The organism is Micromonospora sp. CA-263727 (assembly GCF_050942455.1).
GTDB lineage: Bacteria > Actinomycetota > Actinomycetes > Mycobacteriales > Micromonosporaceae > Micromonospora.
Genome location: NZ_CP192031.1, coordinates 5,930,028 through 5,987,130 on the forward strand (window position 1 = coordinate 5,930,028; position 57,103 = coordinate 5,987,130).

At 71.7% G+C, this 57,103-nt stretch carries 53 protein-coding genes and 1 tRNA gene (2 of these 54 only partly in view); 13 read left to right on the forward strand and 41 right to left on the reverse strand.

Features of this window, described 5'->3' with window-relative positions; all coding sequences use genetic code 11:
* From ACQPYA_RS25890 to glyA, 14 genes are all read right to left on the reverse strand, one after another.
* Position 1, reverse strand: a 1-nt sliver of a protein-coding gene (locus tag ACQPYA_RS25890) for a hypothetical protein (RefSeq protein WP_433529670.1). It extends 584 nt beyond the left edge of the window; just 1 of its 585 coding nucleotides falls inside the window; its start codon straddles the left edge of the window (only 1 of its three bases is visible, at position 1); the stop codon falls past the left edge of the window.
* Positions 2–463: 462 nt separating this feature from the next.
* Positions 464–919, reverse strand: coding sequence for a DUF2550 domain-containing protein (locus tag ACQPYA_RS25895; RefSeq protein WP_433529671.1), 456 nt, complete (start codon positions 917–919; stop codon positions 464–466).
* Between the two features lie 12 nt (positions 920–931).
* Positions 932–1,216, reverse strand: a complete 285-nt coding sequence (locus ACQPYA_RS25900; RefSeq protein WP_433529672.1) for a F0F1 ATP synthase subunit epsilon — start codon at positions 1,214–1,216, stop codon at positions 932–934.
* A gap of 89 nt (positions 1,217–1,305) precedes the next feature.
* On the reverse strand, positions 1,306–2,403 hold the full coding sequence (locus ACQPYA_RS25905; RefSeq protein WP_433533621.1) for an LCP family protein: 1,098 nt from the start codon (positions 2,401–2,403) through the stop codon (positions 1,306–1,308).
* Between the two features lie 269 nt (positions 2,404–2,672).
* Entirely contained in the window at positions 2,673–4,124 is a 1,452-nt protein-coding gene (gene atpD / locus ACQPYA_RS25910) for a F0F1 ATP synthase subunit beta (RefSeq protein ID WP_433529673.1), read from the reverse strand.
* The gene (locus ACQPYA_RS25915) at positions 4,124–5,062 is read right to left on the reverse strand and encodes a F0F1 ATP synthase subunit gamma (protein ID WP_433529674.1); all 939 of its coding nucleotides are present in this window, start codon (positions 5,060–5,062) and stop codon (positions 4,124–4,126) included. Before ACQPYA_RS25915 ends, atpD begins: the two co-directional genes overlap by 1 nt.
* 9 nt (positions 5,063–5,071) lie before the next feature.
* Positions 5,072–6,718, reverse strand: a complete 1,647-nt coding sequence (gene atpA, locus ACQPYA_RS25920; RefSeq protein ID WP_433529675.1) for a F0F1 ATP synthase subunit alpha — start codon at positions 6,716–6,718, stop codon at positions 5,072–5,074.
* 92 nt (positions 6,719–6,810) lie between these two features.
* A complete protein-coding gene (locus tag ACQPYA_RS25925; RefSeq protein WP_433529676.1) occupies positions 6,811–7,632 on the reverse strand; it encodes a F0F1 ATP synthase subunit delta in 822 nt (273 codons plus the stop codon).
* Positions 7,632–8,162, reverse strand: coding sequence for a F0F1 ATP synthase subunit B (locus tag ACQPYA_RS25930; protein WP_433529677.1), 531 nt, complete (start codon positions 8,160–8,162; stop codon positions 7,632–7,634). The genes ACQPYA_RS25925 and ACQPYA_RS25930 overlap by 1 nt, the downstream gene beginning before the upstream one ends.
* Before the next feature lie 29 nt (positions 8,163–8,191).
* Complete coding sequence (gene atpE / locus ACQPYA_RS25935; RefSeq protein WP_433529678.1) at positions 8,192–8,416, reverse strand: ATP synthase F0 subunit C; 225 nt, start codon at positions 8,414–8,416, stop codon at positions 8,192–8,194.
* Between the two features lie 96 nt (positions 8,417–8,512).
* On the reverse strand, positions 8,513–9,334 hold the full coding sequence (atpB, locus tag ACQPYA_RS25940) for a F0F1 ATP synthase subunit A (protein ID WP_433529679.1): 822 nt from the start codon (positions 9,332–9,334) through the stop codon (positions 8,513–8,515).
* Positions 9,335–9,556: a hypothetical protein gene (locus ACQPYA_RS25945; protein WP_433529680.1), complete on the reverse strand. Its 222-nt coding sequence runs from the start codon at positions 9,554–9,556 to the stop codon at positions 9,335–9,337.
* Between the two features lie 167 nt (positions 9,557–9,723).
* Entirely contained in the window at positions 9,724–10,197 is a 474-nt protein-coding gene (locus ACQPYA_RS25950; protein ID WP_433529681.1) for a hypothetical protein, read from the reverse strand.
* Positions 10,194–11,480, reverse strand: coding sequence for a serine hydroxymethyltransferase (glyA, locus tag ACQPYA_RS25955; RefSeq protein WP_433529682.1), 1,287 nt, complete (start codon positions 11,478–11,480; stop codon positions 10,194–10,196). Before glyA ends, ACQPYA_RS25950 begins: the two co-directional genes overlap by 4 nt.
* Before the next feature lie 35 nt (positions 11,481–11,515).
* On the opposite strand from glyA, the gene ACQPYA_RS25960 reads away from it, so the two are divergent.
* Entirely contained in the window at positions 11,516–13,003 is a 1,488-nt protein-coding gene (locus ACQPYA_RS25960) for an SDR family oxidoreductase (protein ID WP_433529683.1), read from the forward strand.
* Here the strand turns inward: ACQPYA_RS25960 and ACQPYA_RS25965 are convergent.
* From ACQPYA_RS25965 to prmC, 4 genes are all read right to left on the reverse strand, one after another.
* Positions 13,000–15,111 (reverse strand): transglycosylase domain-containing protein, encoded by a 2,112-nt coding sequence (locus ACQPYA_RS25965; protein ID WP_433529684.1) that lies wholly within the window; start codon positions 15,109–15,111, stop codon positions 13,000–13,002. The two genes, ACQPYA_RS25960 and ACQPYA_RS25965, sit on opposite strands and share 4 nt — an antisense overlap.
* Positions 15,112–15,238: 127 nt before the next feature.
* A complete protein-coding gene (locus ACQPYA_RS25970; RefSeq protein WP_433529685.1) occupies positions 15,239–15,850 on the reverse strand; it encodes a phosphotyrosine protein phosphatase in 612 nt (203 codons plus the stop codon).
* Entirely contained in the window at positions 15,851–16,495 is a 645-nt protein-coding gene (locus ACQPYA_RS25975; RefSeq protein ID WP_433533622.1) for an L-threonylcarbamoyladenylate synthase, read from the reverse strand.
* Positions 16,495–17,469 carry a peptide chain release factor N(5)-glutamine methyltransferase gene (gene prmC, locus ACQPYA_RS25980; protein ID WP_433529686.1) on the reverse strand — a complete coding sequence of 325 codons (975 nt, stop codon included), beginning with the start codon at positions 17,467–17,469 and terminating at the stop codon, positions 16,495–16,497. Before prmC ends, ACQPYA_RS25975 begins: the two co-directional genes overlap by 1 nt.
* Positions 17,470–17,543: 74 nt before the next feature.
* On the opposite strand from prmC, the gene ACQPYA_RS25985 reads away from it, so the two are divergent.
* Complete coding sequence (locus ACQPYA_RS25985; protein ID WP_433529687.1) at positions 17,544–19,094, forward strand: GGDEF domain-containing protein; 1,551 nt, start codon at positions 17,544–17,546, stop codon at positions 19,092–19,094.
* A 4-nt stretch (positions 19,095–19,098) separates the two neighbouring features.
* On the opposite strand, the gene prfA is transcribed toward ACQPYA_RS25985, so the two are convergent.
* The 10 genes from prfA to argS all read right to left on the reverse strand — a co-directional run bounded on the left by prfA (position 19,099) and on the right by argS (position 34,236).
* Positions 19,099–20,187, reverse strand: a complete 1,089-nt coding sequence (gene prfA, locus ACQPYA_RS25990) for a peptide chain release factor 1 (RefSeq protein WP_433529688.1) — start codon at positions 20,185–20,187, stop codon at positions 19,099–19,101.
* A gap of 90 nt (positions 20,188–20,277) precedes the next feature.
* Entirely contained in the window at positions 20,278–20,502 is a 225-nt protein-coding gene (gene rpmE, locus ACQPYA_RS25995; protein ID WP_433529689.1) for a 50S ribosomal protein L31, read from the reverse strand.
* 278 nt (positions 20,503–20,780) lie between these two features.
* Entirely contained in the window at positions 20,781–22,613 is a 1,833-nt protein-coding gene (gene rho / locus ACQPYA_RS26000) for a transcription termination factor Rho (RefSeq protein ID WP_433529690.1), read from the reverse strand.
* A gap of 295 nt (positions 22,614–22,908) precedes the next feature.
* Positions 22,909–23,853, reverse strand: a complete 945-nt coding sequence (gene thrB / locus ACQPYA_RS26005) for a homoserine kinase (RefSeq protein ID WP_433529691.1) — start codon at positions 23,851–23,853, stop codon at positions 22,909–22,911.
* A gap of 60 nt (positions 23,854–23,913) precedes the next feature.
* A complete protein-coding gene (locus ACQPYA_RS26010; RefSeq protein ID WP_433529692.1) occupies positions 23,914–25,158 on the reverse strand; it encodes an MFS transporter in 1,245 nt (414 codons plus the stop codon).
* Between the two features lie 187 nt (positions 25,159–25,345).
* Positions 25,346–28,627 carry an efflux RND transporter permease subunit gene (locus ACQPYA_RS26015; RefSeq protein ID WP_433529693.1) on the reverse strand — a complete coding sequence of 1,094 codons (3,282 nt, stop codon included), beginning with the start codon at positions 28,625–28,627 and terminating at the stop codon, positions 25,346–25,348.
* Positions 28,628–28,770: 143 nt separating this feature from the next.
* A complete protein-coding gene (thrC, locus tag ACQPYA_RS26020) occupies positions 28,771–29,820 on the reverse strand; it encodes a threonine synthase (protein ID WP_433533623.1) in 1,050 nt (349 codons plus the stop codon).
* A gap of 26 nt (positions 29,821–29,846) precedes the next feature.
* Positions 29,847–31,172, reverse strand: a complete 1,326-nt coding sequence (locus tag ACQPYA_RS26025; protein WP_433533624.1) for a homoserine dehydrogenase — start codon at positions 31,170–31,172, stop codon at positions 29,847–29,849.
* Between the two features lie 8 nt (positions 31,173–31,180).
* Entirely contained in the window at positions 31,181–32,566 is a 1,386-nt protein-coding gene (gene lysA / locus ACQPYA_RS26030; RefSeq protein ID WP_433529694.1) for a diaminopimelate decarboxylase, read from the reverse strand.
* A gap of 5 nt (positions 32,567–32,571) precedes the next feature.
* Complete coding sequence (argS, locus tag ACQPYA_RS26035) at positions 32,572–34,236, reverse strand: arginine--tRNA ligase (protein ID WP_433529695.1); 1,665 nt, start codon at positions 34,234–34,236, stop codon at positions 32,572–32,574.
* A gap of 100 nt (positions 34,237–34,336) precedes the next feature.
* Here argS and ACQPYA_RS26040 point away from each other — a divergent pair, with 100 nt between their 5' ends.
* The 4 genes from ACQPYA_RS26040 to ACQPYA_RS26055 all read left to right on the forward strand — a co-directional run bounded on the left by ACQPYA_RS26040 (position 34,337) and on the right by ACQPYA_RS26055 (position 36,794).
* Positions 34,337–35,143 carry a DUF3105 domain-containing protein gene (locus ACQPYA_RS26040; protein ID WP_433529696.1) on the forward strand — a complete coding sequence of 269 codons (807 nt, stop codon included), beginning with the start codon at positions 34,337–34,339 and terminating at the stop codon, positions 35,141–35,143.
* A 1-nt stretch (position 35,144) separates the two neighbouring features.
* Positions 35,145–35,798 (forward strand): DUF305 domain-containing protein, encoded by a 654-nt coding sequence (locus ACQPYA_RS26045; RefSeq protein WP_433529697.1) that lies wholly within the window; start codon positions 35,145–35,147, stop codon positions 35,796–35,798.
* A 172-nt stretch (positions 35,799–35,970) separates the two neighbouring features.
* On the forward strand, positions 35,971–36,663 hold the full coding sequence (locus ACQPYA_RS26050) for a winged helix-turn-helix domain-containing protein (protein WP_433529698.1): 693 nt from the start codon (positions 35,971–35,973) through the stop codon (positions 36,661–36,663).
* Between the two features lie 59 nt (positions 36,664–36,722).
* Positions 36,723–36,794: transfer RNA gene (locus tag ACQPYA_RS26055), tRNA-Arg, on the forward strand.
* Positions 36,795–36,880: 86 nt separating this feature from the next.
* Here the strand turns inward: ACQPYA_RS26055 and ACQPYA_RS26060 are convergent.
* The 3 genes from ACQPYA_RS26060 to ACQPYA_RS26070 all read right to left on the reverse strand — a co-directional run bounded on the left by ACQPYA_RS26060 (position 36,881) and on the right by ACQPYA_RS26070 (position 40,159).
* The gene (locus ACQPYA_RS26060) at positions 36,881–37,627 is read right to left on the reverse strand and encodes a MerR family transcriptional regulator (protein WP_433529699.1); all 747 of its coding nucleotides are present in this window, start codon (positions 37,625–37,627) and stop codon (positions 36,881–36,883) included.
* A gap of 84 nt (positions 37,628–37,711) precedes the next feature.
* Positions 37,712–39,214 (reverse strand): alpha/beta hydrolase, encoded by a 1,503-nt coding sequence (locus tag ACQPYA_RS26065; protein WP_433529700.1) that lies wholly within the window; start codon positions 39,212–39,214, stop codon positions 37,712–37,714.
* 174 nt (positions 39,215–39,388) lie between these two features.
* The gene (locus tag ACQPYA_RS26070) at positions 39,389–40,159 is read right to left on the reverse strand and encodes an SDR family NAD(P)-dependent oxidoreductase (RefSeq protein ID WP_433529701.1); all 771 of its coding nucleotides are present in this window, start codon (positions 40,157–40,159) and stop codon (positions 39,389–39,391) included.
* Between the two features lie 66 nt (positions 40,160–40,225).
* Between ACQPYA_RS26070 and ACQPYA_RS26075 the strand changes: the two genes are divergently transcribed.
* Positions 40,226–40,693, forward strand: coding sequence for a MarR family winged helix-turn-helix transcriptional regulator (locus ACQPYA_RS26075; protein WP_433529702.1), 468 nt, complete (start codon positions 40,226–40,228; stop codon positions 40,691–40,693).
* On the opposite strand, the gene ACQPYA_RS26080 is transcribed toward ACQPYA_RS26075, so the two are convergent.
* The 4 genes from ACQPYA_RS26080 to ACQPYA_RS26095 form a co-directional block, all read right to left on the reverse strand.
* Positions 40,650–41,000 (reverse strand): hypothetical protein, encoded by a 351-nt coding sequence (locus ACQPYA_RS26080; protein ID WP_433529703.1) that lies wholly within the window; start codon positions 40,998–41,000, stop codon positions 40,650–40,652. The genes ACQPYA_RS26075 and ACQPYA_RS26080 overlap by 44 nt on opposite strands.
* Positions 41,001–41,273: 273 nt before the next feature.
* On the reverse strand, positions 41,274–41,624 hold the full coding sequence (locus tag ACQPYA_RS26085; RefSeq protein WP_433529704.1) for a hypothetical protein: 351 nt from the start codon (positions 41,622–41,624) through the stop codon (positions 41,274–41,276).
* Between the two features lie 72 nt (positions 41,625–41,696).
* Positions 41,697–42,338, reverse strand: a complete 642-nt coding sequence (locus tag ACQPYA_RS26090; RefSeq protein WP_433533625.1) for an MBL fold metallo-hydrolase — start codon at positions 42,336–42,338, stop codon at positions 41,697–41,699.
* 144 nt (positions 42,339–42,482) lie between these two features.
* A complete protein-coding gene (locus ACQPYA_RS26095) occupies positions 42,483–43,445 on the reverse strand; it encodes a DNA polymerase domain-containing protein (protein WP_433529705.1) in 963 nt (320 codons plus the stop codon).
* A 165-nt stretch (positions 43,446–43,610) separates the two neighbouring features.
* Here ACQPYA_RS26095 and ACQPYA_RS26100 point away from each other — a divergent pair, with 165 nt between their 5' ends.
* Together ACQPYA_RS26100 and ACQPYA_RS26105 are read left to right on the forward strand one after the other, a co-directional pair.
* Entirely contained in the window at positions 43,611–44,159 is a 549-nt protein-coding gene (locus ACQPYA_RS26100; protein ID WP_433529706.1) for a TetR/AcrR family transcriptional regulator, read from the forward strand.
* A gap of 35 nt (positions 44,160–44,194) precedes the next feature.
* Complete coding sequence (locus tag ACQPYA_RS26105) at positions 44,195–46,417, forward strand: MMPL family transporter (RefSeq protein WP_433529707.1); 2,223 nt, start codon at positions 44,195–44,197, stop codon at positions 46,415–46,417.
* A gap of 77 nt (positions 46,418–46,494) precedes the next feature.
* On the opposite strand, the gene ACQPYA_RS26110 is transcribed toward ACQPYA_RS26105, so the two are convergent.
* The 3 genes from ACQPYA_RS26110 to ACQPYA_RS26120 form a co-directional block, all read right to left on the reverse strand.
* Entirely contained in the window at positions 46,495–47,751 is a 1,257-nt protein-coding gene (locus ACQPYA_RS26110) for an erythromycin esterase family protein (protein ID WP_433529708.1), read from the reverse strand.
* Between the two features lie 144 nt (positions 47,752–47,895).
* Positions 47,896–48,693: an ErmE/ErmH/ErmO/ErmR family 23S rRNA (adenine(2058)-N(6))-methyltransferase gene (erm, locus tag ACQPYA_RS26115; protein WP_433529709.1), complete on the reverse strand. Its 798-nt coding sequence runs from the start codon at positions 48,691–48,693 to the stop codon at positions 47,896–47,898.
* 610 nt (positions 48,694–49,303) lie between these two features.
* Positions 49,304–50,206 carry a Gfo/Idh/MocA family protein gene (locus tag ACQPYA_RS26120; protein WP_433533626.1) on the reverse strand — a complete coding sequence of 301 codons (903 nt, stop codon included), beginning with the start codon at positions 50,204–50,206 and terminating at the stop codon, positions 49,304–49,306.
* Positions 50,207–50,392: 186 nt separating this feature from the next.
* On the opposite strand from ACQPYA_RS26120, the gene ACQPYA_RS26125 reads away from it, so the two are divergent.
* A complete protein-coding gene (locus ACQPYA_RS26125; RefSeq protein WP_433529710.1) occupies positions 50,393–50,791 on the forward strand; it encodes a hypothetical protein in 399 nt (132 codons plus the stop codon).
* Positions 50,784–51,209 (forward strand): hypothetical protein, encoded by a 426-nt coding sequence (locus tag ACQPYA_RS26130; protein WP_433529711.1) that lies wholly within the window; start codon positions 50,784–50,786, stop codon positions 51,207–51,209. Before ACQPYA_RS26125 ends, ACQPYA_RS26130 begins: the two co-directional genes overlap by 8 nt.
* Before the next feature lie 56 nt (positions 51,210–51,265).
* Here ACQPYA_RS26130 and fabG read toward each other — a convergent pair whose 3' ends face one another.
* The gene (gene fabG / locus ACQPYA_RS26135; protein ID WP_433529712.1) at positions 51,266–52,024 is read right to left on the reverse strand and encodes a 3-oxoacyl-ACP reductase FabG; all 759 of its coding nucleotides are present in this window, start codon (positions 52,022–52,024) and stop codon (positions 51,266–51,268) included.
* 184 nt (positions 52,025–52,208) lie between these two features.
* Between fabG and ACQPYA_RS26140 the strand changes: the two genes are divergently transcribed.
* The gene (locus ACQPYA_RS26140; RefSeq protein WP_433529713.1) at positions 52,209–52,793 is read left to right on the forward strand and encodes a DUF1349 domain-containing protein; all 585 of its coding nucleotides are present in this window, start codon (positions 52,209–52,211) and stop codon (positions 52,791–52,793) included.
* A gap of 44 nt (positions 52,794–52,837) precedes the next feature.
* Here the strand turns inward: ACQPYA_RS26140 and ACQPYA_RS26145 are convergent, their stop codons facing one another.
* Positions 52,838–54,235, reverse strand: coding sequence for a chitinase (locus tag ACQPYA_RS26145; protein ID WP_433529714.1), 1,398 nt, complete (start codon positions 54,233–54,235; stop codon positions 52,838–52,840).
* 158 nt (positions 54,236–54,393) lie between these two features.
* Positions 54,394–55,806, reverse strand: coding sequence for a carbohydrate-binding protein (locus tag ACQPYA_RS26150; protein WP_433529715.1), 1,413 nt, complete (start codon positions 55,804–55,806; stop codon positions 54,394–54,396).
* 209 nt (positions 55,807–56,015) lie between these two features.
* On the opposite strand from ACQPYA_RS26150, the gene ACQPYA_RS26155 reads away from it, so the two are divergent.
* A protein-coding gene (locus ACQPYA_RS26155; RefSeq protein WP_433529716.1) for a carboxylate-amine ligase crosses the window boundary here: on the forward strand, positions 56,016–57,103 show its 5' portion. The gene runs 67 nt beyond the window's last position; the window shows 1,088 of its 1,155 coding nt (coding positions 1–1,088); it begins with the start codon at positions 56,016–56,018; its stop codon lies off the right edge, out of view.

Here is a 57,103-nt window from a genome sequence, read left to right on the forward strand (position 1 = left end):
TGTCAAAGCTCCATTCGGGGGTTGGCGCACACACCGATGGGGGTCGGGATCGCGTGCGCAAGCACCGTCAGGCGCTCGAAGAAGGGGAAGTCCGGTCAGCACGCGGGGGCAGAGCCCTCTTCGCGGCGTCGGGACCATGTATAACGACCGGCGGCCCGCCATCATTCCGGGTCGCGCACACCCGCCTCGGCGGGCATCTTCCTCGGTCGTTCAGGGGTCTCCAACGCCCCCCGCCCGCCCACCATTCCGGCCCGGCCAAGTCGGCAGACCGGACACCAACCATCAGACCACCGGATCGGTGACGCAGGCGTGAGCGGGGACCGGGCAAGCTCCGACCAGCGCCGTCACCTGCGCGAGACGAGTTGCCGGACCGTCCCGAACAGGACGGGCCACGCGCCCGGGGCGATGATGCCCACGCACGACAACAGGGACCATTCGAGACGACCCAGGGCCTCGGGGGGAGTCAGGCGGCGGGCCAGTCCTGGGAGGCCACACGTGGCGAGGCCGCCCCCGGAGGGGCGGCCTCAAGCCAGGAGAGGAATCCGGTGACGGTGGATCGCGCCATGGCGATCTCGACCGGAGCGTGTCGACTGGTACAGCGGAGGATGATCCAGTCGGCCGGCATGGACATCCGTTCCTGCCCCTCCGGCAGACGCCGTCGCTCCACGGTCAGCCCGTCGCGGGACAACACCCGCTTGGGCCGTACGGCGAAACTGAACATCCGGTACCAGCGGAGCTCGTCGCCGAGGAACCGGCCGAAGCCGGGCGACCAGCCCCGGCCGTCGAGCATGGTGGAGGTCCGGACACTGAGCCGGATGATGCCTCCGCTACGGGTGACGAGGGCCCGCCGGATGAAGAGGAACAGGATCGCGCCGAGGATCACGGCGAAGCCGATTCCGATCCCTTCGACGATCTCCATCGGCGGGTCGGCTCAGTTGCCCTGGGCGGCCGAGGCCGGGGTCGCGCTCTCGGCCAGCACGGTGACGCCCCGCTCGCCGACCGAGAGGAAGCCACCGGCCACGTCGTAGGCGACCTGCTCGCCCCCGGGGAGCTTGATGCGCACCTGGCCCGGCTCGGCGAGTTGGCCGAGCAGCGGCGCGTGCCCCGGCAGCACACCCAGCTCACCCTCGGTCGTACGGGCCATCACCATCTCGGCCTCGCCGGACCAGACCTTCTCCTCGACGGCCACGAGCTGGACGTGGAGCTGCTGTGCCACGCTGTCTCCTTTTTGCGGCGGCGGATTGGGGAAAGTCTAGTCCCGACCTGGTCGTGTTCTTCATGCGGGTGCCGAGACCTGCACCACGATCAGGTCTTGTTCACGAGTTTGGGATGTTCGAGCAGGAACGGATCCAGCAGCTCCTTCTCCAGGGCGACGAAGAAGTCTTCCACCTCGGGTACGAACTTCTCGCCGAGGTATTTGCCGTTCTCGGTGACGCCGCCGCCCGGCAGCTTGATCATCTGGATGTTGCCGGGCCGGATGTCCTTGAGCGCGAGACCGAAGTCGACCACGCTGTGGCCCCGGCCGTTGAAGATCAGCGACTCGCCCGCCGCCCGGAGCACCTTGTCCAGCTTCACCGGGTTGGTCACCACGTCGGAGCTGAACGCCTGGCTGGCCATTGCCTTGACGAACTGCTGCTGGTGCCGCTGCCGGCCGTAGTCGCCGTCCGGGACACCGCTCGAAGGGTAGCGCTGGCGGACGTAGTCCAGCGCCTGCCAGCCGCTCAGGTGCTGCTTGCCCTTCGGGTAGACCGCCTGCGGCCCGATGTAGCCCCCACCGCCCGGCTTGCCCTTGCGGTGCTTGCCGTCCGGCTCCCGGTGCTCGGAACGGACCTCCCGCTCGATGTTCATCGTGACGCCGCCCATGGCGTCGACGATCTTTTGGAAGCCCGAGAAGTTGATGATCGCACCGGCGTCGAAGCGCTTGATCCCGGTGACTCTCTGGACGGTGACGGCGAGCAGTTCGAAGCCACGTGCCGCATCCGGCTTCCCGCCGGGCACCCGGCTGCCGAAGGACATCGCGGCGTTCAGTTTGGTGGTGGCGCCGTTGAACTCCGCCTTGGGGAACGCCGGGATGTCGACGTAGAGGTCACGCGGCAGGGAGAAGAGGTACGCCCGGTCCATCTCCTTCGGCACGTGCAGAACCATGATGGCATCGCTCAGCGGCGGGGTGTCCTCGTCGCGCGGGTCGATGCCGACCAGCAGGATGTTGAGCGGCCCCTTGATGTCGCTCTTGCGCTCGCCGCCGCCGGCCGCCTCGTCGCCGAAGAGGTCCGCCTTGCCGATCGCGCCCTCGTAGCGGGCCATCAGCGCCTCGGCGCCGACCAGCGACGTCCCGCTGAGCATCATCAGGACCACGCCGAAGACCGTGCAGAACCGCGCCCAGCCGGGCACACCCCGCCACATCGACGATTTCCCACCGCGCTTGCCGTTCCTGCCGGCCTTGCCCACCTGTGTCTCCGTTCGTCACGCCCGCTGGGAGATACGGGCGTGCGTAGCGAATGGTTGAGATCGATCACCGCTCATCGGCGCATGAGCGTGGCTAGACGGTATCTCGCGGCCGGCGCAATCGCCGACTCCGGGAAACCGGGCAGCGGCGATCGTACGTCCCGAAGATGAACAGAAGGCCGCCCCGGCGTTACCGGGACGGCCTTTTCTGTGTTCGTGTCGAAGGGTCAGCCCTTCATCAGCTCGGCGGCCTTCTTCTCCAGGTCGTCGAGCCCACCGCACATGAAGAACGCCTGCTCGGGGAAGTGGTCGTACTCGCCCTCGCTGATCTTCCGGAACGCCTCGATGGTCTCCTTGATCGGGACCGTCGAGCCCGGCACGCCGGTGAACTGCTCCGCCGCGTAGGTGTTCTGCGACAGGAAGCGCTCGATCCGTCGGGCCCGCCCCACGGTGATCTTGTCTTCCTCGGAGAGTTCCTCGATACCGAGGATGGCGATGATGTCCTGCAGGTCCTTGTAGCGCTGCAGGATCCGCTTCACCTCGGTGGCCACCTGGAAGTGGTCCTGGCCGACGAACTCGGCGGCGAGGATCCGGGACGAGGACGCCAGCGGGTCCACCGCCGGGTAGATGCCCTTGTCGGAGATCGACCGCTCCAGGTTGGTGGTCGCGTCCAGGTGGGCGAAGGTGGTGGCCGGGGCCGGGTCGGTGTAGTCGTCCGCCGGCACGTAGATCGCCTGCATCGACGTGATGGCCTGCCCCTTGACGGAGGTGATCCGCTCCTGCAGCTCACCCATCTCGTCGGCCAGGGTCGGCTGGTAACCCACCGCGCTCGGCATCCGGCCGAGCAGGGTGGAGACCTCGGAACCGGCCTGGGTGAAGCGGAAGATGTTGTCGATGAAGAGCAGCACCTCCTGCTTCTTCACGTCGCGGAAGTACTCCGCCATGGTCAGCGCGGAGAGGGCGACCCGCAGCCGGGTGCCCGGCGGCTCGTCCATCTGGCCGTAGACCAGGGCGGTCTTGTCGATGACGCCGGAGTCGGTCATCTCGTGGATCAGGTCGTTGCCCTCGCGGGTGCGCTCGCCCACGCCGGCAAAGACCGAGGTGCCACCGAAGTTGCGGGCCACCCGGGTGATCATTTCCTGGATGAGCACCGTCTTGCCCACGCCGGCACCGCCGAACAGGCCGATCTTGCCGCCCTTGACGTACGGGGCGAGCAGGTCGATGACCTTGATGCCGGTCTCCAGCATCTCGGTCTTCGGCTCCAGGTCCGCGAAGGCCGGGGCCTTGCGGTGGATGCCCCAGTGGTCGTCGGCCTCGATGGTCTCGCCCTCGGTGAGGTTGAGGCACTCGCCGATGGCGTTGAAGACGTGGCCCTTGACCGCGTCGCCGACCGGCACCTTGATCGGGCCGGCGGTGTCGCGCACCTCGGCGCCCCGGACCAGGCCGTCGGTCGGCTGCATCGAGATCGCGCGGACCAGGTTGTCACCCAGGTGCTGGGCGACCTCCAGGGTCAGCGTCTTCTCGCCGCCGGAGAGGGTCACGTCCACCTTGAGGGCGTTGAACAGGTCCGGCATGGCGTCGCGCGGGAACTCGGCGTCGACGACCGGGCCGATGACCCGGACCACGCGACCGGTGGCCGTCTTGGTCTCTGCTGGTCCTCCAGCAGTGGAAACAGTCATCACACTTCACTTCCCGACGCGGCCAGCGCGTTAGCGCCGCCGACGATCTCGCTGATCTCCTGGGTGATCCCGGCCTGGCGGGCCGAGTTCATCTCACGCGTGTACTTCTCGATCATTTCTTCGGCGTTGTCGGTGGCGCTCTTCATCGCCCGCCGCCGGGCCGCCGACTCGCTCGCCGCCGACTCCAGCAACGCCGCGTAGATCCGCGTGTTGATGTACTTCGGCAGCAGCGCGTCGAGCAGCGCCTCGGGGTCCGGCTCGAAGTCGTAGTCCGGCAGCACGCCGGGGGCGGCCTCCGACCGGGGCCGCTCCTCGACCTGCAACGGCCCGATGATCCGGGTGACCGGGGTCTGGGTCATCAGGGACTTGAACTCGGTGTAGACGATGTGCAGCTCGTCCACCCCGAGCACGCCGTCCTCGCCAGGGTCACCGTCGACATCGTCCGCGCCGGCCGTGAACGCCTTGATCAACGTCTCGCCCACGGTACGGGCGTCGGCGAACGACGGCTGCTCGGAGAAGCCCGTCCAGCTGGCCTCGATCGGCCGGTTGCGGAACCGGTAGAACGACACGCCCTTCCGCCCGATGACGTAGAGCACCGGCTCCTTGCCATCGGCGTGGAGCCGGGCGATCAGCGACTCCGCGGTCTTGATGGCGTTGGAGCTGTAACCGCCGGCCAGACCCCGGTCGGCGGTGACCAGCAGGACGCCCGCCCGCCGCACCCGCTCGCGCGCGGTGAGCATCGGGTGGTCGATCCGCGCGTTGGACGCCAGCGCCGTGAGGACGCCGGTGATGGCCCGGGCGTACGGCAGGGACGCCTCCACCCGGGCCTGGGCCTTGGCGATCCGGCTCGTCGCCACGAGCTCCATCGCCTTGGTGATCTTCTTCATCCCCTTCGCCGAGCGGATCCGTTGACGAAGAACACGTACCTGCGCCGCCATGGCCCGGCCCTACTTCTTCTGGGCCGGTGCTCCGCCGCTGTAGCGGGTGACCGTCTCGTGCTCGGCCTCGCCCTCCAGCGGCGCCGCCGGCGCCTCGTTGATCGTGCGCTCGTCCTCACGGCCGAGGAAGCCCTGCTTGAACTCCGTGATGGCCGTGTCGAGGGCGGCGACGATCTCGTCGTCCCACTTGTTGTCGGCGATCGCCAGCAACGTGGCGTTCTGCTTGCGCCGCAGGTGCTCCAGGAACTGCGTCTCGAAGCGCCGGACCTCACCGACCGGGACGTCGTCCAGCTTGCCCTCGGTGCCGGCCCAGACCAGGACGACCTGCTCCTGCACCGGGTACGGCGCGTAGTTCGGCTGCTTGAGCAGCTCCACCAGGCGGGCACCACGGTCCAGCTGGGCCCGGGAGGCCTTGTCCAGGTCCGAGGCGAAGGCGGCGAACGCCTCCAGCTCGCGGTACTGGGCGAGGTTCAGCCGCAGCGAGCCGGCGACCTTCTTCATCGGCTTCACCTGCGCGGCGCCACCGACCCGGGAGACCGAGGTGCCGACGTTGATGGCCGGCCGGACGCCCTGGTTGAACAGGTCGGTCTCCAGGAAGATCTGGCCGTCGGTGATGGAGATGACGTTGGTCGGGATGAAGGCCGAGATGTCGTTGGCCTTCGTCTCGATGATCGGCAGGCCGGTCATCGAGCCGCCGCCCAGCTCGTCGGAGAGCTTCGCGCAGCGCTCCAGCAGCCGGGAGTGCAGGTAGAAGACGTCACCCGGGTACGCCTCGCGGCCCGGCGGGCGACGCAGCAGCAGCGACACGGCGCGGTACGCCTCGGCCTGCTTGCTCAGGTCGTCGAAGACGATCAGCACGTGCTTGCCGCCGTACATCCAGTGCTGCCCGATGGACGAGCCGGTGTACGGGGCGAGGTACTTGAAGCCGGCCGGGTCGGAGGCCGGGGAGGCGACGATGGTGGTGTACTCCATCGCGCCGGCCTCCTCCAGCTGGCCCTTGATCGAGGCGATCGTGGAGGCCTTCTGGCCGATGGCGACGTAGATGCAGCGGACCTGCTTCTTCGGGTCGCCGGAGGCCCAGTTCTCCCGCTGGTTGAGGATGGTGTCCAGGGCGACCGTGGTCTTGCCGGTCTTGCGGTCACCGATGATCAGCTGCCGCTGGCCCCGACCGATCGGGGTCATCGCGTCGACCGCCTTGATGCCGGTCTGCATCGGCTCGGAGACGGACTGCCGGGCCATCACGTTCGGGGCCTGGAGCTCCAGCTCCCGATAGCCCTCGTTGGCGATCTCGCCGAGGCCGTCGATCGGCTGGCCGAGCGCGTCGACCACGCGACCGAGGAAGCCGTCGCCGATGGGCACGGAGAGCACCCGGCCGGTGCGCTTGACGCGCTGCCCCTCCTCCAGCCCGGAGTAGTCGCCGAGGACGACGACACCGATCTCCCGGACGTCGAGGTTCAGCGCCACGCCGAGCGTGCCGTCCTCGAACTCCAGCAGCTCGTTGGTCATGGTCGAGGGCAGCCCCTCGACGTGGGCGATGCCGTCGCCGGTGTCGGCGACGGTGCCGACCTCCTCACGGGAGACGTCGGGCGAGTAGGAGGAGACGTAGCGCTCCAGGGCGCCGCGGATGTCCTCCGTCGAGATGGTCAGCTCGGCCATCCTCTGCTTCCTTAAGTATCAGGGGCCCGGGATACCTAGTACCGACCGGTCCTCGGGTCGACTGTCGTTCCGGGCGCTTCGCGGGGTGCTGGTCAGCGCTTCGCTAGCGCGTTGCGGGTCTCGTTGAGGCGGCGCAGGATCGTCCCGTCGTACAGGTCCGAACCCACCCGGACGCTCGCTCCGCCGAGGATCGTCGGGTCAACCGTAAACTTCACGGCGACCGCTCGGCCGTAGATGGCCGAGAGCTGGTCACCCAGCCGGCGTTCCTCGTCCTCGGTCAGTGGCGCCGCGACGGTCACGTACGCGACCTGCCGGTCGCGCCGCTCCGCCGCCAGCTCCACCAGCCGGGTCAGCGCGGCGGAGACCGAGCGACCGCCGAAGCCGGCCAGCGCCGCCTCGACCAGTCGCACCGTCACCGGCCGGGCCTTGTCCGTCAGGAGCATCCCGACCAGGTCGGCCCGCTGGGCCACCGGCGCGATCGGGTCGGAGAGGGCGTTGGAGAGCTGCGGGTTCGCGGCGACCAACTGGCCGAAGCGGAACAGCTCGTCCTCCACCTCGCCGAGCTCGCCGGCGCGTTCCGCGCTGCCGAGCAGCGCCTGCACGCCGAGGCGCTCGGCACCGTCGAGCAGCTCCGACGGTGCCGACCACCGGCCGGCGACCAGCGCGCCGAGCAGGTCGAGCGCGTCCGTGCCGACCTTGCCGGAGAGCACCGAGGTCAGCAGGCCGGTCCGGTCCGCGCCGTCCCGGGCCGGGTCGGAGAGCGCCCGGCGCAGCCGGACCTCACGCCGCAGCAGATCCGCCACGGCGAGCAGTTCGGCGCCGGTGGTGGCGACCGCCGACGACTCGGCGCCCCGGACGTACTCCTCCAGCCGCTGGACGACAGCGCTGTAGGACTCCCGGCTGGCGGCCTGCATCAGCGGGCCCCCGCGCTCTCAAGACCGGTGAGGAACCGCTCGACGGTGCCCTTGCGGCGGGCCTCGTCGGCGAGCGACTCGCCGACGATCCGGCTGGCCAGGTCGACCGCGAGGCCGCCGACCTCCGCGCGCAGCTCGCGCACGATGGTCTGCCGCTCCACGGCCAGCGAATCCCGGCCGGCGGCGATGATCCGGTCGGACTCCTCCCGGGCCTTGGCCAGGATGTCGGTGCGGATCGACTCGGCGTCGGCCCGGGCGTCGTCCCGGATCCGGGCCGCCTCGGTACGCACCTCGGCGAGCTGGGCCCGGTACTGCTCCAGCAGCTGGTTGGCCTCGGCCTGGGCCGCCTCGGCACGTTTGAGGCCGCCCTCGATCGCGTCGACCCGCGCCTGGTACATCGCCTCCATGCGCGGCAGGACGAACTTCATCAGGACGAAGCAGAGCAGGGCGAAGGCGATCGACCCGATGACGAGCTCCTGCCAGATCGGCACGAGCGGGTGGTGCTCCACGCCTTCAGCGGCGAGATACATGTCAGACCTCCGGGTCGACTAACGGACGGTCAGCTGACGGCGAAGGCGAGCACCAGGCCGAACAGCGCGAGCGCCTCGACCAGCGCGAAGCCCAGGACCAGCCAGGTGCGGTTGTAGCCGGCGGACTCCGGCTGCCGGGCGCTGGCCTGGATGTAGGCCGCGAAAACCAGGGCGACACCGATACCGGGGCCGATGGCGGCGAGGCCGTAGCCGATGGTGTTGACGTTGCCGGCCACTTCGGCAATAACAGTCATTGCGGGTATTCCTCCTAGTAGACGCATGAATCTCACGCGTACGCGGTCTTACCGGAAGCTTGGCCGGGCCGGGCGGCCCGCCGAAGTCAACGTGGGTCAGTGCTCGGCGGCGAGCGAGCTGCCGATGTAGTTGGCGGTCAGGGTGACGAAGACGTAGGCCTGCAGGAGCGCGACCAGCACCTCGAAGAAGGCCATCAGGATCGCCATCGCGAACGCGGCGAGCGACGACACCTGGACGAAGAGATTGTCCGAGGCGAGCATCACGAAGCCGCCGACGGTGAACACCAGCAGGATCAGGTGACCGGCGAACATGTTCGCGAAGAGTCGCACCGCCAGCGTGACCGGCCGGACGATGAACGTCTGGAGGAACTCGATCGGAATCAGCAGAAAATGCATCGGCCACGGGATGCCCGGCAGGATCAGGCTCTGCTTGAGGTATTGGCCCAGGCCGTGCTTGCGGACGCCGATGTAGAGGTACATCACGTAGGAGATCAGCGCTAGCACGATCGGGAAGGCGATGTGCGAGTTCGGTGAGATCTGCAACCCGGGGACGATGCCGAAGAGGTTGGTCACCAGGATGAAGCAGAACAGCACGGTGAAGTAGGGCGCGAAGCGGATCCCGTCCTTGCCCATCTGCTCACGGGCGATGTTGTCCCGGACCAGGCCGTAGATGGACTCCGCATACCACTGGCCCTTGCTCGGCACGAGCTTCGGGTTCCGGTAGGTGGCCATGAAGAAAATGATCAGGAGCCCGACGGCCAGCCAGATCATGAGGGTGAACTTGGTGACCCACGGGCCGGCCAGATCCGGCGGGTAGAAATCGTTGACGCTCGGGGGCCAGGGAAGGCCCTCTGCGGCGACAAGCTGTCCACTCACCGTGTCATCCTCCGCACTCGACAGACCCGCGTGTGCCGGCACTCAGGCACTGAGCCTCTTCATGATCAGGTAGATCGCTCCGGCTGCGCCGAGCATCATGCCCACGGCGATCCCGACGCCGGTCGGCAGACCGAGGAATCCCTCCGCCAACCAGCCGAGGAATCCCCACACCACGATGCCGGCGAGCAGGTAGCCAAGAACGGCTCCGGCAACGCCTTCCGACGAGTGCTCGTCGGAGCTTCCGCGGTGAGGGTTGTCGGCCATGACGAGGCGAACACTATCAGTCGGGTGTTTCGCGAGTGTGCGGCACCCCCCACACTGCGAACAGCGTGCGGGCGGCGGGTGCGGGCGCGTCAAGCCGGGGGTCAGCCTACTCCTGTCCGGCGAGCAGAACAGGGGGATGAAACGCCCGGGAAACGCCAGCCGTACGGTCAGTGCTCCGGCGAGCGGTCCACGGTGGGCAGCGGAGAGCGTAAAGCCCAGGTCAGGTGGGCTCCGGTCCATACCACCACGGCCACGATGATCGACACGCCCAGGTCCGGCAATCCCGGCCAACCGGTGGCCGCCACGGCGGCCATCACCACGCCCAAAAAGACGATCTTCGTGGCGTAGGTGACCAGCCCCACGGACATGATCAGCCTCGGGTGCACGGCGTCGGCCCAGGCCACCGAGAGGCTGGAGATCAGATAGCTGAGGATCACCAGGCCGATGCCGGCGGCCACCCCGGCCGCGCCGGCCGGCCCGCGCAGCAGGGCGGCGGCGGGGATCCCGACCGCGCCCAGCACGGCGCAGGCGAGCAGCGGCAGGCGCAGGTGCGGCAGCCGGGCCCGGATCGCGCCGGGCTCACCGGCACGCGGCGCGGACATCGGGGATACGCCGGGCTCACCGGCACGCGGCGCGGTCATCGGGGGTACGCCGGGAAGTCGGCGACCAGCTCGGCCACGTCGGCGGCGACCCGGGCCAGCTCGTCGGCCCCGCCCGGGACCGCCGGATCGGTCCGCACCGCCCGACCGATCAGCTCCGCGACCTGGCGCATCTGCGGCTCTCCCAGGCCCTGCGTGGTGACGCTCGGCGTGCCCACCCGGATCCCCGAGGCGACCATCGGCTTCTGTGGGTCGTACGGGATGGCGTTCTTGTTCAGCGTGATGGTCGCCGCGTCGCAGCGGGCCTCCGCCTCGGCCCCGGTCACCCCGGTGTCGCGGAGGTCGATCAGGGCCAGGTGGGTGTCGGTGCCGCCGGAGACCGGGCGCATCCCCTCGGCCGCCAGCCCGTCGGCGAGCGCCCGCGCGTTGGCCACCACCTGCGCGGCGTACGTCCGGTACTCCGGCTGCGCCGCCTCGCGCAACGCGACGGCCTTGGCCGCCACCGCGTGCATCAGCGGGCCGCCCTGGGTGAACGGGAAGACCGCCCGGTCGATCCGCTCGGCCAGCGACTCGCGGCAGAGGATCATGCCGCCACGCGGGCCGCGCAGCACCTTGTGGGTGGTGGCGCAGACCACGTCGGCGTACGGCACCGGGGAGGGGATCGCCCGCCCGGCGACCAGCCCGATGAAGTGCGCGGCGTCCACCATCAGGTACGCGCCCACCTCGTCGGCGACCTCCCGGAACCGCGCGAAGTCGATCAGCCGCGGGTAGGCCGTCGCGCCACAGATGATCATCTTGGGCCGGTGGGTACGGGCCAGGTCGCGTACCTCGTCGTAGTCGATCAGCTCGGTGTCCCGCCGGACGGTGTACCCGACGGTCTGGAACCACCGGCCGGAGAAGTTCACCCGGCTGCCGTGGGTCAGGTGCCCACCGTGCGGCAACTCCATCGCCAGCACGGTGTCGCCCGGCTGCACCAGCGCGGCGTACGCGGCCAGGTTGGCGCTCGCGCCGGAGTGCGGCTGGAGGTTGGCGTGCTCGGCGCCGAAGAGATCCTTGGCCCGCTCGATGCCGATCTCCTCGGCCCGATCCACCTGGGCGCAGCCGCCGTAGTAGCGCCGGCCCGGATAGCCCTCGGCGTACTTGTTGGTCAGCGTCGAGCCGAGCGCGGCCAGCACCGCCGGCGAGGTGAGGTTCTCGCTGGCGATCAGTTGCAGGCCGCCACGCAGCCGGTCGAGTTCGCCGAGCACCACCTCCGCGATCTCCGGGTCGCCGGTGCTGAGCTGCTCAAAATCCGGCCCCCAGAAGGTGCCCTTCGTGGTCTCCACAGCGCCAGAGTCTAGGCGGCCTCAGACTGGAGACCGTGAGATGCCTGGTCACCGGCGCGACGGGATACATCGGTGGGCGGCTGGCGCCCCGCCTACTGGCCGAGGGGTACACGGTGCGCTGCCTGGCCCGGCGGGCCGGGCGGCTGCGTGACGTGCCGTGGGCCGCCCGGGTCGAGGTGGTCGAGGGCGACCTGAGCCGGCCGGAGACGCTGACCGGGGCGTTCGACGACGTCGACGTGGCGTACTACCTGGTGCACTCGCTCGGGCAGCCCGGCTTCGAGGCCGCCGACCGGCAGGCCGCCAAGGCGTTCGCGGCGGCGGCGCACGCCGCGGGCGTACGCCGGATCGTCTACCTCGGCGGGCCGGAGCTGGCAGCCGGCGACCAGGCCACCTCGGCCCACCTGCGCTCCCGCAGCGAGGTCGGCCGGATCCTGCTGGACAGCGGGGTGCCGACGGTGGTGCTCCGGGCGGCGGTGATCATCGGCTCGGGCTCGGCGTCGTTCGAGATGCTGCGCTACCTCACCGAGCGGCTGCCGGTGATGGTCACCCCGCGCTGGGTCGCCAACCGGATCCAGCCGATCGCGGTCGACGACGTGCTGCGCTACCTGATCGGCTGCGCGGGCCTGCCGCCGGAGGTCGACCGCGGCTTCGACATCGCCGGCCCGGACGTGCTCACCTTCGGCGAGATGATGCAGCGCTACGCCCGGGTGGCCGGGCTGTCCCGCCGGCTGCTCCTGCCGGTCCGCCCGCTGACGCCCGCGCTCTCCTCGTACTGGGTCGGGCTGGTCACCCCGGTGCCGAACGCGCTCGCCCGGCCGCTGGTGGCGAGCCTGGTGCACGAGGCGGTGGCCCACGAACACGACATCGCGGCGTACCTGCCGGACCCGCCGGGCGGGCTGATCGGCTTCGACCAGGCGGTCGAGCGGGCCCTGGCCCGGGTGCGCGACGCGGAGGTGGAGACCTGCTGGTCGACCGCGGCCGGCCCGGACGCGCCCGCCGAGCCGCTGCCCAGCGATCCCGACTGGAGCGGTGGCACCGCCTACACCGACCTGCGGGAACGTGCGGTGGCGGCGTCGCCGGAGACGTTGTGGCAGGTGATCGAGGGGGTCGGTGGCGAGCACGGCTGGTACTCGTTCCCGCTGGCCTGGTCGGTGCGCGGCTGGCTGGACCAGCTGGTCGGCGGGGTGGGGCTGCGCCGGGGCCGACGCCACCCGCACCACCTTCGGGTGGGCGAGGCGCTGGACTTCTGGCGGGTGGAGGAGATCGTGCCGGGTGAGCTGCTGCGGCTGCGGGCCGAGATGCGGCTGCCCGGCCGGGCCTGGCTGGAGATGCGGGTGCAGCACGACGACACCGGGCAGGTCCGGTACCGGCAGCGGGCGGTGTTCCTGCCCCGGGGCCTGGCCGGGCACGCGTACTGGACCGCGGTGGCGCCGTTCCACGCCCTGGTCTTCGGCGGGATGGCCCGCAACATCGCCGAGGGCGCCGAGCGGGTCGCCGCGGCGACCCCGTCAACGCGGGCCTAGTTGCTGGAGCGTTCCCCGGTGGCCCGCCACGCGGTCCGATCGCTGGGCGGCACGAAGTCGCGCGCCGGCAGGTCACGCAGGGCGAACGCGAGGGTCTCCCCGACCGCCTCCACCATCTTCTCCTGCACCTTCGCGCCGACCGGGTCCTGCGGCTCGTCGGGATTGGCCGCCATCATGGCCACCGCCAGTTGCGGGGTGAAGGCCACCACGGTCTCCGTGGCGTACCGGTCGGAGCTGCCGGTCTTGCCGGCCACCGGCCGGCGGAGCTGGTCGCGCAAGCGGGTTGCCGTACCACCGTCGCAGGCGTGGTACATGGACTGGTCGCCGACCGGGCAGCGGGCCGCGTCCGCCGCCGCGCGGGCCACGTCCACGTCGAGCACCTGCCGGCAGTCCGGCTGCCCGGCGGTCACCCGCCGTCCGGCGGCGTCGACGATCGAGATGATCGGGGTGGGCGCGCACCACGTCCCCTCGGCCGCCACCGTGGCGTACGCGCCGGCCAGGTCCAGCGGGGTGGTGGCGGCCACGCCCAGGGTGAACGGGCCCCACTGCCGAGCGCCGTGTCGGGCCAGCCGCGCGTCGTCCTCGGCCCGCAGCACGATGCCGAGCCGCTCGGCCATCTCGACCACCCGGTCCGCGCCGACCCGCTCGGTCAGCCAGACGAAGTACGTGTTGACCGAGCGGCCGAACGCCGTCCACATGTCGTGCTCGCCGCTCATCGACGAGCTGGCGTTCTCCGGGCACCAGTAGCCGCCGCAGCTCGCGTCCCCACTGACCTTGTAGTCGGTGACGATCCGCGACGGAGCGTCGAACTCGGTGCGCAGCGGCAGCCCGGATTCCAGGGCGGCCAGCATGGCGAAGAGCTTGAAGGTGGAGCCGGCCTGATACCCGACGATCGTGCCGCCCCCGGCGATCAGCTGGTTGACGGTGTTCGGATGGTTCTTCTGCCGCGGCGGGTTGGCCGCCACGCTGTAGACGCGGTTGACCGCCATGGCGAGGACCCGGCCGGTGCCCGGCTGGACCACGGCGGTCGGCGCCGCGTACCGGCTCTCGACGGGGTAGATCCGCCGGACCTGCTCGGTGGTGGCCTGCTGCACCGCCGGGTCGAGCGAGGTGACGATGCTGAAGCCGCCCCGGCGCAGGGCACGCTGCCGTTCGTCGACGCTGCCGCCGAACGCCCGCTGGTCGTTCCACCAGCGGGTGAACCAGTCGCAGAAGAAGCCCCAGTCGTTGCGGTTCTCGGGCACCGCCGTGCAGTCGTTCGGGGTCTCGCGGGGACGCAGGTTCAGCGGCTCGGCCCTGGCGGCGGTCGCCGCCTCCGGGGCGACCTGGCCCGCCTCGACCATCCGGTCCAGCACGTACGCGCGGCGGGCCGTGGCGGCGTCCGCATCCCCGTTGATCGGGTCGTCGGTGTCCGGGGAGCGGACCAGCCCGGCCAGCAGCGCCGCCTCAGCCAGCGTGAGCTCCGCCGGGGAGGTGGAGAAGTAGCGCTTGCTGGCGGCGGCGATGCCGTACGCCCCGGCCCCGAAGTAGGCGATGTTGAGGTACCGGGTCAGGATCTGGTCCTTGGTCAGCTCCCGCTCCAGCGCCAGCGCGTAGCGGATCTCCTGGATCTTGCGGGCCGGGCTCACCTCGGTGGCCGCGGCGCGCTGCGTCTCGCTCAGCCGGGGGTCGGTGCTCAGCACGTTGCGGACGTACTGCATGGTCAGCGTGGACGCGCCCTGTCGGGTGGCGCCGGCCCCCTGGTTGACGGCGAAGGCCCGCACCGCCCCCCGCAGGTCCACCCCCCGGTGTTCGTGGAACCGGACGTCCTCGGCGGCGATGATCGCCTGGCGCATCACCGGCGCCACCTCGTCCAGCGGCACGTCCACCCGGTCCTCCTGGTAGAAGGACGTGATCAGGGTGGCGCCGTCGTTGGCGTACAGGTTGGACCGCTGGGCCGTCGGTGGTGTCCGCAGTGCGCTGGGCAGCTCCGTGTACGGCCCGGAGAGCGCCGCGAAGCCGATGCCGAAGACCAGCGCGGCCGGCAGCGCCGCCGCCGCCAGCACCAGGCCGGCCAGCAGGCCGGACAGCAGGACGGTGAACACTTTCGGCAGGAACGCCCGGGTCATCAGCTCTCCCCGCAGGAGCCGGCAGGACCCTCTCAGAATGACCCTAATCGGATTTTATGCCGCGCTTTCCCTCATACCCGGAGGAAATTCGCACGGGTGGGTGCCCCGGCCGCGACCCGACCGACGGTCAGGGCAGCAGGATCGCGGCGAGCGGGTGAACCGTCTCCTCGATCTCGTCGGCCACCCGGCTGAAACACTGGTCGCCGCGCCCCCACGGGTCGTCGAGATCGTCGGTGGGCAGCGGGGTGCTGCCCTGGCGGGCCGCGTGCGCCGCCTCGACCAGCGCCACGCCGCGGGCGTGGAACGCCTCCGGGGTCGCCTCGGCGGGTGGCAGCGCGGCCTGGTCCAGGGCGGCCAGCAGCCGGCTGAACTCGCCCAGCACGAAGGTGCGGGACCCGGCGTCGGGACGCAGCGCCACCACGTACTCCTGCTGGTCGGCGGTGGCGGTGAGGACCAGGTCGGCCGCGTCGATGTGGTCGGAACGCAGCTTGCGCGCGGCGAAGCCGGCGACGCTGCCGCCCCGGGTGGTCACCTGGCGGGCGGCCGGCGGGTTCATCTCCTCACCGGCGTGCCAGCCGCCGGTGCCGGCGCTGTGGCTGTGCAGCAACTCCTCGGCGCGGCCCCGGTCCAGGTCGCGCCGGGCCAGCCGCTCCGCCACCGCGAGGCGAAGCAGCCGCTCGGCCATCGGCGAGCGGCAGATGTTTCCCATGCAGACGTGCAGGACGGTGAACGGCGGCACCTACGCCACCTGGCTCTCGCGCAGGTCCGGCACCACCTCGCGGAGCCGGTCCAGGGTGATCGCCCCCTCCCGGACGAGCACCGGCACCTCGCCGGTCAGGTCCACGATCGTGCTCGGCACCGGATCCACCGCCGGCCCGGCCTCCAGGTAGGCGCGCACCGAGTAGGCCAGCTGGTCACGCGCCTCCTCGGCGGTGAGCGCGGCCGGCTGGCCGGCCTTGTTGGCCGCGGCGACCGCCATCGGGCCGGTCTCCCGCAGCACCTCCAGCGCCACCGGGTGCAGCGGCATCCGCACCGCCACCGTGCCGCTGTCGTCGCCGAGATCCCACCGCAGGCTCGCCGAGTGCTGCACCAGGATGGTCAACGCGCCCGGCCAGAACGCCTCGACCAGATCCCGCGCCGTGGAGGGCAACGTGTAGACCAGGCCGTCGAGGGTGTGCCGGGAGCCGATCAGCACCGGCGGCGGCGTGTGTGGCACGTCCTTGGCGTCCAGCAGCGCCTTGACCGCGTACGGCGTGAACGCGTCCGCGCCGATCCCGTAGACCGTGTCGGTCGGCAGGACGACCAGTTCGCCGTTGCGAACCGCCTCGATGGCCGCAGCGATGCCGCGGTCCCGGTCGGCGAGCGACCGGCAGTCGTAGAGCATCACGAGGAGCCAGTCTGCCACGTGACGGCGCCGCCTGGTTGCGGGTGGTCCGCCCGGCGCGACGCCGTGGCGAAGCGGGGCCGCCCGACGAGGTCGTGGTGCCCGGCGACCGCCGCGTACCGGCCGTCCGCGGCGAGCAGGCCCGGGACGGCAGCGCCGTGCGTGTCGTCATGCTCGACGCCGAGGACGCCGAGGGGACGCAACAGGGCCGCCGCGCGGTCGATCACCGGCCGGAGCACGGCCAGGCCGTCGGCCCCGCCGAACACCGCCTCCGCCGGATCGTGACCGGCGACCTCCGGCGGCACGGCGACCTCCTGCGGGACGTACGGCGGGTTGCAGAGCAGCACGTCGACCCGGCCGGTCAGCTCGTCCAGCAGACCGGGATCGGTCACGTCCGCCTCGACCACCTCGATCGGCCGGTCTCCGGCGGCGGCCCGGTCCGCCGCGTTGCGGCGCAACCAGCCGAGCGCGGCCGGCGAGCGTTCCACCGCCACCACCCGGGCCGCCGGCACCTCCTGGGCCACCGACAGCGCGATCGCCCCGGAGCCGCTGCAGAGATCCACCACCAGCGGCCCGGTGCGCGGCCCGCCGGATCGGGCCGGCACGACGGCTCGGGCCTGTTCGATGCCCCAGCCGGCGAGCAGCTCGGTCTCCGGGCGCGGCACGAAGACACCCGGCCCGACGGCCAGCTCCAGATGCCGGAATCCGGCGCTGCCGGTGAGATGCTGCAACGGCTCGCGCCGGGACCGCCGGGCCACCAACGCCTCGAAACGGGCGAGCTGACCATCGGTGAACCCGTCGGCGAGGGCCAGCCGCCCACGCGGCACCACCAGCACGTACGCGGCCAACAGCTCCGCCTCGGCCCGGGCCGGGGCGACACCGGCGGCGGCGAGCATACGGGTGGCCCGGGCCAGCACGGCGGAGGGCGAGTGTCGTCTCGTCCCTTCGGACGGGTGTTGCGGCACGGTCGTCACGCAATAATCATGAATCGTCGCGGTGCACGTGCATAAGCGGGTGCAGCCGGCGGCACACCGACGGGAGGTCGCGGGTGGGCTGGCTCGGCCGGGTCGATGACCAGGTTGACGCCCTGACGAAGGCGCGGGCGTTGCAGGAGATGAGCCGCTCGACCGAGGCGTACACCATTCTGGAGCGGGTGCTGCGCAGCACCCGGGATCCGCACACCCGGGCCGACGCGCTGGTGCAGCGGCTCTCCGCGCTGATCAACCTCGGCCGGACGGCCGAGTACACCCGGGCCATCGAGGAGGCCTCCGCGGCCGTACGGGATCTCGCCGAGCCCTACCTGCACGGGCACCTCAACGCGCTGGCCGCGCTCGCCGCGCACCACCAGGGCGCGCTGGACCGCTGCGTCACGCACCTGGTGAAGGCCGCGCGGGCGCTGGGCGCGGTGGAGGACCCGGACCGGGACACCGCCTGGGGCTGGCACGACCTCGCCATGGCCTACTCCTACCTGAGCTTCCACGGGTACGCCCTCGGTGCGATCGAACGCGCCCGGCAACTCGGCACCGGTGCCGGGATCCCGGAGGAGACGTTCGCCGCCCCGGGGATCCGGCTGCGCAACGCGGTCGCTCTGGACCATACCGGCGACAGCGACGGCTGCCTGCGCGTACTGCGGGATGTGGCGACCGATCTCGACCGGTTCGTGGCCGCCGGGCGCGCCGACCGGCTGCGGCCGAGCAGCCTCGCCGCCTACGGTTACGCGGCGGCCCGCCGGGCGGCGCTCGGCGACGACGTCTCCGCCGTTCCGGGCATGGATCCGGCCCGGCTGCTCGGGCACGGCGCGGACAGCGCCCGCGCCCGCGACATGCGGCAACTCGGTCAGGTCTGCCTGGCCATCGCCGTCGGGCGGCCGATCGAGGCGGTCACCCGACTGGACGCCGTCCAGGTCTCCGCCGAGACGCTCGGCGCGGCCGAGCCGGCCCGGCTGCGCAGCATGGCCCTGGCCCGGGCGGGCGAGCACGCCGCGGCGCACCGGGCCGACCGGTTGGCCTTCCGGCTCGCCGCCCAGCGTCACGACCGGCTCCGCGACGTCTACATCGACGGCATCGCCGCCCGCATCGACCACGAGGAGATGCGCCGCGAGGCGGCCCGGTACGAGGGCGAGGCGCTGACCGACCCGTTGACCGGGCTGCCGAACCGGCGCCGGCTGGAGCGCTACATCGCGGCGGTCGTCTCCCGGGGCGAGCGCGTGGTGATCGGCGTCTGCGACCTGGACGGCTTCAAGGCGGTCAACACCCACCACGGGCACCACTCGGGTGACCTGGTCCTCCAGCGGGTCGCCGGAGTGATCAACCGGGTGATGCGGCGGGGCGACTTCGTGGCCCGCTACGGCGGCGACGAGTTCGTGGTGGTGCTGCCCGGGGCGGGAATGGCCGAGGCGGCCGAGGTGGCCCGACGCATCGACGCCGCCGTGCGTAGCGAGGACTGGGAATCCCTCGTCCCCGGCACCCCGGTCGGCGTCAGCATCGGCTTCGCCGAGGTGGGCGTCGCCGGCCCGGGCCAGCGGGACGCGCTCGGCGCGGCCTTCGAGGCCGCCGACCGCGAGATGCTGCGGGCCAAGGCCCGCCCGCGGACCGCCTGACGCGTCAGCGGCGGACCAACTCCGGTTCGCCGGCCAGGCGGGCGGCCCGGTCGGCCTCGCCGAGCGCGTCGAGCACGCCGTCCAGGTCGCCGGCGAGCGCCAGGTCCAGGTTGTACGCGGTGTACCCGATCCGGTGGTCGGTAATTCGGTTCTGCGGGAAGTTGTACGTGCGGATCCGCTCGGACCGGTCCACCGTGCGGACCTGGGCCTTGCGGGCGTCCGAGGCCGCCGCGTCGGCCTGCTCCTGGGCGGCGGCGAGCAACCGGGCGCGCATGATCCGCATGGCCTGCTCGCGGTTCTGCAACTGGGACTTCTCGTTCTGGCAGGAGACCACGATGCCGGTCGGCAGGTGGGTGATCCGGACCGCCGAGTCGGTGGTGTTCACCGACTGGCCGCCGGGGCCGGACGAGCGAAACACGTCGATCCGCAGCTCGTTGGGGTCGACGACGACGTCGACCTCCTCGGCCTCGGGCAGCACCAGCACCCCGGCGGCACTGGTGTGGATGCGCCCCTGCGACTCGGTGACCGGGACCCGCTGCACCCGGTGCACGCCGCCCTCCCACTTCAGCCGGGACCAGACGCCGTTGCCGCCCTCGGGCACCCCCTTGGTCTTGATCGCCAGCGAGACGTCCTTCACCCCGCCGAGCTCCGACTCCTGGGCGTCGATCACCTCGGTGAGCCAGCCGCGCCGCTCCGCGTACCGGGTGTACATGCGCAGCAGGTCGCCCGCGAAGAGCGCGGACTCCTCGCCGCCCTCGCCGGCCTTGATCTCGACGATGACGTCCTTGGCGTCGTGCGGATCGCGCGGGATGAGCAGCTCGGCCAGCCGTTCCTCCAGCCCCGGCAGCGTCGCCGCGATCGACTCGGCCTCGGCCGCGAAGGACGCGTCCTCGGCGACCAGCTCCCGCGCGGCGGCCAGATCCGCCCGGGCCTGCGCCAGCTCGCCGGCGGCCCTGTGCAGCGGGACCAGTTCGGCGTACCGGCGACCGACCCGGCGGGCGGTGCCCTGGTCGGCGTGGATGGCGGGGTCGGCCAGCCGCTTCTCCAGCTCGGCGTACTCGTCGAGAAGGGCGGCCAGGCGCTCACTGCTCATGCTGGGGATCGCTCCTTGGGCGGCGGAGACCGGGACAGACGGACGACGCCCGCGCCCGGCGGAAACCGGACGCGGGCGTCGAACGGGGAGCTACTTGGCCTTCTTGGCCTGAACCTTGGCGTACTTCTGCTGGAACTTGGCAACCCGGCCGGCGGTGTCCAGGACGCGCTGCTTGCCGGTGTAGAACGGGTGGCAGGCGCTACAGGTCTCGACGTGGATCGAGCCGCCCTTGGCGGTGCTGCGGGTGGTGAAGGTGTTACCGCAGGAGCAGGTGACGTCGGTGCTCACGTACTCCGGGTGAATGTTGGGCTTCATGTCGCCTCGGTCCTTTCGTGGATGGTCGCCGGGTCGCCCCCGTCGCGTGCTGCGCGCCGGTTGAGGGCGTGAACCGGAACCGGTGGCCGACTGACCAGTCTGCCATGGGCGTCAGCCGACCCGGAATTCGGGCCGCGTCGGCTGGTCGGCCAGCTCAACGCCGACCGGTCCCTGAGCATTCCCCGCGGCGGCGACCAGCATTCCTACGCGCCCTGCCGGCATGAGGAAGGGGGCATGACCGGTCCGGCCACGCCCCCTTCCTCATGCGTCGGAGGAGGTCACTCCCCCGGCGTCGACTTGGCGATCTGCATCAGGAACTCGATGTTGGTCCGGGACTGCTTGAGCCGGTCCAGCAGCAGGTCGAGCGCCGCCTGCGAGTCCAGCGAGTGCAGCACCTTGCGGAGCTTGTGCACGATGGCCAGCTCCTCCGGCGCGAGCAGGATCTCCTCCTTGCGCGTGCCGGACGGGTGGATGTCGATGGCCGGGAAGGTCCGCTTGTCGGCGATCTTCCGGTCCAGCTTCAGCTCCGCGTTACCGGTGCCCTTGAACTCCTCGAAGATGACCGTGTCCGCCATGGAACCGGTCTCCACCAGGGCGGTGGCGAGGATGGTCAGCGAGCCGCCGTTCTCGATGTTGCGGGCCGCGCCGAGGAAGCGCTTCGGCGGGTAGAGCGCGGTGGAGTCGATACCACCCGACATGATCCGGCCGCTGGCCGGCGCCGCCAGGTTGTACGACCGGCCCAGCCGGGTCACCGAGTCCAGCAGCACGACCACGTCGTGGCCCAGCTCGACCAGGCGCTTGGCCCGCTCGATCGCCAGCTCGGCGACGGTGGTGTGGTCCTGCGGCGGACGGTCGAAGGTGGCCGCGACGACCTCGCCCTTCACCGAACGCTGCATGTCGGTGACCTCTTCGGGTCGCTCGTCGACCAGCACCACCATCAGGTGGCACTCCGGGTTGTTGTGGGTGATCGCGTTCGCGATCGCCTGCAGCACCATCGTCTTACCGGCCTTCGGCGGCGAGACGATCAGCGCCCGCTGGCCCTTGCCGATCGGCATGACCAGGTCGATCACCCGGGTGGTCAGGATGTGCGGCTCGGTCTCCAGCCGCAGCCGGTCCTGCGGGTACAGCGGGGTGAGCTTGTAGAACTCCGGCCGCCGCTTGGCCTCGTCCGGCTCCATCCCGTTGATGGTGTCCAGCCGGACCAGCGGGTTGTACTTGTCGCGCCGCTGCTCGCCGTCGCGGGCCGCCCGTACCGCGCCGGTGATCGCGTCACCGCGCCGCAGGCCGTACTTCTTGATCTGGGACATCGACACGTAGACGTCGTTCGGGCCGGCCAGGTAGCCGGTGGTCCGGACGAAGGCGTAGTTGTCGAGCACGTCGACGATGCCGGCCACCGGGACGAGCACGTCGTCCTCGCCGACCTGCGGCTCGCGGCCGCCGTCGCCACCGGACTCGCCGCGCTCGCCGCGGCCCCGCCGGCGGTCCCGGAAGCGGCTGCGCCGGCCGCGCCGGCCACCGCCCTCGCCCTCGTCCTCGTCGTTGTTGTTGTCCCGCTCGGCACGCTGCCCGCGCTCACCACGGTCACCGCGCTCGGACCGGTCGGCACGCTCGGCGCGCTCAGACCGCTCGGCACGCTCACCGCGGTCACGGCCGGCCCGGCCCTCGGCCCGCTCGCCGGCATCGGCGGCAGCCTCCTCGGCCCGGGGCTCCGCCACGGCGGTCCGGCTGCGCCGGGTCCGGCTACGGCCCTCGGCCTCGACGCTGGCCGCCGGTTGCTCGGCGCCACGCCGCTCGGCCTCCGGCCGCTCAGCCGCCTCGCGTACCTCCGCGTGGACCTCCTCGCGGACCGGAGCGGCGGCCGCCGCGACCTCGGCCCGTGGTCGAGGGGCCCCGGCAGCGCCGCCCTGCCGCTCGGTGATCGCGCTGATCAGCTCGCCCTTGCGCATGCGAGCCGTGCCCGAGATGCCGAGCGACGCGGCCAGGCTCTGCAGCTCCGGCAACAGCATCGCCGACAGGCCCGTGCCGCTACGCCGGCGGCGAGCAGGGGCAGCGGTGGTGGCATCGCCAGCGACGTTGGAAACATCCGACGTCACGTCGGTGGTGTCGCTCAATGGATTCCTTCCCTCGATAGGCCGGGACTGCCCGGAATCGACAAACAGGTGGCCGGGCGGCCTCGGTGCACCCGCCTCGCATGACGCTTTGCGGGAGTCTGTAACACAGCAGCCGGACGGTCGCCCGACCCACCATGAAGCCGGTGAGCGGGTTTCGCCGCCTGCGGCGACCGGTGAAGACTGCGGTGCGGCGTGGGCCTAGGCAGGGGTGACGGGCTTACCGCCGAGAGCTTCGGGGGTGCGCCGACCCGCAGGAGATCGCATGCTTCGCGGCTGTGCTAAGTCTAGAGCGTAATCAACTCTTCCGACCTGCGGCAACAGGGTCCCGCTCCGCGTGTCCTAGTCTACCCCGCCCGACCTGTGCGCCGCGCACGTCTATCGGCAACTGCAGAACTTGCCAATCTGTTCCCGCGTCGAAGCCTTCGGGCAGGTCAGACAGGGCGAGCACGGTGGGACCGGCCCCACTGACCACGGCCGCCACACCGGCCTCACGGGCCGCGTCGACCAGTGCTGCCGCGCCCGGCATCGATGACGCGCGGTAGCCCTGGTGCAGCCGGTCGACGGTGGCCGGCAGCAGCAGGGCCGGCTGCGTGGTCAACGCGTACACCAGCAACGCCGACCGGCCGGCGTTGAACGCGGCGTCGCCGTGCGGCACGCTCGCCGGCAGCGCCGCGCGGGCGGAGGCGGTCAGGCCACGCTCGGCGGGCACGAAGACGGTCGGGCGTACCCCGTCGGCCACCGGCAGCGACACCGCCCGCGCGCCGGACGGTTCCGTCCAGGCCACCGTGAAACCGCCGAGCAGGCAGGGCGCGACATTGTCCGGATGCCCCTCGATCTCGGCGGCCAGGCGGAGCGCGGCCTGGTCGTCGAGTTGGCGTTCCCCCTCCGTGACCAGGGCCCGGGCCAGCAGCACCCCGGCCACGATCGCCGCCGAGGAGGAGCCGAGCCCGCGAGCCTGCGGGATGCGGTTCAGGCACGCCACCGCCAGCCCCGGCGGCTGTCCGCCGAGCGCGTCGAAGGCCGCCCGCATGGTGCGTACCACCAGGTGTTCGTCGTCGACCGGCAGGTCGCCGGCGCCCTCCCCGGTCACCGACACCGTGACGCCGCCGGAGGTCACCTCGGCGGCCACGTCGTCGTGGAGCGCGAGGGCGAGCCCCAGGGCGTCGAAGCCCGGCCCAAGGTTCGCGCTGGTGGCGGGGACCCGGACCCGGACCGGGCCGGCGGCGAATGTGGTCGGCACCCAACCATGCTAGGACCACCGCCCGTTGCCCGGGACGACCCGGGGCCACCGGATGGGCGGCTACGGGACCCTGGTGTCCTGCGGCGCGGCGACCGGCGTGGTGAGCGAGAGCCGCCGGGTGGCGATCCGCCAGCCGACCGCATAGGTGAGGGTGACCAGGCCGCAGCCGGCCAGCACCACCCGCACGTCCACCACGTCCACCACCGCCGCCACCACGAGCTGGCTGACCGAGATCGCCAGGGTGGCCAGCATCATGTCGGTGGCGAAGACCCGGCCGCGCAGCCGATCCGGCACCTCGCCCTGCAACGCGAAGTTCGACATCACCCAGTTGCTGCCGCCGGCGAAGTGCGCCACGAAGACCAGCACCAGCACCAGCGGGAACCAGGACACCACCGACGTGCCGAGGTAGGCCAACCCGTAGGCCGACATGGACAGTGCCAACCCCGGCAGCAGCCAGGCCCGGTTGGTCAGCACCCGGCGCATCAGGATCGGGCCGACCAGCGCGCCCGCGCCGCGTACCGCGAAGAGCAGGCCGGCACCCACCGGGCCGACCGCGTACACCCCGGCGAGCAGCGGGAAGACGGTCAGCACCCCGTTGCCCAGGCCGACCGCCGACTTCACCGTCACCAGGGCCAGCACCCGCGGACGGTGCCCGATGTAGCCGAGCGCCTCGCGGATGGCCGCCCAGGTCTGCGGGGGTCCCGCGTCCTGCTCGCGCGGGGCCTGCAACGGCCGGCGGATGAGCGCGGCCAGGCCCGCGGCGACCACCAGGCCGACCGCGCCCGCCCAGAAGCAGACGTACGGCCCGGCGACCGCGCTGAGCACGCCGCCGAGGGACGCGCCGACGACGGTCATGGTGCCCCAGGCCGACCCGGCCACCGCGTTGCCCGCGGCCAGCTCCTCCGGGTCGAGCACGTTCGGCAGGGCGGCCTGCGCCGCCGGCGAGTAAAACGCCTTGGCCACCGCGACCACGCCGATGCCGAGCATCGCCAGCCAGGCCGTGCCGGCGCTGCGTACGCCGAGCAGCAGCAGGACGCCGACGAGCGCGGCGACGTTCGCGACGATCATGATCTTGCGCCGGTCGAACCGGTCCGCGATGGTGCCGGTGTACGGCAGCAGCAACGCCACGATGCCGGTGTCCACGGCGAGCACCAGGGCGCCCCACACCCCGCTGCCGGTCAGCTTCGGCAGCAACACGAGCAGCGGCACCATGACGAACCAGTCGGCGCCGAAGACCACCAGCTCGGCCAGGAAGAGATTCCGGAAGTTCCGGTTGCGGGTGAGGACCGAGAGGGTGGACGCCACGGAGCGGACCCTACCCGGACCCCGTCAACGGTTGAGTCGCAGCGCGGACAGCGCCCCCAGCAGCCGCGCGACGGCTCGTCGCGATCACCGCGGCATCGCGTTGATCGCGCCGCCGCGTTGATCATGTTAAGAGGGGCCCCCTGCTATACCGCAGGCGTTAACAGGGGGCCCTTCCTTACACTGCTGGCTATTCGCTGGAGGGGAAGGGTGAGTTACGGCTCTTCGGCAGCCGGAGCACCTCGAACTGGTCGGTGTTCTCGATCAGCGCGCCCGAGGGCGCCGCCGGCACCGGCCGGCTCTGCGGCTTCCGCTCCTCCGTCGCCGGGTTGCCCAGCGCAGCCCGCTCGGCGGCGACCGGCTCGGCACTCGCCGCGTCGGTCTCCGCTCCCGGCTGCCCGCCAGCGGGTTCGCCGGACCGCCCCCGGCGCCAGGCCCGCAGCGAGTCCTTGGTGTCCTCCACCATCGCGTAGAGCGTGGGCACCAGGACCAGCGTGAGCAGGGTGGAGCTGAGCAGGCCACCGATCACCACGATGGCCAGCGGCCGGGAGATGAAGCCGCCCTCGCCGGTGAACCCGAAGGCCATCGGCGTCAGCGCGAAGATGGTGGCGATCGCGGTCATCAGGATCGGCCGCAGCCGGTGGCGTCCGCCCTCGACCACCGCCTCCCGGACGCCGAGCCCCTGGGCCCGGTACTGGTTGACCAGGTCCAGCAGCACGATGGCGTTGGTCACCACGATGCCGACCAGCATGAGCACGCCGATCAGCGCCGGCACGCTCAACGCGGTGCCGCTGAGCAGCAGCAGGGCGACCGCGCCGGTGGCCGCGAACGGGATGGAGACCAGCAGGATCAGCGCCTGCACCACGCTGCGGAACGTGGCCATCATGATCAGGAACACGATCGCGATCGCGGCCAGCACCGCCAGGCCCAGGTCGGCGAAGGTCTCCTGCTGCTCGGCGCTGACCCCGCCGAGGGTGAACGTGGCCCCCGGCACGTCGATCGCGTCGAGCCGGCTCTGCAACTCCGTGCTGATCGCGCCGAGGTCGGAGCCGGTCACCGTGCCGGTCACCGAGACGCTGCGTTCGCCGTCGATCCGCCGCACCTGCTGCGGCCCCTCGGCCTGCGTGATGTCGGCGATGTCGTCCAGCTTCACCGCGCCGACCCGCAGCGCCTTCAGCTCCTCCACCGTCACCGGCGGCTGCGCCGACAGCCGCAACACCACGTCCCGGGTACCGCCATCGAGGCTCACCTGGCCGAGTGGCGTGCCGCGGAACGCCTGCGCGACCAGCTGGCCGACCGCGGCCTCGGTGAGCCCGGCCCGGCTGGCGGCGACCCGGTCGACGGTCACGTCGACGCGCGGCACCCGGTCGGCGAGCGTGGTCGAGACGTCCTCGACGCCCCGGATGCCGGCCAACGCCGCCTCGGCCTGCTCGGCGGCCCGTGCCAGCACCTCCGGGTCGGCGGCCCGGACCACCACGGCCAGCTCGTTGGCGGAGGCGCCGCCCTGCCCGGCCGGGAAGGTGATCTCGCCGGCCGCCGGGCCGAGCACCGCGAAGCGCTCCCGCAGGATGCCGCGCATCTGCTTGGCGTCGGTGTCGCCGCCGAGCCGCAGCGCGAAGCTGGCCACGTTGTTGCTGGCGGCGCCGGCCCAGGGCGTGTTCCCGCCCCCCGCGGTGACCTGGTACGACTCGACGCCCGGCGTGCTGGCCAGCACCGACTCGACCTCGCGGGCCGCCGCGTCGGTGCCGGCCAGCCCGGTGCCCACCGGCAGCTCCTGCCGGATGTTGAGGGTGTCCTGGCCGGAGTCGTCCAGGAAGTTGGTCTCCAGCTGGCGGGCCAGGCCGAAGGTGCCGAGCAGCACCAGCAGGCCCGCCGCCAGGGTGGCCCAGCGGTAGGCCCGCCGGCCGGTGGCGAACCGGATGACCGGCAGGTACGCCCGCTGCAACGGGCTGCGCAGCTCCCGCTGCTCGGCGGCCTGGCGGATGGCGGCGCCGTCGGCCCCCGCCACCGGCTTGAGGAACCAGTACGCGAGCACCGGGACCACCGTCAGCGAGACCAGCAGCGAGGCGAGCAGCGCCACGGTGACCGTGATCGCGAACGGCGCGAACAGCTGCCCGACGAAGCCGCCGACCAGCGCGATCGGGGCGAAGACCGCCACCGTGGTCAGCGTGGAGGCGGTGACCGCCCCGGCCACCTCACGGACGGCGGTGAGGATCGCCACGCGCTTCGGCTCGCCGTACGTCAGGTGGCGCTTGATGTTTTCCAGCACCACGATCGAGTCGTCCACCACCCGGCCCACGGCGACCGTCAACGCGCCCAGGGTGAGCAGGTTGAGCGAGTAGTCGCCGATCCAGAGCGCGAGCAGCGCGACCACCACCGACAGCGGGATGGAGACCGCGGTGACCACCGTGGAGCGCACCGACAGCAGGAACACCAGGATGACCACCACGGCCATGATCAGGCCCAGCAGGCCCTCGGTGCTCAGCGTCGCGATGGACTTCTCCACGAACGGGGCCTGGTCGAGCACGACGGTCAACTCGGCCCCGGTGGTGGCCCGCAGGTCGGCGAGCCGGTCACGGACCGCATGCGAGATCTCCACCGCGTTGCCGCCCGGATCCGCGGTGACCGCGATGCCCAGGCTCTCCAGCCCGTTGGTACGGGTGATCGCGGTCGCCGGGGCGAGCTGCTCCTCGACGGTGGCGACATCGCCGAGGCGGACCGGCCCGGCCTTGCCGGCGGGCGGAGCCACGACGACTCCGCGGAGCTCGTCCAGGGTGGTCAGCGGAGTGCCGACCTGCACCGGCAGCGTCCGGTCGCCGTCCAGCACGGCGCCGGCGGGCACCGCCACACCGTTGGCCTTCAACGCGGTGCCGATCGCCGTCGGCTGCACCTTCGCCTTGGCCAGCTTCGCCGGATCCGGCGTGATCACCACGAGGTCGCTCCGGACGCCGGTCAGCTCGGCGCTCCGGACCCCCTCGATCGCTGCCAGCTCCGGCACCACGACGTCGCGCAGCTTCCCGGCCAGGGCGCGTTCGTCGCCGCCGCCGGTGGCGGCCAGCACCACGGCCGGCAGGTCGTCGGTGCTGCCCGCGATGACCTGCGGGTCGACGCCCTCGGGCAGCCGGGTACGGCTCAGCGCGGTCTGCATCTTGCTGACCACGTCGTCCAGGTCGGTGCCGAACTCGTACTGCACCTGGATGGTGGTCAGGCCCTCCCGCGAGGTCGAGATCACCGTGTCGAGCGCGGGGATGCTCCGCAGGCTGTTCTCGATCGGCTCGGTCACCTGGGACTCGACGACCTCCGGCCCGGCGCCGGGGTACGAGGCCACGATGAACGCGGCGGGGAACTCCAGCGACGGCAGGAGTTGCTGCTTCAGCGACGGCACGGCGTACGCGCCGAACGCAGTGGTCACCACCGCGATGAGGGCTACCAGCCCCCGGTTGGCGAGGCTGAATCTGGCGAGCAGCGACATCGGCGAGGCTCACTCCTGGAGGAGAGGGTCGACGGGGGTAGGAGCAGTCTGCCCGACCCGCTACCTCCGCCCTATTCCGGGGCAAGGCAAGCGCACTGCGCTACCAGCCGCCACCGGACGCGTGACCGCGTCCGGCCCCCGGCTCAGGCGAGGTCGAGGGAGCGGGCGGCGGCGAGCGGGTCGTTGGCGATGGTGATCGGGGCGGGGGCGGTGCTGATGGCCCACTCCGGGTCCTTCAGGCCGTGGCCGGTGACCGTGCAGACCACCCGTGACCCGGCCGGCACCCGGCCGGCGGCGGCCTGCTGGAGCAGGCCGGCGACGCTGGCCGCGCTGCCCAGCTCCACGAAGACACCGACCTCCCGGGCCAGCAGCCGGTACGCCGCCAGGATCTCCCGGTCGGTGACCGCCTCGATCAGGCCGCCCGAGGCGTCCCGGGCGTCCAGGGCCTTCGTCCAGCTCGCCGGGTTGCCGATCCGGATCGCGGTGGCGATGGTGGAGGGCTCGGGAACCACCTGCCCGGTCACGATCGGGGCGGCGCCGGCCGCCTGGAAGCCGTACATCTTCGGCGTCCGGGTGGCGTTGCCGGCGGCCAGGTCCTCGGTGTAACCCATCCAGTAGGCGGAGATGTTGCCGGCGTTGCCCACCGGCAGGCAGTGGATGTCCGGCGCGTCGCCGAGCGCCTCGACGATCTCGAACGCCGCGGTCTTCTGGCCGTGCAGCCGGTCGATGTTGACCGAGTTGACCAGGGCCACCGGGTAGTCCTGGGCGAGCTTGGCGGCCAGCGCCAGGCAGTCGTCGAAGTTGCCGTTGACCTGGAGCAGCCGGGCCCCGTGCACCAGCGCCTGGGCCAGCTTGCCCAGCGCGATCTTGCCCTGCGGCACCAGCACCGCGCAGGTCACCCCGGCCCGGGCCGCGTACGCGGCGGCGGAGGCGCTGGTGTTGCCGGTGGAGGCGCAGATGATGGCCTTGTTGCCGGCCTCGACCGCCTTGGAGACGGCCATCGTCATGCCCCGGTCCTTGAACGAGCCGGTCGGGTTCGCCCCCTCGACCTTCAGGTGCACGTCGCAGCCGAGCCGGGCGGAGAGCACCGGCGCGGGCAGCAGCGGCGTGTTTCCCTCGTGCAGCGTGACGACGGGCGTGGCATCGGTGACCGGCAGCCGGTCCCGGTAGGCGTCGATCAGGCCCCGCCACATGTCGCTCTCCTTGCCGCTCCGGCTCATCACAGTCCGCCCTCGACCCGCAGCACGCTCGCCACCGAGCGGACGATGTCCAGGCCGCGCAGCTCGCGGACGGTCGCCGCGAGCGCCGCGTCCGGCGCCACATGGGTCACGATCACCAGGATCGCGTCGCCGCCACCGCCGTTGCCACCACCGTCGTTGCCGCCGCCGGCCGGCCCCTGCCGCACGGTGGCGATGGAGACGTGGTGCCGGGCGAACACGCCGGCCACCGCCTCCAGCACACCGGGGCGGTCGGCCACGTCGAGGCTGATGTGGTAGCGGGTGAGCGCCTCCCCCATCGGCCGGACCGGCAGGTCGGCGTAGGCGGACTCGCTGGCCGCGCGGACCCCGGCGAGCCGGTTGCGGGCCACCGCCACCACGTCGCCGAGCACCGCGCTGGCGGTCGGCGCACCACCGGCGCCCCGCCCGTAGAACATCAACTGCCCGGCCGCGTCCGCCTCGACGAAGACCGCGTTGAACGCGTCGCCGACGCTGGCCAGCGGATGGGTCAACGGGATCATCGCCGGGTGCACCCGGACGCTGACCGCCTCCCGACCCTGCCCGTCCGCGCCCCGGGCCGCGATGCAGAGCAGTTTGATCGTGTGGCCCATCGCCTTCGCGCTGGCCACGTCGGCGGCGGTGACCTCGGTGATGCCCTCGCGGTGCACGTCGGCCGCGCCGACCCGGCTGTGGAAGGCCAGCGAGGCGAGGATGGCCGCCTTGGCCGCGGCGTCGAAGCCCTCCACGTCGGCGGTCGGGTCGGCCTCGGCGTACCCCAGCTCGGTCGCCTCCTCCAGGGCCTCGGCGAAGCCGGCGCCGCTGGCGTGCATGGCGGAGAGGATGAAGTTGGTGGTGCCGTTGACGATGCCGGTGACCCGGGTGATGCGGTCCCCGTGCAGCGACTCGCGCAACGGCCGCAGCAGCGGGATCGCGCCGGCCACGGCGGCCTCGTAGTAGAGGTCGCCGCCGCCCTCGGCCGCCGCGTCGTGCAGGGCTCCGCCGTCCTCGGCGAGCAGCGCCTTGTTGGCGGTGACCACGCTCTTGCCGGCCCGCAGCGCCTCCACCAGCCAGCTGCGCGCCGGCTCGATGCCACCGATCACCTCGACCACCACGTCGACGTCGTCGCGCTTGATCAGCCCGAGCGCGTCGGTGGTGAACAGGGCCGGGTCGACCGGCAGGCCGCCGCGGTCACGCCCGATCCGGCGTACGGCGATGCCGGCGATCTCCAGCGGAGCGCCGATCCGGGCGGCGAGGTCGGCCGACTGCTCGTGCAGCAGCCGGACCACCTCGGCGCCGACGGTGCCGCAGCCGAGCAGAGCGAGGCGCACAGGTGACGTCATCCCACATCCAAAGCGAGCAGGTCCTCTTCGGTCTCCCGTCGAACGATCAGCCGGGCCTGGCCGTCCCGCACCGCGACCACCGGGGGTCGGGGCACGTGGTTGTAGTTGCTGGCCATGCTGCGGCAGTACGCGCCCGTGCCGGGCACCGCGACAAGATCTCCGGGCTGCACGTCGGCGGGCAGAAATTCATCCTTCACCACGATGTCCCCGGACTCACAATGCTTTCCCACCACGCGGGCGAGCATCGCCTCGGCGGCGCTCGCCCGCGAGGCCAGGGTCGCCGAGTAGGAGGCGTCGTAGAGCGCGGTGCGGATGTTGTCGCTCATCCCACCGTCGACGCTGACATACGTCCGGATCCCATCGACGTCCTTGACCGTGCCCACCTCGTAGAGGGTGAACACGGCCGGGCCGACGATCGCCCGGCCCGGCTCGATGGAGAGGTGCGGCACGGCCAGCCGCTCCGCCGCGCACTCCGAATCCACGATCTTGCGCAGCCGCTTGGCCAGGTCGTGCGGGGCCGAGGGGTCGTCCTGGCTGGTGTACGCGATGCCGAAACCGCCGCCGAGATCCAGCTCGGGCAGCTCCACCCCACGCGCGTCCCGGATCTGCGCCTGGAGCGCCAGCACCCGGCGGGCGGAGACCTCGAACCCGCTGGTGTCGAAGATCTGCGAGCCGATGTGCGAGTGCAGGCCGCGCAGCTCCAGTACGCCCTCGTCGATGAGACGCAGCGCGGCGGCGACGGCCGCGCCGCCGGCCAGCGAGAAGCCGAACTTCTGGTCCTCGTGCGCGGTGGCGATGAACTCGTGGGTGTGCGCCTCCACGCCGACGGTGACCCGGATCAGCACCCGGGGCCGGACGCCCCGCTCGCGGGCCAGCGCGGTGAGCCGGTCGATCTCGCCGAACGAGTCGACGATGATCCGGCCGACGCCGGCGTCCAGCGCCCGGCTCAGCTCGGCCGCCGACTTGTTGTTGCCGTGGAAGCCGATCCGTTCCGGCGGCATCCCGCCGGCCAGCGCCACGGCCAGCTCGCCGCCGCTGCACACGTCGAGGAACATACCCTCCTCGGCGATCATCCGCACCACCGCGCGGCAGAGGAACGCCTTGCCCGCGTAGTAGACGTCCTCGGTCGGGAAGGCCGCCCGGAAGTCCCGGCAGCGCGAACGCAGGTCGTTCTCGTCCAGGACGTACACCGGAGTGCCGAACTCGGCGGCGATGTCGCGTACGTCCAGGCCCGCGACGACCAGCGCGCCCTCCTCGCCGCGCGCCGTGTGGCGCGGCCACAGCTGCGGCATCAGGGCGTTGACGTCCTCCGGGGTACGCAGCCAGGCCGGCCCCCGGTTGCCGATGTCGCCGTGCAGCGCACCGGCCTCGTGAGCACGCATGTCGGTTACATCCTCTCCGGGGCCGAGACGCCGAGCAGGCGCAGGCCGTTGGCGATGACCACCCGGGTGGCGTCGTTGAGCCAGAGCCGGGCCCGGTGCAGGTCGGTGACCTCCTCGTCGCCGCGCGGCAGGATCCGGCAGTTGTCGTAGAACCGGTGGTACGCCCCGGCCAGGTCCTCCAGGTAGCGGGCCACCCGGTGCGGCTCGCGCAGCTCCGCCGCGGCACCCACCACGGCGGGGAACTCCGCGAGCGCCTTGAGCAGCTCGTTCTCCTTGTCGTGGTCGAGCAGCCCGGGGTGGAACGACTCGCCGTCGCCCCGGGTCAGCCCGACCTCGGCGGCGTTACGCCCGACGCTGGCCGTCCGGGCCGCCACGTACTGCACGTAGTAGACCGGGTTGTCGCGGGTGGCCCGGGTCCACAGCTCGATGTCGATGTCGATCGGGGAGTCGCTGGAGTAGCGGGCCAGCGCGTACCGGGAGGCGTCCACGCCGATCGCGTCGACCAGGTCCTCCAGGGTGACCACCGTGCCGGCCCGCTTGCTCATCCGCACCGGCGCGCCGTCGCGGACCAGGTTGACCAGCTGGCCGATGAGGATCTCCAGGGTCTGCTCCGGCGCGTCACCGAAGCAGGCCGCCATCGCCCTCATCCGGCCGAGGTAGCCGTGGTGGTCCGCGCCGAGCATGATCACGACCCGGTCGAAGCCGCGCTCCCGCTTGTCCAGGTAGTACGCGCAGTCCGCGGCGAAGTACGTCCACTCGCCGTTGGACTTGCGCAGCACCCGGTCCTTGTCGTCACCGAAGTCGGTGGTCCGCAGCCAGGTCGCGCCGTCGGCGTCGAAGACGTGCCCCTGCTCGCGCAGCCGGGTCAGCGCGTGCTCCAGCTCACCCCGGTCGTGCAGGTCCTTCTCGTTGAAGTAGGTGTCGAACTCCACCCCGAAGTCGCGCAGCGAGGACTTGATCTCCTCGAACATCAGCGCCACGCCCTCGACCCGGAAGACCTCCTGGGCGGCGTCGTCCGCCAGCTCCAGCACGTCCGGCCGGCGGGCGGTGACCTGGCCGGCGATCTCGGCGATGTACGCCCCGCCGTAGCCGTCCTCGGGGGCGGCCTCCCCCTTTGCCGCGGCGAGCAGCGAGCGGGCGAACCGGTCGATCTGCGAACCCGCGTCGTTGAAGTAGTACTCGGTGCCGACCTCCGCGCCGGTGGCGCGGAGCAGCCGGCTCAACGCGTCGCCGACCGCCGCCCAGCGAACCCCGCCGATGTGCACCGGGCCGGTCGGGTTGGCCGAGACGAACTCCAGGTTGATCTTCAAGCCGGCGAGCCGGTCGCTGCGGCCGTACGCCGCGTCGGCCTCGACGATCGTCCGGGCCAGCTGGCCGGCGGCGGCGGCGTCGAGCCGGATGTTCAGGAAGCCCGGACCCGCGATCTCCACCGACTTGACCCCCGGCGTGCTGCCGAGCCGGGCGGCCAGCCCGGTGGCCAGTTCCCGGGGCGGCACGCCCACCTTCTTGCTCAGCTGTAGCGCCAGCGTGGCGGCGTAGTCGCCGTGCTCGGGATTGCGGGGTCGCTCGACCGTGGTGTGCTCCGGAAGCGCGGAGCTGTCCAGCCCTCGGTCGGCGAAGACGGCGTGAGCGGCGGCGAGGACGGCTTCGGCGAGTTCTGCGGGAGTCACCGAACCATGTTATCGGGGGTAGACTCGGTCCCCGCGGCGGCGACCCAGCATCGGTTCCGGGCCGCCTGATCCCCTGACCGAATCGACCTGACGAGGCACGATGAGCATCAGCACCCCGAGCGGCCCGCAGCGCCGTCCGACCGTGGTCAGCACCGGCAAGAAGCCGGCGGCAGGTCGTCCGGCCGCTGGCGGCAAGGCCGGATCCGACAAGCCGGCGACTCCCCAGCGCGCCAGCGGGGGCGGCAAGGGGCCACGCAAGCCGATCACCCCGGTCAAGGTCAGCCAGGAGCGCTCCTGGGGGCCGATCGCGCTCTTCGTCGCCGTCGGCGTGCTCGCCACGTCGATCATCGGGTACGGCGCCTGGGCGGCCATCAAGGGCGGCCAGTCCTGGGAGGACAAGGCGGCGGACATCCAGGGCATCGTCAACTTCCGCAAGACCGACCCGGAGAGCATCTCCAACCAGGAGCACCGGGCCGGCAAGCAGGAATACAAGCAGAGCCCGCCGGTCGGCGGCCCGCACAACAACACCTGGCAGCGCTGCCTCGGCGACGTCTACGATGCGCCGATCGCCAACGAGCACGCGCTGCACAGCCTGGAGCACGGCGCGGTCTGGCTGACCTACCGCCCGGATCTGCCCGCGGCCGACGTCGAGAAGCTGGCCAGCGTGATCCGCGGCAACGACTTCATGCTGATGAGCCCGTACGAGGGCCTCGACTCGGCGGTCTCCATCCAGGCGTGGGGCTACCAGCTCAAGGTCGACAACGCCGACGACCCGCGGATCAAGGAGTTCGCCACCGTCCTGGCGCAGAACGCCTCGATGGAGCCGGGCGTGCCCTGCTCGTCGGGCAACTACACCACCGGCACCGGCACGGAGCCGCGGGAGCTCCAGCCGTCGATGGGTGGCTGACATGCCCAGCGCCGTACAGGACGCGACGATCGAGGAGCAGACCAGTTCCCCGGCGTCCCGGCCGGCATCCCGGACGCTGCGCTACCTGACGCTGGCCGTGACGGCGCTGCTGCTGCTCGGCGTCGGCTGGACGGCCGCGACCCTGACCACCGGGCGCACCCCGGGTGAGACCTCGGCCGAGGCCGGCTTCGCCCGGGACATGTCCCGGCACCACGCCCAGGCGGTGGAGATGGCCATGGTCGCGTACGCGAAGGGGCAGGATCCGGCGATCCGGCAGATGGGGTACGACATCGCCCTGACCCAGCAGGCCCAGATCGGTCAGATGCAACGCTGGTTGCAGGAGTGGAACCTGCTGCCGACCGGCTCCCGGCCGTCGATGGAGTGGATGCCCGACGGGGTGGGGGTGGACGAGAACGGGCTGATGCCCGGGATGGCCACCCGAGACGAGATCACCCGGCTGCACGAGGCACAGGGCGCCGAGGTCGACCGCCTCTTCATCGAGCTGATGATCAAGCACCACATCGGTGGCGTCCACATGGTCGACGGGCTGCTCGACGCCTCCGACCGCGCCGAGGTGGTCCGGCTGGCCGAGGCGATGAAGGCGGCCCAGCAGAAAGAGATCAACGAGCTGCGGAAGTTGCAGCAGGCCGGTTGATCCGGCCCAACTCCGGCACGACCCGCGCCGCCCCGCTCACGTAGAGCGGGGCGGCATCGTCGATTCACCCCATCTCTCGACCGGGATCGTAGCCTCCGTCACGTCTTGGGGCCATACGACCGATTTTCCCTCTAGGGGTTACTTGGAGGGAAGTGCACTCGTTGTCCAGGCCGTGGGGGTTGCACTCAGAGACGCACGGCGGTCCGTCACCAGCTGGTGCCGGCGCCACACCATCGGCGGTGACGGGGCGGTGGCAGCCGTCCGTCGCGGACAGCGGCAGAGCGAGCCGGGAGCGCTCAGCCGCGAACAGGAACTGGAACTGATCGACACGCTCCGGGGCGTCCACCCCGACGAGTTCGGCCTGGACGAGGAGCTGTGGACCCGGCAGAGCCTGCACACCCTGATCCAGCAGCACTTCGGGCTGACCCTGGACGCCGGGCTGGTCGGGGCGTACCTGCGGGCCTGGGGGTTGGGCCCGCGCGAGCCCCGGGAGCGAGCCTGCGGCCTCTGCGTCGGCGCGGTCGAACGCTGGGTACGCAGCGAGTACCCGGCAATCACCCGGGCCGCCCAGGAACACCTCGCCGAGGTCTACTGGATCGGCCGGGTCCGGCTGCGCGGCACGATGCCGGCGGCCGACGTGATCTCCGCCGTCTCCTCCCGCGGCCGGGTACGCTTCATGATCACCACACCGTCGCTGGACCCGGCCCTCCCCCGAGACTTCGTGCTCCGCCTCAGCGGTGCCGAACAGCGCACGGTACACCTGATCGTGGACGGATCCTGGGCCCGCAACGAGTGGCCCCGCCGGCTACCCCGGCGCATCGTGCCCCACCCGCTGCCCAGCTGCGGCCGAGCCCTGGCCGCCTGACTCGCCGATACCGATTCGGCGTTCGACTACGGGGTTTGCTAGTCTTCTCCAGTCGCTGAGCCCCCGTAGCTCAGGGGATAGAGCACCGCCCTCCGGAGGCGGGGGCGCAGGTTCGAATCCTGCCGGGGGCACTCACTAATCTATTTTCCTGCTCGTAGGGGACTGTGCAACGGCCCTGTGGTCGTGACGACCTGCCATTCCAGGCTCGGCTCGGAATTCAGGCCGCAGGATTGTCCCGGTAGATGATGGCGTGGATGCGCTGCAAGACATCGATCTGGGCGGGATTGTGCAGTTCGACGATTCCATGCAGGAGCACGGAGCGGGCACGTGGGTCACCACCACCCACCCGGCCCTGGTCCGCGAGGTCCTTGAGGCGCGGATGCTCCTGCTGCTCGCGCACTATCTCGGGGGCGAACCGCTCGGCCAGCCGCTGCCGGGTCTCCTCGCTCGCCTCGTCGGTCAGGGCGTCGAACTCCCGGGAGACGTCGCTGCGGGGTGTCGTGTGCAGCTCCCGCAGCGCGTCCATCACCTCGGGCTCGAAGATCTGGGAGCCGATCAGCAGAAACGCCCGGTCGGACTCCGACAGGTCACCGGCGACTTCGCTGAATCCCGGCGGCAGGTCGGCGAGGTTGCGGTGTCGCAGGATGGCGGCCAGTTCCTCCCGCATCCCCTGCTGGCGCTCGATGTTCGCCGCCAGCTCGGCGTCGAGGGCGCGGAGGATCTGCTCCGCGCCCTCGGCCGATTCCTCCATCGTGGCGATGTCTGCCAGCGGCACACCGACATCCACGAGGCGGCGGATCCGCAACAGCCGGATCAGGTGCGTGATCCGGTACTGCTTGTATCCGTTGGCCGCCCGCTCCGGCTCCTCCAGCAGCCCGATCCGGTGATAGTGGCGAATGGTCTTCAGGGTCGTGCCGGCGATCTCGGCCAGCTCACGCGTACTCCAGCTCCCCCTGATCCGCATCCGGACATTCGACACCATCCCCCTTGGGCCCAGTCAAGCCGGGCCTTTCCCGCAAGGTGCTCCCTCACGGCTCTTTTCTGGTGATCAGCCGCGACGGCAGGTGGTGTCCTTGGCCGGCAACTTCCCGCCGACCAGGTAGGACGTGGTGATGTTGAGCGCGCAGGCGTTGCCGCCGAGGACGTAGACGCCGTGCCCGCTCTCGTCGGCGGTCACCAGCCGGGAGCGCTCGCCGAACTTCTCGTGCAGCAGCCGGGCACCAGCGTGCGGCGTGACCGGGTCGTGCCGGTTCTGCAGGATCAGGACGTTGGCCGGTCCGACGTCGGCGATCTCGACGGGCGGCTCGGACGGCTCGTACCGCCAGTAGGCGCAGGGAATGATGTTGGCGGCGGCCGCGCCGAACATCGGGTACCGCTTGCGGTCCTCGGCGACGGCCCGCCGGTAGGTGGCCAGGTCCCTGGGCCACTCGACGTCGTTGCAGGTGACGGTGAGGAACACCGTCAGGCTGTTGTCGAACGGGTTCGGATCCGCGGCCATCTTCGTCGTCGGCGCCGACTCGGGGTCCAGGTACCACTGCCAGCTCTGCGCCGTCACCCCGTACAGCGACTCGCCGTACAGTCCGAAGAAGGTGCCGAAGCGGAACGCGGCGCCGTCGGTCCCGTCGGCCGCCGGTGTCCTGTCGAGCCGCTCGGCGATGGCGAAGTACGTCTTCCGTACCTGCTCCGGGGTGCGGCCCAGGCCGTAGGAGGCGTGCCGGGCCGCCGCCCACTTCGCGAAGTCGGGGAACGTCTCCTCGAAGCCGTGCGCGAACCGACGCAGGCCGTCACGGTCGAGATGGGTGTCGCCGATGATGCTGTCGACGACGACGCGGTCGGTGGTGTCCGGGAACATCGAGGCGTACGCCGAGCCCAGCGCGGAGCCGTACGACGCCCCGTAGAAGCTGGCCTTCTCCTCACCGAGGGCGGCCCGGATCCGGTCCAGGTCACGGGCCTTGTTCGCCGTCGTGATGTGCCGCAGCCGCCCGTCGGTGTCGTTCTCGGCGCATTTTGCGGCCACCGCCTCGACGACCTTCGCCCACTCGACCACGGCCGCATCGTCGGGGGCGTACGGGGGAACGTTGGCGAAGTAGCGCTCCCCGGCGGTGAAGCCGCAGCTCACCGGCGCCGAATGCCCGATGCCCCGGGTGTCCATGCCGATCAGGTCGTAGGCGTCCATGACGCTGGCGGGCAGCCCCTGTTGGATCAGCAGCCCCGGAAAGCCGAGTCCTGAGCCACCCGGGCCACCCGGGTTGGAAAGCAGCACGCCGCGCCGCTTCTCCGGCTTCGTGCTGGCGATCCGGGACACCATGATCTCGATCTGGTCGCCGTCGGGGTCGCTGTAGTCCAGCGGAACCGGCACGCTCGCGCACCGCACCTGCACCCCCGCCGGCACCACGACGTCCCCGGGGCAGGTTGCCCACTCCAGTGGCGTCGCCGCCGGCCCGGCGGCGGGTTCCCCCGCCACCGCCGGTGCCGGCACCCCCGCGACCAGCGCACCGACCAGGCCGAGCAGCCCCACCAGGGCGACCCCGCGCCTTCGATACACGTACATGTCCAAGGCTCCTGTCTCGTCCGTTCCAGAGAGTCCGCCCCATCCGAACCTGTGTCCTTGGGGCACAGTCAAGCGAGGGGATCCGCTGAGCCCACACGCCAGATCGCCAGCTACGCCGGGCCCTATCGAGCGCGACGCGAGTCGCGCGACCTGCGGCATGACGGTGCGTACGGGTTAGCGCACGAGTTCGCGGCCGCCCGCCAGTGACAGGGTCTGCCCGTTGATGTGGCCATTGGCTGCCGAGGCCAGATAGGTGATCGCGGTGGCTATGTCGTCGGGGGTGCAGATGCGGCCGGTCGGGGTCTTTTCCGATTCTGCCGCGACGGCTTTCGGGCCCAGAAATGGAGCGTTCAACGCCTTGTCGGTGAGGGTGAAGCCGGGCCGGACGATGTTCGTCAGGATGCCGTGCTGGGCTTCCCGGACGGCGAGAACTCGGGCGACGGTTTCGAGCGCTCCCTTTGCCGTGGCGTAGGCGAGTGGCCCTGCCATGGGTTGCTCGACGATGTCGGTCGAGACGGCGACGATGCGCCCCCAGCCGGCGGCGCGCATGGCCGGCAACGCCGCATCGATCAGAGCTGCCGGGCCAACCGTGTTGAGGGCCAGCGACGTGGTGAGGCCGCCGATCTCATCGGCGTCGAAGGAGGGCCACTGTACGGCGTTGGCGATCAGAACAGAGACCGGCCCGAGGCGTTCGGTGACCTGCGCGATGACACTCTGCACGGTGGCGAGGTTGCCGTGATCCAGGTGGACGGCGCAGGCACCGCCGCCGGCCTCCGTTATGGCGTCGACGACATCCATGGCGCCGTCGCGGTTGGTATGCCAGGTGACTGCGACGGCGGCGCCTTCAGCAGCCAGATGCAATGCGGCGGCCCTGCCGATGGCGCCGGAAGCGCCGGTGACGAGGGCGACCTTGTTCGACAGACCGGTTTCCATCACCATCTCCATAGTCGGCTATATGTTAGCCGACTATGGAGATGGGGCGGATGGCTTGTCAACTCGTAAACTGCCCAGGTGGAACTCGCGGATGTCCTGGCGACCAACAAGGCCCTGGTCAAGGTGGCCAAGCTGTACCGGAGTGCGCAGGCTGACGTGCTGGCCGGGCTCGCCTTGCACCCAGGGCAGGATGTCCTGCTGTGGATGCTGGGGCAGGAGCCCGAAGGCATGACGGTCTCCGAGGTCGCCGCGCGGCTCGGCGTGGAGCAGCCGACGGTGACCCGCAGCCTCAGCCGTCTTGAGCACGGCGGCTGGTTCGTCAGGAAATCCGTGCCGGGCGATCGGCGCGCCACCCGTATCGTCTTGACCGACAAAGGCCGGACTGCCATTTCGGAGATCGAAACGGCCTGGCGCACCCTCGCCGAGACCGCAACAGCCGGGATGGCGAAGGATCAACGAGCCATGTTGGTCGAACTACTGGAAAAGGTACGCGGAAACCTGCTCACCCTAGCTGCCGAGACCGGTAGCCGTCGCTCCCGTCGGTGATCAGATGCAACGCGACCATGCTCTCGACCGCAGCGCGGGCGACGGGCAACGGCACCGCGGCCAGCGCGGCGGCGGCCTCCAGCCGGATCCGCAGCCCGGGATGGACGGCGATGAGCCGCAGCATCCGCGCCTCCTGCGGGGCGAGGGCCGCATACGCGTTGGCGAGCACAGAGCGGACGCTGCGCGAGTCGCCGTCGATCGCGAAGTCGTCGAGTGACACCCGGTCGCGCGTCAGGTCGGCGGCGAGATCGTCGATCGTCAACGCGGACTCCGAGAGAATCCGCGCGGCGAGGATACGCAGCGCCAACGGCATTCCTCCGCAGACGTCGAGCAGCTTCTCCAGGCCCGAATTCGCGGCCTGGGGCGACCAACCGGCGGCACCGGTCAGAATGGACCGGCTGACCGGGCGACTGAGCGCGCCGAGGGGGATTCCTTTTGACCGCCACATGGGTGTGCAGAGCGGCCAGGGTGTTGCGGCTCGTCACGACCAGTTGCGAGCCCTCGGCCGCCGGAACGGCCGGGAGCACCTGTTCGATGCTGCTCGCGTTGTCGAGCACGATGAGCAGTTTTCGGTCAACGGTTATTGATCGATAGAGGGCAATCTGCTTCTCGCTCGTCCCGGTGATCTTCTGCTGTGGCAGATCCAGGCTTTCGAGCAGATACGACAGCACACAATGACCTGGGCCTGCCCGCACTGGCCGACCAATGTCTCCAGCTCATCTCGGCGGCCGGTGAAGTAGCCGTCCGGCGGCGGGATCTGGCGCGGCACCTGCGGGTACGGGTCGGCCAGGCCGACCGGCTGGGCGACCGCGCCGGTCTCGTGGGCGGACGGCCCCAGCAGCGTGAGGTCGTTCTGCAGGATCTGCTGATGCAGCTGCCGTAGATCTGGCCCGGGGTCGATGCCCAACTCGGCGGAGAGTCGGACCCGCATCTTCTGGTAGGTGTGCAGCGCGTCTCCGGAACCTCAACCGCATCGCCCCCCGTCGCCTCTATGCCGGCCTACTCACCAACCGCGTACGCGCCACTGCGGCAGCATGGGACGCTCCGCGCCGAGCGTGGTGTCGCGGCCGTGCCCGGGATAGACCCAGGTGTCGTCCGGCAACGCGTCGAAAACCTTTCCTTCCACATCAGACAACAGCGAGTCGAACGCTTCCGCGTCGCCAAAGGTGTTACCCACCCCGCCGGGAAACAGCGAGTCACCGGTGAACAGGTGCGGATGACCGGCCGGGTCGTCGTAGAGCAGGGCCACGCTGCCCGGCGTGTGGCCGGTCAGCCGGATCACCCGCAGCTCGACCGCGCCGAACCGGACGATGTCGCCGTCGGTCAACGCGACATCGGTGGCCACGTCGATGCCCTCGACATCGGGCTCCCCCGCATATGTGCGGGCGCCGGTCGCGGCGACAACCTCGGCCAGGGCGCGCTGCCAGTGATCCCAGTGTCGATGAGTCGTCACGACGGCCGTCAGGCGGTGCCCACAGAGTTCCAGTAAAGTCTGCGGCTCGGCGGCCGCATCGATCAGCAACTGCTCATTCGTCGAGCGACAGCGCAGCAGATAACAATTGTTGTCGCCTTGACCTACCGAGACCTTGTTGATCGTCAGTTCGGCAAGCTCACGCACCCCCGGCGCGTTCCCATCGTATTCGATCACATCGCTAGATTACTACCGACCTGATCTCCAATCCCACGCCGCCGATCGGGGTCGTGGAGACGATCCTGCCGCAGCGCCGCGTCAGGAACCGGGTGGGTCGCGTACCCGGTTCGTGGTCGGGCGCGGGCGGTTCTCGCGTACTCAGTCGGCGGCGGCGTGCCGGGCGCGGGCCCGGCGGCGTCCCTCGTGCATGGCCTGCACCCTCGGCACCGGGATGGCCCGGCCCTCCTCGACCAGCTCGGCGGGGAGCTGCTGCGGCGCCGGCATCAGCTCCGCCCACGGGTCCCGGTCCGCCACCAGGTCGGCGACCGTGCGGATGGTGAAGTCCGCCGGGGTCACGGACTCCAGGTCGTCCCAGGGCACCGGGAAGGAGACCGGCACGCCGGGCCGCAGCCGTGGGCTGTAGACCGACACGACGGTCGCCCCGCCGGCCCGGGTCGGGTCGACGAAGACCTTTCCGCCCCGGTCCTCGCGGATGAACGCGGTGGTCGCCAGCGCCGGGTCGAGCCGCTCCGTCCGGGCCGCGAGGGCCCGGGTGGCGGCGGCCAGTTGCTCGGCGTCCGGGCCTGGGACGACCGGGACGAAGACGTGCACGCCCTTGGCCCCGCTGGTCTTCACCGCGCCGGCCAGGCCGGCGTCGGCCAGCGCCTGCCGGACCAGCAGCGCGGTGCCCACTCCGGCGGCGAAGCCGCCCTCGGAGGGCGGGTCGAGGTCGAGCACCAGGTGGGTGGGGCGGGTCGGCTCGTCGACCGTGGCCAGGGTGGGGTGGTACTCCACCGCCCGCTGGTTGGCGAACCAGAGCAGGGTACGGCGGTCGTCGCAGAGCCCGTACGCGATCTCCCGGCGTGACGCCTCCGCCCAGATCGACACCCGGCGTACCCAGTCCGGGGTGTAGCGCGGGAGGTTCTTCTGCATGAACGGCGGCTGGCCCGGACGGACCCGGACCACCGACAGCGGGCGCCCGGTCAGCTGCGGGACGATCCGGTCGGCCACCGCGTCGAGGTAGTCGACCAGGTCGCGCTTGACCGCACCGGCCCCGTCGAACAGCGCCTGATCCAGGTTGGTCAGCGCCACCCCGTCCCGGCTCTCCCCTTCCCCGCTCATCCGACCACCCTGCCCGCCCGTCCTCCGCCGGTCAACCGAAACACCCTGGTCAGGACGGCGATCAGCGGCGGCAACGTCGGTGGCCGGTGGGGCTCAGATGTGGCGGGAGTCACTTTCTGACCGATCGGTCAGGGTCTGACCGATCGGTCAGGCATGCTGGGGTCCATGGCCCGCATCAGCCCACAGACCCACGGCGAGATCCTGGCCGCCGCGGCGAGGCGTTTCGCCGTCACCGGCTACCGGGGCACCTCGTTGCAGGAGATCGCCAACGAGGTGGGCTGCTCCAAGGCGGCGGTGCTCTACCACTTCGCCAACAAGGAGGCCATCCTCACCGAGCTGATGGCCCCGGCGATCGAGGTGCTCCAGTCGCTGGACGACCGGATCACGGCCCAGCCCGACGTCGCGTCCGCGCAGCTGGTCGCCGCCGAGGGCTTCGTCGACCTCGCGGTCCGGTTCCGTGGCGAGATCGCCCTGCTTCGCGGAGAGTTCCCGGAACTGCTGCAACAACCCGATTTCGCGCACATCCACGAGATCTCCGAGCGGCTCATCGACGCCCTCGCCGGACGCGCCGAACGGGCCGCGGCCCGGATCTGCGCGCTGGTGCTGCTGGCCGGCATCGCCGAGACCTGCGGGCAGTTCGCCGAGTACTCCGACCAGGAACTCCGCGACGCCCTGCTGGCGCTCCTGCGACGGGCACTGGAGCCCATTCACTGACCCGTCCCACCATCCACGACCGAGGGAAGGACCTCATGGCGACCCTGCTCTACCGGCTAGGCCGGAGTTCGATGCGCCGACGGCGACTCGTCGCCGCGATCTGGCTCGTCGTACTCGTCGGGCTCGGCCTGGCCGCGGCGACCCTGAGCGGCCCGACGGCCAGCAACTTCACCATGCCCGGCACCGAGTCCCAGCGCGCGCTCGACCTGCTCGACGAGCAGTTCCCGGCAGCGGCCGGCGCCACCGGCACCATCGCGGTCAAGGCGCCCGCGGATGGCCAGCTCGGCACGCCCGAGGGCCAGGCGGTGGTCCAGACGATCGCCCAGGAGGCCACGACCGTGCCCGGCGTGGTCGGCGCCGTCGACCCGTTCCAGGTCGGCGCCGTGTCACCCGACGGCCGGTACGCGCTGATCCAGGTGCAGTTCAACACCGGTGCCGACGCGGTGACCGACGAGCAGCGGGACGCCTACGAGAAGGTGGGCGCCCAGGCCGAGGCGCAGGGCTGGCAGGTGGCCCCCGGCGGTGAGGTGCTCAACACCGAGCCCGAGGTCGGCTCCACCGAGGCGCTCGGCGTCGCGGTGGCCCTCGTCGTCCTGGTGGTCACCTTCGGCTCGCTGGTGGCGGCGGGGATGACCATGCTCAACGCGCTGATCGGCGTCGGCGTCGGCATGGCCGGGCTCTTCGCGCTCAGCAACGTGGTCGAGCTGACCACCACCGCGCCGATCCTGGCGCTGATGCTCGGCCTCGCCGTCGGCATCGACTACTCCCTCTTCATCACCTCGCGCTACCGGCAGAACCTGCTCGACGGGCTGCCGGCCGACGAGGCGGTCGGCCGGGCGGTCGGCACCGCCGGCTCGGCGGTGGTCTTCGCCGGAGCCACCGTGGTCATCGCCCTGGCCGGCCTCGCCGTGGTGAACATCCCGTTCCTGACCGTGATGGGTCTGGCCGCGGCCGGCACGGTGACCGTGGCGGTGCTGGTGGCGATCACCCTGCAACCGGCCCTGCTCGGCTTCGCCGGCCGCCGGGTGCTGCCCCGCCGGCTGCGCTCGACGGTCGCTGTGAGCACCGATGACGCCGACGACGACGCGACGACCGACCGCGCGGCACCGGAGGCGGCCACCCTTGCCGGCGAGAACCGCTCGGCCTTCGGCTTCCGCTGGGCCCGGCTCGTCACCCGGTTCCGGGTCCCGGTGATCCTGGTCGGGGTGCTCGGCCTCGGGCTGCTGGCGCTGCCCACGCCGGACATGCGCCTCTCCCTGCCGGACGCCGGCACCGCCCCGGCCGGTTCGGCCCCCCGGGTCTCCAACGACCTCATCACCGAGGGCTTCGGGCCCGGTTTCACCGGTCGCCTCGCGGTGGTCGTGGCGGGCGACGACGCGCAGGCCACCGCCGCGGCCATCCCGCAGGTGACCGCCCTGGTCCAGCGCACCGAGAACGTCCTCGCCGTGGCCCCGCCGCAGCTCAGCCCGGACGGCCGGACCGCGCTGCTCGGGGTGATCCCGCAGACCGGCCCGACCGACCCGGCCACCGAGACCCTGGTGCACGACATCCGGGCGGCCGTCGGCGGCATCCAGAACGCGGACGTGCTGCTGACCGGCGTGACCGCGATCGGCATCGACGTCTCGGAGAAGCTCACCGACGCGTTGCCGATCTACCTCGGGCTGGTGGTCGGGCTCTCGATCCTGCTGCTGATGCTGGTGTTCCGTTCGCTGCTGGTGCCGGTCAAGGCGGCCCTGGGCTTCCTGCTCACCGTCGCCGCCACCTTCGGCATCACGGTCGCGGTGTTCCAGCAGGGTCACCTCGCCGACCTGGTCGGCCTGGACACCCCCGGTCCACTGATCAGCTTCCTGCCGATCCTGCTGATCGGCATCCTGTTCGGCCTCGCCATGGACTACGAGGTCTTCCTGGTCTCCCGGATGCGCGAGGACTTCGTGCACGGCGACACCGCCCACCAGGCCACCATCAACGGGATGGGGCACGGCGCCCGGGTGGTGACCGCCGCCGCCCTGATCATGATCTCGGTCTTCGGCGGCTTCGTCTTCCTCGACGACCCGGTGATCAAGTCGATGGGCTTCGCGCTGGCCATCGGGGTGGCGATCGACGCCTTCGTGGTCCGGATGACCATCGTCCCGGCGGTGATGTCGCTGCTCGGCAAGCGGGCCTGGTGGCTGCCCCGCTGGCTGGACCGGGCGCTGCCCAACGTCGACATCGAGGGCGAGCAGCTCCGCGCCCGCCTCAACGCCAAGGTAACCGTATAACCGGTGTAAGGAGGGGCCCCCTGTTAACGCCTCGTGTATAGCAGGGGGCCCCTGTTAACGCCGCCACGCCGCACGCGTCACACGCCGGCCGGGTACGTCTCCATCTCGCCGGGGGCGCTCAGCGCGGGCAGCGGATGCAGCGCGGTCGTCTCGTCGCACCAGATGAAGGCGTCGTACCGCTGCCCGAGCCGGGTCGGCACGTAGTTCCCCCACGACTCGAAGGACGGGTCGTACACCACGCCGATCGCCCGGTGGTCGAGCGGGTCGGTGACCCAGCCCGGCTGGTCCGCGCCGCCGAAGACCAGCACCGCCCGCTCCGGCATCAGCTCGTGCAACCGGTGCTCCACCGAGCCGGGCCGGGCCGGCGGCACGACCATCGCCTCGGCCGGCGAGCCCCATCTCGGCGCCGCGATCACGGTGCCGCGCCAACTACCGAACCCGATCAACGCGACCGCGTCGGCGCCATGGCGCTCCCGGGCGAGCTGGCCGATGTTCACCAGCCCGTCGGCGGCCATGTCGGTCGCCCGCGCATCGCCGACATGCGTGTTGTGCGCCCAGACCACCCCTCGGGCAGCCGGCCCGTAGCGGTCCAGCAGCCGGTCCAGGGTGTCGGCCATGTGATGGTCCCGGACGTTCCACGATCCCGGGCCGCCGGCCACCATCTCCCGGTAGTAGCGCTCCGCGCCGGCCACCACCTCCGCGTTCTGCCAGGCCGAGAAGGCGTCCGGCCCGTCGGTGGCGGCGATTTCCCGGGTACGCGCCAACAGCCGCACCACCTCCTGCTCGCAGCGGGCCGAGACGAAGCGGCTGGCCGCGCCGTACTCCTCGACCTGCCTGCCATACGGCTCGAAGCACCGGTACGCGTCCTGCGCGGCCTCCAGTGACGCCGGGTCCTCCTCCCCCAGATAGTCGAAGATCGCCTGCATCGACTCCCAGAGGCTGTAGACGTCGAGGCCGTGGAACCCGACCCGGGACGCCTCGGCCCGCTCCAGGTTCCACGCCCGCAGCCAGCGGCAGAAGCGCGCCACCTCGGCGTTCGCCCACATCCAGGTGGGCCAGCGCTCGAAGCGCTCCAGCGCGGCCTGCGGCTCCACCGCCCCACCCGACGCGCCGGTCACCGAGCGGTGCACCCGGTCGCAGTCGGGCCAGTCGCCCTCCACCGCGACGAAGTCGAACCCGCACTCGGCGATCAGTCGACGGGTAAGCTGCTCGCGGATCCGGTAGTAGTCGTAGCTACCGTGCGTCGCCTCCCCGATCATCACCACCCGAGCGTCCCGGACGCGCTCCAGCAACGGGTCGAAGTCGCTCGGCGCGCCGAGCCGCTGTACCAGCATGCCTGCGGCTACCCGGGCCCCGGGCACGCAAACACCCACGTCCCCCGCTCGCCTGCCGCGCCGGTCGATCGGTAGCTCGGTGGCGATGTTAAAAAGGGGCCCCTCCTCTACCCCAGGCGTTAAGAAGGGGCCCGTCCTTACATGTCAGCGGGCGTGGAGGAGGCGGTGCAGTGCCAGCCACTGTTCCGGCCAGACGTGCCCGACCGGGGTGTCCGGGTCGAGCCGGCCGGCCCGCAGCGCCGCCGCCAGCCGGGCCCGCGGGTACTGGCGGGCCAGCGAGGCCGCGAGCGAGCCGCCGGCGCCGCCGAAGCCCAGCTCGACCATCCGGCGGTACGCCGGCAGGGCGGGCGGCGACAGCAACGGCTCTGCCCGGCGCTCGATGCGCAGGATGCCCGCGTCTACCCGGGGCACCGGGCGGAACGCGGTACGCGGCACCCGCCCGGCGAGCCGCCAGCTGAACTCCGGCCAGGTCAGCACGGTCAGTCGGCTCCACCGGCCGTAGTCGCCGGCCCGGCGGCGGGCGTACTCCCACTGCGTCAGCAGGGTCGCCGACCGTAACCCGGGAGCGGCCAGGCACCAGCGCACCACGGCCGCGGTCAGCGACCACGGGATGTTGCCGACCACCGCGAACTCCCCCGGTGGCGGCGGCGTGGCGAGGAAGTCGGCTTGGCGGTGCGTGACCGTGGGCAGGGCCGCGCAGACCCTGGCCAGTTCCGCACCGGCATCGGGATCCACCTCGTACGCCACCAGCCGGCCGCAGCGCGCAGCCAGCGGTCGGGTCAGTTGCCCCCGCCCGGCGCCCACCTCCACCAGCAGGCCGTCGGGATCGGGGCGGGCGACATCGACCATCCGCGCGATGGCGGCCCGGTCGGCGAGGAAGTTCTGCGAGAGTACGCGACGGGACCGGTCGCGTTCGGTCGTGCGGGCCCGGCGGGGCGCCATGGCGTCGTCCTGTCTGTCGCCGTCGGGGCGACGGGTGCGGACAGGCAGCCGTCAACGGGGCCTGTCCGAGCGGTCGGGACTCGGACGGCCCTGGTCAGTGGCGCGAAAGGCGGATCGGTCACGCACGGTCAGCCGGCGGCGCGGTGGTGGTGCCGGCGGGCACCCGCATCCGGGCCGATGGCCGGGATGCCGGATGCTCGCCGGCCGCCGCACGCGGGTGATCGCGTCGCGGCGGCACCGGAGCGCAGCCCCCGGGCACGGACAGCAACGTCACGGCAGCGCCGAACGCGGTGCCCGGATGCGGGCAGCCACGTCGTGGCAGCGCCAGACGCAGGGACAGCCGCGTTACGGCGGCGCCAGATGCGGTGCCCGTGTGCGGGCAGCTGCATCCCGGCGGTGCCGGAGCCGGTGCCGTGCTGCGGGTCAGTGCCGGGGAGAGTGCGGAGGCGTCAGTCGCGGGTCGCGCCGGCCAGGGCCGGACGCCGGACCCACGGACGGGCCGCCGCCGGCGGCCCGAACGCGGCCGGCGTGCCGACCGCGTTGATCAGAGCTTGCGTACACATGCCCGCCACCCTACCCACCGCCCCGCCCGCCGGCCACGACATTTCGGTCAGCTGGTGAGGGTGACGGCGTTTGTCTGGGTGCGGGCGGTTTCGGCGGCGGCGAGTACCGTGACCACCTCGCGGCCGAAACGCACGTCGCAGCGGTGGTCCCGGGTGCCGGCGTCGATCTCCGCCAGCAACTGGTCGATGGCCACGCCGAACGCGGTCGCGGGGCCGCCGCCGGCGGCCGGCACCCGCTCGATGCCGTTGTCGCCGTAGAACACGAACTCGCCGGCCACCGCCTCCGGCGGCGCGTCCAGGGCCAGTGACACCGTGCTGGTGGCCCCGCCGTCGTGGGTGAGCAGCAGGTGCACCAGGTCACCCGGCCCGTCGGTAGCCACCACCCGGGTCACCCGGCCGAGGATCGGCAGCAGGATCGCCAGGACGTGCGGGCCGATGTCCCAGAGTGCGCCATGCTGGCGGCGCCAGGGCGACTGCCCGTACGGGCTGTCAGGCTGGAAGATCGAGGCGAACCGGACCACGTTGGCGGTGTGCCAGCCGCCGGCCGCCGCGGTCGCGGCGATGAAGCCGGCGACCTCCGGCTGGTAGCGGCCGGTGAAGAAGACCACCGAGGCCACGCCCGACCGGGCGGCGGCGTCGACCACCCGGTCGGCGTCGGCGACGGTCAGCGCGAGCGGCTTGTCCAGCAGCAGGTGCCGGCCGGCGGTGGCGGCCCGGGCGGCGATCTCCGCCTGGACATCGGGAGGTAGCGCGACAGCGACCGCGTCGCACGCCTCGATCAGCGCGTCGACATCGTCGAACGCCGGCACGCCGTAGCGCCTGGCCAGGGCGGCGGCCCGGTCCGGGTTACGGCCCCAGACGCCGACCAGGTCCGTCCTCGGGTGCGCGTCGAGCGCCGCCGCGTGCGTCTCCGCCGCCCAATGACCGGTGCCGAACAACCCGAACCGCAACACGCGTACCTCCGCAGTCGTCGCCTGGCCACGGTCGACCCGCGGCACGCTCCACGTTAGGCCCTGTGGCGAGCGCGCTGTCGTTGGTCGGGACGCGCCTCGCCTTCACCGGCCTCCTGCCGGCCCCACTTACTACGGGGATTAGTAGAGTGTGGCGGTGATCGGAACCAGCCCCGGACGGATCCGGTGAGCGCCGCCGCGCCCGCCACCGGTTCGCCGGTCGACGGCGTACTGGCTGTCGCCGCCATCGTGCTGTCGCTGCTGGTCGCGGCCGTGGCGCTGGTGGCCGCGCTGCGCCACCGGGCGCCGGACCGGATACAGCTGATCGGCCTGGCCGTGCTGGAGCTGGTGCTGCTCGCACTCGCCGTGGCGGCCAGCGTGGCGCTGGCCGGCGGCGAGCGGCCGGGTGAGCCGGGGGCGTTCTTCGGCTACCTGGTGACACTGGTCTGCCTGCCGCCGCTGGCCGCGGTGCTGGCCCGGATGGAGCCGACCCGCTGGGGCTCGGCGATCGTCTGCGCGGTCTGCCTGGTGACGCCGGTGGTCGTGGTCCGGCTCCAGCAGACCTGGCAGGTGCTCGGTGGCTGAGCTGGGAACCGCGCGACCGACGCGGACCAACGCCGGCCCCGGCCGGCTGCTGATCGCGGTGTACCTGCTCTTCGCGATCGCCGCCACCAGCCGCGCCGGTCTGCAGATCGCGACCAAGTTCGACCAGGCACCGCTGGCGTACCTGCTCTCCGCGCTCGCCGCGGTGGTCTACATCGTGGCGGCGGTGGGCCTGGCCCGGGCCGGTCATGCGGGCCGCCGGGTCGCCCTCGCCTGTTGCACCGTGGAACTCGTCGGCGTGGTCGGAGTCGGCGCGTTCAGCCTGGCCCGACCGGACCTGTTCCCCGACGAGACGGTCTGGTCCGGCTTCGGCAGCGGTTACGGCTACATCCCGCTGATACTCCCGGTCCTCGGCCTCGCCTGGCTCCGAAAAACCCGGAAAGGAAGGGCCCCTTCTTAACGCCTGGTGCATAGGAAGGGGCCCCTGTTAACGCCGGACGGTTTGACGCCGGACGGTCAGTCCTTCGGGCCGCCGGCGACGTAGACGACCTGGCCGGAGACGAAGGACGCGCCCTCGCTGGCCAGGAACGAGATGGTGTGGGCCACGTCCTCGGGCCGGCCGACCCGCCGTACCGGGATCTCCGACTCGGCGTGCTTCTGCATCGCCTCGAAGTCGATCTTCATCCGGGCCGCGGTGGCCGCGGTCATGTCGGTGACGATGAACCCGGGCGCGACCGCGTTGACGGTCACCCCGAAGGGCCCCAGCTCGATGGCGAGGGTCTTGGTGAAGCCCTGCAAGCCGGCCTTGGCGGCGGCGTAGTTGGCCTGGCCCCGGTTGCCCAGCGCGGAGGTGCTGGAGAGGTTGACGATCCGGCCCCACCTGCGCTCGACCATGTGCCTCTGCGTGGCCTGACTGAACAGGAAGGCACCCCGCAGGTGTACGCCCATGACCGTGTCCCAGTCGGCGTCGGTCATCTTGAACAGCAGGTTGTCGCGGAGTACGCCGGCGTTGTTGACCAGCACGGTCGGCGCGCCCAACCCGGCGGCGACCCGCTCGACGGCGGCCTCCACCTGGGCCCGGTCGGCCACGTCCGCGCCGACGCCGAGCGCCCGGCCGCCGGCCGCCGTGATCGCCTCGACGGTCTCCTTGGTCGCCGACTCCTCGATGTCCACCACCGCGACGGCCAGCCCGTCTCCGGCCAACCGCTTGGCGGTGGCCGCCCCGATCCCCCGCGCCGCACCGGTCACGATGGCGACCCGCTGCCCCTCCGACATGCCTACCTCCCGGTAACTTCGCTCGACCGCTGGAGCGTAACCCACCGCCCGTACGGCGCGACTCCCGTCGATGTCGACCCCCTGACCGGGCGACCCTCCGCCCGACCCGGGACGGTCGGCGGCTTCGGCCCGGCGGCAGGCCATCCCGCAACGGCCGGGCGACCGCGCTCGGTACCGTGCCGTCATGCGGAGCATCGAGTGGTCCGGCGGCATCTGGTGGCCGCGGCCGGTTCGGGCGGTCGAGGAGCCGGACGGCAGCCTGAGCGTCGAACCGGCCGAGGGCAGCGACCTGTGGCGGCACACCAGCTACGGGTTCGTGCACGACGACGCCCCGGCGCTGCTGGCGCCGTTCCCGCCGGGCACGGCGGTGGAGGTGGACTTCCGGCTGGCCTGGACCGAGCAGTTCGACCAGGCCGGGGTGCTGGTCCGGGTGGACGACCGGAACTGGGTGAAGGCGGGGGTGGAGGTCAGCGACGGCAGTCCCCAGGTGGGCGCGGTGGTGACACGCGAGGTCTCCGACTGGTCCGTCGCCCCGGTACCGGACTGGGCGGGCCGGGAGGTGACCGTACGGGTCAGCCGGGCCGGCGACGCCCTGACGGTACGCGCCCGCGTGGCCGGTGAACCGTGGCGACTCGTCCGGCTCGCCCCGCTGGATCCCGACGTCGAGGCCGCCGCCGGCCCGTACTGCTGCTCCCCCAGCCGGGCCGGGCTGACCGTCCACTTCACCGCCTGGCGACAGGGCCCCGCCGACAGCTCCCTTCACCCCTGACCGCCCGGCCCCAGCACAGCCCGGCCCGGGCGGTCAGGCGGTGGTTACGGGAGGGTGCGGAGGTGGGGGGCGACGGTGCGGGCGAAGGTGTTGCCGTTGGTGATGTCCCAGTTGATTGACCAGGTCATCGCGCCGCGGAGGCCGGGGTAGGTGCGCGGCGGGCGGAAGCTGCCGCAGTTGGTGCCCCGGGCCAGGCAGTCCATGGCGGCGTTGACCACGCTGGGCGGGACTATGCCGCCACCGGCCGCACCGGCACCGGCCGGCAGGCCGAGCCCGACCTGGTCGGGCCGCAGCCCCGCCTCCAACTGGATGCAGGCCAGCGCGACGATGAAGTTGACCGTCCCCTGGGCGTACGCGGCATTGTTGTCGCAGCCGAGCATCGCCCCGGAGTTGTAGAACTGGGTGTTCACCACGGTCAGGATGTCCTTGATGTCCAGCGCCAGCTTGAAGTAGCTGCCGGCCGGGTTCTGCATGTCGATGGTCTGCGGCGCCATCGCGATGATCAGGCTGGTGCCCACCTTGGACCGGAGCGACCGCAGCGCCTGCGCCATGTACGTCGGGTTCAGTCCGTTCTCCAGGTCGATGTCGACCCCGTCGAAGCCGTACCGCTGGATCAACGCGTACACGCTGTCGGCGAAGGCGACCGCGGAGGCCGCGTCGTTCACCGCGACCCGGCCGGTCTCACCACCGACCGAGATGATCACCTTCTTGCCCCGGCTCTGGAGGGTGCGTATGTCGGCGGAGAACTCCGCGTCGGTGTAGCCGCCGAGCGAGGCGGCCAGCCCGGGGTCGATGGCGAAGCCGACCGCGCCCGGGGTGCCGGTGGCGTCGGCGAAGGCGACCGCGACCAGGTCGTACTCGGTGGGCACGTCGCGCAGCCGCAGCTCGACGGCGGGGTTGTCGAAATTGTGCCAGTACCCGGTCAGGATGTGCGCCGGCAACCCGGTCACCGGCGGCGGGCCGGTCGGCGGCGTGGTCGGGGGTGGCGTGGTCGGCGGCGGGGTCGTCGGGGGCGGGGTGGTGGGCGGGGTGGTCGGGGGCGTCCCGCCGCCGCAGGCCGCGCCGTTGAGCTGGCAGTTCGCCGGTACGCCGGAACCGCTGCCCAGGAAACCGAAGGCGACCGAGGCGCCGGGGGCGATGGTGCCGTTCCAGGAGCGGTTGGTGAAGGTGTACCGCTGGCCGCTGGAGGTCAGCAGCGCGTCCCAGTAGGTGCCGACCGTGGTGCCGGCCGGCAGGTCGAAGCTGAGGCTCCAGCCGTCGACCGTGCTGCCGCCCCCGTTGGTGATCGTGTACTTCCCCTCCCAGCCCGTACCCCAGTCGGACGTCTTGACGAAGCTCGCGGTGACCCCGGCGGCGTACGCCGCTGGCGCCAGCCACACCGCTCCCAGTGCGGCGGCCAGCGCACCGACCACCGACAGCACCAGGGTTCTGGACCGTTTCATGCCACCCTCCAGGCTGGACAAAATCCATGGACGTCAACCTCGCGCCCATTATTAAGAGTCTTAACTGTTTCTGTCCAGGGTGGGCGGGAGCGGGCGGGGGTGTTAATAGGGGCCCCCTGCTCTACCGGAGGCGTTAACAGGGGGCCCCTCCTTACACCTCAGCGGCGGAAGTGGAACCAGTTGACGTTGACGAAGTCGTTGGGCTGACCGCTGCTGAAGGTGAGGTAGACGGTCTGCCGGCCGGTCACCGAGGTGACGTTGCCCGGCACCGAGCGCCAGCTCTGCCAGCCGCCGGTGTTGGCGATCGCGAAGCTGCCGATCGGCGTACCGGTCGGGCTGCCCACCCGCACCTCGACCAGGCCGCTCACCCCGGCCGCCGCGCCGGAGGCGACCCGGGCCACGAAGTCACGCGGCCCGCTGGAGCCGAACTCCACGTTGTCGAAGCGGACCCAGTCGCCGTTGCGCAGCGCACCGATGTTCTGCCCGCCCTCGGAGCACGCCTCGACGATCACGCCGTTCTGCGCGTTGAAGGACTCGGCCTCGATGGTCGCGTACGCGTCCCGCACCCCGCTGGGCGGCGGCGTGGTCGTCGGCGGCGGGGTGCTGCCACCGCCCCGGCTGTAGACGGCCACGTAGTCGACGAGCATCGGCCGCCCCGAGACGGTCGCCGAGGTCGGCGTGGTGCCGCCGGCCACCCCGTTCGGGAAGGCCCCGCCCATCGCCACGTTGAGCAGCAGGAAGTAGCCGGCGTGGCTGGTCATCTGCGTCCAGTACGGCTCGCCCACCCGGCTCTGGCTGACCGTGTGGTAGAGCTGCCCGTCGACGTACCAGCGCAGCTGCTGGGGGCTGACCGAGGCGTCCCACTCGAAACGGTAGGTGTGGAACGCCGACTGGCAGGTGCTGCCCGGGCAGGCCCGGGAGGCGCCGATGCCGTTGAACTCGTCGCACGGGCCGCCGGGCGCGACGCCGCAGTGCAGCACGCCCCAGACCGTGTTGAGGCCGTTGACGTTCTCCATCACGTCGAACTCGCCGATGCCCGGCCAGTTCTGGTAGTTGCCCCGGTAGGGCGCGCCGAGCGCCCAGAACGCCGGCCAGTAGCCGGAGGCGGCGGCCCCGGTGACGTTGGGCATCTGGATCCGGCCCTCGATGGCCAGCACGCCGCCGGAGGGCGGCTTGAAGTTGCTGCGTACGGTCTCGATGCGGGCCGAGGTCCAGCGGCCGGCGCTGTCCCGCAGCGGGGTGATCCGCAGGTTGCCGGCGCCGTCGTGGCTGAGGTTGGCGGTGCTGTTGGTGTACGTCTGGATCTCGCCGGTGCCCCAGTTGGGCGGGCCGCCCGGGTAGCTGGTGCCGGTGTCGATGATCCAGTTGCTGGCCGACGGGAGGGTGCCGGCGGCGCCGGTGAAGTCGTCGCTCCACACCAGGCTCCACCCGGCCGGGGGCGGCGGCACGGCGGCGTCGGCGGTCGTGGCGAGCCCGGCGAGGACGGTGGTGACGGCGGTGAGCAGGGCCAACGCCAGCGGCAGCCGGCGTCGCGCAGGCAGGGCGGCGGGTGCCGCCGGGGCAGGTGTCATGGGATGTGCCTCTCTGCGGGGACGGGTGAGAGAGCGCTCTCTCAGGAGTTGTACGTCCCACCCGGAGAGTTGTCAATGTCGATCGGTACGGCAGGCTGGACCGGCCGACACGCCGCCGACACGCCGGCAGGCGTTTCCACCTCCCACCACAGCGGGTAATTGCCGGCCACCTGGTGCGGACGGACCGCACCCGGCCAGAGCGGACGGTGATGGCAATGGTCAGGCAGGTGGCTGCGGCCCCGAACCCGCCCGTCGAGGAAACCGACCTGCTCACCGTGGGTGTCGAGGAGGAGTTCCTGCTCGTCGACCCGGCCACCGGCGCCGCGGTGCCCGCCGTCGACGCGGTGCTCGCGCAGGTGCCCGCCGAGGTGCGCGGCCACGTGGAGCGGGAGTTCCAGACCAGCCAGATCGAGATCGGCAGCCCGCCCGGACGGGAACTCTCCTCGATCCGGCACTCCCTCGGCCTGCTGCGCGCAGCGCTCGCCGACGCCGCCGAGCGGGCCGGCGTACGGCTGCTCGCGATCGGCACCGGCCCGGTCGACGGACCGGTCCCCCCGGTGGTCGACAAGCCCCGCTTCGACCAGATGCTCGAACGGTTCCGGCTGCTGGTGCCCGGTCCCGGCAACAACGGCATGCACGTGCACGTCGGGGTGCCGGACCCGGACACCGGCGTACAGGTGCTCAACCACGTCCGGCCCTGGCTGCCGATCCTGCACGCGGTCACCGCCAACTCGCCGTTCGCCCGCGGCGCGGACACCGGCTACGCCAGCTGGCGGTCGATCGAGTGGGAGCACTGGCCATCGGTCGCGCCGACCCCCTTCCTGGCCTCCCACCACCACTACCGGAAGCTGATTCGCCAGCTGATCGCCAGCGGGATGATGCTCGATGAGGGGATGCTCTACTGGTACGCCCGGCTGTCGGCCAAGTACCCGACGGTGGAGCTGCGCATCGGCGACGTCTGCCCGACGGTGGACGACGCGGTCCTGGTCGCCGCCCTGGTCCGGGCGCTGGTGGCGACCGCGCTGGACGACATCGCCGCCGGGCGGCCACCGCTGCCGGCCGACCACCACCTGCTGGTCGGCGCGCACTGGCGGGCCGCCCACGACGGCCTGGAGGGCGCGGCGGTCGACCTGGCCAGCGGCGAGCTGCGCCCGGCGTGGGAGCTGCTGCACCAGCTCGTCGGGCGGCTCGGGCCGGCCCTGGAGCGGCACGGCGACCTCGCCGAGGTGACCGGGCTGCTGGACGGGCTGCGCGGGCACGGCACCGGGGCGGCCCGGCAGCGGGCGGTGTATGCCCG

Bases quoted from the DNA above. Each gene is read 5' to 3' on its own strand.
- ACQPYA_RS25905 (WP_433533621.1), bottom strand. From the start codon at position 2,403: ATGTGGCGGGGTGTGCCCGGCTGGGCGCGGTTCTGCACGGTCTTCGGC.
- ACQPYA_RS26095 (WP_433529705.1), bottom strand. From the start codon at position 43,445: ATGAGCGGGGAAGGGGAGAGCCGGGACGGGGTGGCGCTGACCAACCTG.
- ACQPYA_RS26100 (WP_433529706.1), top strand. From the start codon at position 43,611: ATGGCCCGCATCAGCCCACAGACCCACGGCGAGATCCTGGCCGCCGCG.
- ACQPYA_RS25930 (WP_433529677.1), bottom strand. From the start codon at position 8,162: ATGTATCTCGCCGCTGAAGGCGTGGAGCACCACCCGCTCGTGCCGATC.
- prfA (WP_433529688.1), bottom strand. From the start codon at position 20,187: ATGAGCAGTGAGCGCCTGGCCGCCCTTCTCGACGAGTACGCCGAGCTG.
- ACQPYA_RS26105 (WP_433529707.1), top strand. From the start codon at position 44,195: ATGGCGACCCTGCTCTACCGGCTAGGCCGGAGTTCGATGCGCCGACGG.
- ACQPYA_RS25915 (WP_433529674.1), bottom strand. From the start codon at position 5,062: ATGGCGGCGCAGGTACGTGTTCTTCGTCAACGGATCCGCTCGGCGAAG.
- thrC (WP_433533623.1), bottom strand. From the start codon at position 29,820: ATGTGGCGGGGCCTGATCGACGCCTACCGGGACCGGCTGCCGGTCACC.
- ACQPYA_RS26060 (WP_433529699.1), bottom strand. From the start codon at position 37,627: ATGCGGATCAGGGGGAGCTGGAGTACGCGTGAGCTGGCCGAGATCGCC.
- ACQPYA_RS26070 (WP_433529701.1), bottom strand. From the start codon at position 40,159: ATGGAGATGGTGATGGAAACCGGTCTGTCGAACAAGGTCGCCCTCGTC.
- lysA (WP_433529694.1), bottom strand. From the start codon at position 32,566: ATGCGTGCTCACGAGGCCGGTGCGCTGCACGGCGACATCGGCAACCGG.
- atpD (WP_433529673.1), bottom strand. From the start codon at position 4,124: ATGACTGTTTCCACTGCTGGAGGACCAGCAGAGACCAAGACGGCCACC.
- ACQPYA_RS26040 (WP_433529696.1), top strand. From the start codon at position 34,337: ATGAGCATCAGCACCCCGAGCGGCCCGCAGCGCCGTCCGACCGTGGTC.
- ACQPYA_RS26150 (WP_433529715.1), bottom strand. From the start codon at position 55,806: ATGACACCTGCCCCGGCGGCACCCGCCGCCCTGCCTGCGCGACGCCGG.
- ACQPYA_RS26045 (WP_433529697.1), top strand. From the start codon at position 35,145: ATGCCCAGCGCCGTACAGGACGCGACGATCGAGGAGCAGACCAGTTCC.
- ACQPYA_RS25925 (WP_433529676.1), bottom strand. From the start codon at position 7,632: ATGCAGGCCGCCAGCCGGGAGTCCTACAGCGCTGTCGTCCAGCGGCTG.
- atpE (WP_433529678.1), bottom strand. From the start codon at position 8,416: ATGACTGTTATTGCCGAAGTGGCCGGCAACGTCAACACCATCGGCTAC.
- ACQPYA_RS26015 (WP_433529693.1), bottom strand. From the start codon at position 28,627: ATGTCGCTGCTCGCCAGATTCAGCCTCGCCAACCGGGGGCTGGTAGCC.
- ACQPYA_RS25965 (WP_433529684.1), bottom strand. From the start codon at position 15,111: ATGACCCGGGCGTTCCTGCCGAAAGTGTTCACCGTCCTGCTGTCCGGC.
- ACQPYA_RS26085 (WP_433529704.1), bottom strand. From the start codon at position 41,624: ATGCGGGTCCGACTCTCCGCCGAGTTGGGCATCGACCCCGGGCCAGAT.
- ACQPYA_RS26145 (WP_433529714.1), bottom strand. From the start codon at position 54,235: ATGAAACGGTCCAGAACCCTGGTGCTGTCGGTGGTCGGTGCGCTGGCC.
- fabG (WP_433529712.1), bottom strand. From the start codon at position 52,024: ATGTCGGAGGGGCAGCGGGTCGCCATCGTGACCGGTGCGGCGCGGGGG.
- ACQPYA_RS26140 (WP_433529713.1), top strand. From the start codon at position 52,209: ATGCGGAGCATCGAGTGGTCCGGCGGCATCTGGTGGCCGCGGCCGGTT.
- ACQPYA_RS25895 (WP_433529671.1), bottom strand. From the start codon at position 919: ATGGAGATCGTCGAAGGGATCGGAATCGGCTTCGCCGTGATCCTCGGC.
- erm (WP_433529709.1), bottom strand. From the start codon at position 48,693: ATGGCGCCCCGCCGGGCCCGCACGACCGAACGCGACCGGTCCCGTCGC.
- ACQPYA_RS25945 (WP_433529680.1), bottom strand. From the start codon at position 9,556: ATGGCCGACAACCCTCACCGCGGAAGCTCCGACGAGCACTCGTCGGAA.
- ACQPYA_RS25975 (WP_433533622.1), bottom strand. From the start codon at position 16,495: ATGCTCTACGACTGCCGGTCGCTCGCCGACCGGGACCGCGGCATCGCT.
- rpmE (WP_433529689.1), bottom strand. From the start codon at position 20,502: ATGAAGCCCAACATTCACCCGGAGTACGTGAGCACCGACGTCACCTGC.
- atpA (WP_433529675.1), bottom strand. From the start codon at position 6,718: ATGGCCGAGCTGACCATCTCGACGGAGGACATCCGCGGCGCCCTGGAG.
- ACQPYA_RS25950 (WP_433529681.1), bottom strand. From the start codon at position 10,197: ATGACCGCGCCGCGTGCCGGTGAGCCCGGCGTATCCCCGATGTCCGCG.
- ACQPYA_RS26065 (WP_433529700.1), bottom strand. From the start codon at position 39,214: ATGTACGTGTATCGAAGGCGCGGGGTCGCCCTGGTGGGGCTGCTCGGC.
- ACQPYA_RS26110 (WP_433529708.1), bottom strand. From the start codon at position 47,751: ATGCTGGTACAGCGGCTCGGCGCGCCGAGCGACTTCGACCCGTTGCTG.